This is a genomic window from Cytobacillus sp. BC1816, from assembly GCF_051353635.1.
Classification (GTDB): Bacteria; Bacillota; Bacilli; order Bacillales; family Cytobacillaceae; genus Cytobacillus; species Cytobacillus oceanisediminis_C.
In genome coordinates this window covers 1,109,352-1,166,571 of record NZ_CP195611.1, presented here as the reverse complement: position 1 = coordinate 1,166,571, position 57,220 = coordinate 1,109,352, and the positions used below count along the sequence as shown (strand labels likewise).

Genomic DNA, 57,220 nt, shown 5'->3' with positions numbered 1-57,220 from the left:
GCAAGCAGTTTGTTTAACATGCCCTAACATAGTACCAAACGTAAACTCAGCCATAGAAATTTTATGGATTCCCCTTGCATTTGTAATTAAGATGCCTTCCTTATTTTGTTTTGAAAGGCATTTCAACTATTCTGCTGTTAGATCTTCTCTATATGTAATAAACACTTCAGCACATAAGGACTCCCCTGCGGCTTCAAATCCGTCAAAAAAAACAGAAAATCCCCTTGAGGATAATCCAGTCTTACCTCTTCCTGCAGCTCTTTTGGGGAAGCAAAAATGGAAGAAACAATTTTCATAAACTCCATTCCATCTTTGGTTTATTCACCATATCCTCCCATGCCGATTGACAGAAATAATATACATAAAAAAAACGAACCCGTTCAGGTCCGTTTCGAAAAAGTATCTGAGGAGGTATGCCCTAATAAAATGATATGCAAAACTTGTTCTTCGGAATGGACAAAAGCCTTGTTCTGTTAAAAAATAGGCAACCCATTTACGGCTAGGCCAAATTCTCCTTTATATATTCCAGTGCCTCCTCGACATGCCCTTTCACCTTAACCTTGCGCCACTCTTTAACCAGAATGCCTTCCTGGTCAATAATAAAAGTGGAACGTTCAATTCCCATATATTCTTTCCCGAAGTTCTTTTTCAGTTTCCAAACATCGTAGGCATCTGCTGCTTTATGCTCCTCATCCGCAAGCAGCAGGAAAGGCAATCCATGCTTTTCAATGAACTTCTCATGCCTGCTGAGCGGATCGGGGCTTATTCCTAAAATGACAGCATTCACATATGCAAAATTCTCATGACTGTCCCTGAAATCACATGCCTGAGTTGTGCATCCAGGCGTCATGTCTTTCGGGTAAAAATAAAGAACAATATTTTTCCCGCGGTAATCTGTTAACTTTACCTTTTCGCCATTACTGGCCTCGAGCTCAAATTCCGGAGCTGGTTTACCGATTTCCATTGCCATTTTTACTCCTCCTGTTGAATAGGTTTCTTACTCTAAGCCTATCCAACTTTGTGGTCAAAAACAACTGATAGCATTATGAAACGCGGTCACCAGCATCAAATACTACTCTGGCAACAAAAGCTGCCGGTATCACATAACCAATTAACGCTTCCAATACGGCAATTAGCCTGCCTATTCCAACAGGACTGATATCTCCATACCCAACAGAAAAAAGAGTTACCGCACTAAAATAAAAACCCGTCTCCAGTCTCTCGAGGAAACCAGTTTCCATATAGTCAGTGCCGTCCATTAAAACCACCAGCCCATGTAAATCAAGCCATATATATATAAGGCCAAACCCAATCATAATCGTTGCATACAAACTTATTAGATAAAGGAAATTCTCCACAGAAACCCATCTTCCCTTTATCTTGGCGGATGAAAAAAGAGTCTGGAGACTCATGATCATGCACAGCACGATTAAAATCAGCGATAAATAAAATGCCATACTGCACCTCATTTCGAAATGCTTATCAATTCATTTATACGCTTATGGCCAATCCTATATGACAGCCTGTCTTTGAAACGTCTTTCTGCTAATAGTCAGAATTTCTTCCCATAAAAAAAGCCAGGGATTTAACCCGGCTTTAATTACCCGCACCACGATAACGCTTAACACCTGAATTCCAAGTCAGAATCGAAATGCCAAAGAATACTATACCGATTACAGGCGTTAAAAAGGAATACAAAAACCATTCCTCTTTCCCTAAAAAGTATGAAGCTGGATATACACCAACAAAGGCAAACGGAAGCACCCAGGTTAGGACGAATCGTATGACACTATTATAAATATCAACTGGATACCTTCCATAATTCCCGATGTTGTACATCATCGGCATGATGGATGTTCTGGCATCCGCCCAAAAGCTGATGCAGGCAATCATGACAAAGATGCCTCCGTACACAAGCATTCCACCTATCACAAATAAGAAGAATAAGAAGGGATCTGTCCAGGATATCTCTAAACCAAGACTGTTTCCGGCGTAAATCATAACCGCAATTCCAGTAACAGCCCCAAAAAGAGATTCAAGTTCCATCCGTTCTAAAACGATTTGGAACAGACTATGGATCGGCCGGGTTAAAATCCTATCAAGTTCTCCTTTTACAATATACCTCTCATTAAAATCCCAAATATTAAAGAAAGATGAAAACAATGCATAGGGAACAAGGAAAAATCCGTAAATAAAGATAATTTCATCCCTTGTCCATCCCCCAAGAAGATTTGTATGGCCAAAGACGACTATGATAAAAATTAAATTGACTGCCTGAAATAATAGATCTGAAAAGATCTCAACAAATAAATCTGCACGGTACTGCATTCTTGTTTTCATGTATTGGGCAACATATTGAAAGAAAATGGCTATATAAAACATCTGTCACCCTCCTTGAATAATGAGCTGCTTTTTCGCTATGATCCACAGAACCTGAATTGGCATTATCAGAATAAGAACCCAGACCCCCTGCATAATGATAGCCTGGATAGCTTCATTATTTGAAAAGCTATTTGTAAAGATCATGCTCGGCACATAGCTAATACCCTGAAAGGGCAGAAATCTTAATATATCCTGTGCCCAGACCGGAAAAAAGCTGATGGGAATCAGAAGACCGGAAAAGAGATCAATCACAACTCTTTTCGCCCGGATAAGCCCAGTATTATTATATAAGAAGAAAGTGGTAATGCCTGTCAGCAAATTAATTTGCGTATTAATAAGAAAACTTAATAAAATCGATACCGAAAAGAAAAGCCAGGTAGTCCAATCCGCAGAAAATTGGAGCGGAAAAATGAACGAGACAATTGCCATTCCCGGAACCGAGAAAAAGAAGAGACGGAATATTCCTTCTCCCAATCCCTGCATCGTTTTCATGCCCAAATAATTATATGGGCGGATCAGTTCCACTGCTACTTTCCCTTCTTTAATCTCAGCAGCCATTTCCCTGTCTATATTATTAAAATAAAATGCCCTTGCCATCCACGCTACAGCCACATATGTCGACATCTGGATCACAGACATTCCCTCAATCGCATCTTTTTCTCCATAAATAGCGCTCCACAAGAAATAGTAAGCACCAATATTAATGCTGTATATCAGAATGCCCGTATAGTAATTCGTTCGGTAGGCAAGCATCATCAAAAAGCGGATCCGAATCATTTCTATATACTTATCCATAGGAATACCCCCGGATAAAAATAAATCCTTCCATTACGATATCCCCCGGTCATAAATATTTCTTATAATTTCTTCTGTTGAAGTTTCTTTAATATTGATATCTTTCACTTTCAAATCCGCCACCACTTTTGCGATCAACAAGGAAATCAGTTCATCATTATCCTCTGTAAAGGCCGTAAAGATCGCTTCTTTATCATCCTTTTCCCATTTTACTTCCGATGAAGCCGTAATTTTGTTTAAGTCGCTAAGATCCACTTCTTCAAGAAATTGAAATTCTATCTCCTTCCCTTCTCCCCATTTTTCCTTCAGGCTTTTTAATGTTCCATCATAAATGATTTTCCCGTCATCTAACATAACCACTCGTTCGCATAACGCCTCAATATCCGACAGATCATGAGTAGTCAGCAGAATGGTTGTATTATATTTTTCATTAATTTCTTTTAAAAACTCCCTGATTTTTAATTTAACAAGCACATCAAGCCCAATTGTCGGCTCATCCAGAAACAGCAGCGGCGGATTATGGATGAGTGCTGCTGCCAGTTCACACCTCATTCTCTGCCCGAGTGAAAGCTTCCGGACCGGCTTATCCAGCAGCGGTTCAATATCTAAGGTTTTGATGACATGCGCCATATGGCTGTCGTATTGCTCATCAGTAACTTTGTACACCTTCTTAAGCAGCCTGAAGGATTCCTGTACAGCAATATCCCACCAAAGCTGAGATCTCTGGCCGAAGACAACTCCAATCGTGCTGACGAATTTTTCACGGTCTTTATGAGGATTCATTCCATTCACAATCACTTCACCGCTGGTTGGGGTTAGAATCCCAGTCAGCATTTTTATGGTGGTTGATTTCCCCGCTCCGTTTTCACCAATATACCCAACCATCTCCCCTTGCTTTACATTAAAACTGATATTGTTAACCGCTGGCACAATTTTATAATTCCTAGTAAGCAAATCACGGAAAGCACCTTTTAATCCTGAGCGGCTTGAATAAGCTTTAAACTCCTTCTTTAAGTTCCGTACTGTTATTGCCTCATTCATCATTATTCCTCCTGCCAATTAATGCCCTAATGAAATAGTTTAGACAAACAGCGCTTTCTTCACAACTAGATTGCTCTATTTCCGCTTTCTAAAATACAGAATAGTCCGCCTTCCCCTTAGATTGGACGATGCCCCTTCCAAACATGTTAAAATAATGATGAACGTATAATTGGATTTTATCAGGAGGATTAACATGCAATTTACTAATTCTGAACGGCTGCATAAACAGGCTTTAGAACATATTGTCGGCGGGGTGAACAGTCCTTCCCGCTCTTATAAAGCAGTTGGCGGCGGCTCGCCGGTTGCAATGGAACGTGCACAGGGCGCTTATTTCTGGGACGTGGACGGCAATCAATATATTGATTATCTGGCTGCATACGGTCCCATCATTACCGGGCATGCCCACCCCCATATTACAGAAGCTATAAAAACAGCAGCTGAGCGCGGAGTATTATATGGAACTCCTACACCTCATGAAGTAAAGTTCGCCGAAATGCTAAAAGAAGCAATGCCTAATTTGGATAAAGTCCGCTTTGTGAACTCAGGAACTGAAGCGGTCATGACCACCATACGTGTTGCAAGAGCCTATACGGGCAGAGACAAAATTATTAAGTTTGCAGGCTGCTATCACGGCCATTCCGATCTTGTACTGGTTGCTGCAGGTTCAGGGCCGTCAACACTTGGAACCCCTGACTCTGCCGGGGTTCCAAAGAGCATTGCCCAGGAAGTGATTACAGTTCCTTTCAATGAAATCGAACCATATAAGGAAGCGCTGGAAAAATGGGGCGGCCAAATCGCTGCCGTCCTGGTTGAACCAATTGTCGGCAACTTTGGAATTGTTGAACCCGAGCCAGGGTTTTTAGAACAGGTTAACGAATTAACACATGCAGCCGGTGCACTAGTCATTTATGATGAAGTTATCACAGCTTTCCGGTTTATGTATGGCGGTGCCCAGGATCTGTTAGGCGTAAAACCTGACTTGACAGCTATGGGGAAAATCATAGGAGGCGGTCTTCCAATCGGTGCATATGGCGGGAAGCAGGAAATCATGGAAACAGTTGCTCCGTTAGGTCCTGCATATCAAGCCGGTACAATGGCTGGTAATCCAGCTTCAATTCTGTCTGGAATTGCATGTCTCGAAGTTTTGAAGCAGCCAGGTGTCTATGAATATCTGGACCAGCTTGGCGAATTGCTTGAAAAAGGCATTAGCGCAGCTGCCGAAGAACATAACATTCCAATTACAATTAACCGATTAAAAGGTGCCCTGACAATCTACTTTACGGAAGAAAAAGTTGTAAATTATGAGCAGGCAGAAAATACAGATGGAGAAATGTTTGCAAAGTTCTTCAAGCTGATGCTCAACCAGGGAATAAACCTCGCACCATCAAAATATGAAGCATGGTTTATGACAATCGCGCATACCGAGGAAGATATCCACGCAACGATTCACGCTGTACAAAACGCATTTCAGCAATTAAAAGGCGAATAAATATTCATATTTTTATACATTAACGGAAGCAGAAATGCTTCCGTTTTCTTTAACTCCACTAATGAAAACGTTTACATACAAGGGGATTTTTTATACATAAACCAATGTCCCACTCAAAATCATATCCAACTTTTTGTATAAATAATTGATTTCTGAAAATTCATATGATATGATGGGAGAAATCTTTTGTGTTAGAGCGGATTACGCTGACATAGAGAGTTTAATTTATTATTAGCCTGTCCCGAATAATCGAACTATTCATTCAATAAATGCTTATGCATTTATCCTTTCAAAGCAAGATTAACTTTGCAGCAGCCTCATTTAAAACCCGTAAACATTAAATTTTTATAGATTACTATTTTTCCGGAGGTGAACGGCTTTAAGGCACAGCCTTATTTTCAGCCGAATTTTATGACATTACAGCAATGGAGTCCTTCACTTTTTAAAGAGTTTTACCGTCAGGAGCACGATGCTTGCGGCATTGTTTCTGCAATGGAGAAAAAGAAAGTCCCAACCCGCGAAAATATTTTCAGCTGTATCAACGCACTTGTTACGATGAATCACCGTGCCGGTTTTATTAATGGAGAAGGCGATGGTGTAGGGATTCATATTGATATCCCAAGAGAGCTATGGAAAGAAAAGTTAAAGGAAGCAGGAGCAGATTCTAAAGCAGCAGACAAGGAAGGATTTGTCGTTGGACATGTGTTTATGTCCAGAAAGCAGGATACGGAATCACTTAAAGCCATATTGCTGCAAAAGCTTGCTGACGCAAATCTAATGGTTATTTATGCATCTGACGAAGTAACCGAGTCCTCAGCTTTAGGTCCCATTGCCATCCAGGAAAATCCTGTATTCTGGCAGTTTGCCTGTTTAGCAGAGGAGAATGGCGGAGAGCTTTCCAAAAAGCTGTTTGAATTAATTGTTGACTTTGAAGAAGACGAACATGTTCATGTCGCTTCCCTTAGCCAGCATCATGCTGTATACAAAGTAATGGGAGCGGGAGACATTCTGCCTAAATACTATCATGATTTAGCGAGCCCGCTTGTTGCGTCAACAATGACGCTTGGGCACAATCGCTATTCCACTAACACTTTATCAAGCTTTTTCCGCGTACAGCCTTTTAGTGTGTTAGGACATAACGGAGAAATCAACACGATTGCCAAGCTTAGGGATGAAGCCAAAATGGTTGGCGTTCCGCTTGTAAAAGACGGCAGTGATTCTCAGGATTTGAGCAGAACACTTGAAACGTTTATCTGCAGGGATGGATTTACCCTGTTTGAAGCAATGGATGTTATGTTCCCGCCTATCGTGAATGAAATTAAATCATACCCTGATCACCTTCAGGATATGTACGCCTATATCCGTGAAGCATGGGGACATTTTGCTCAAGGTCCAGCAGGAATTATTTCCCGATTTGCCGATGAGGCTGTTTTCAGTGTCGATGCGCTGGGTCTCCGCCCGCTTTGGATGCTGGAAACTGAAAGTTCTTATCTGTTCTCTTCTGAGCCTGGTATCATCTCATCCAGTGAATATGTAAATGAACCTAAGCCGCTTTCACCGGGTGAAAAAGTTGGTTTAAAATGGGACGGAGATACACTTGCCGTATACGAACACAGCCATTATCAGGCTGAAGTTTTTGACAGATTTTCAAAGAGAGTGAACTCTGATAACTTCCGGATTCGCCTGCAATCTCCTAAACTGGAGAAAACCATCTCTGTAAACTATCCGGATAAGATTCATAATGGGCAGTATAAAGCTTTCGGCTGGGAGAGAGACCATGTCCACCTGGTAGAACAAATGGCAGAAAAAGGAGCGGAGCCAATTCGGTCCCTTGGACACGACTCCCCTTTAGCAGCATTAAATCCTCAACGGAAAAACATCGCAGATTTTATTAAGGAAAGTGTTGCTGTTGTTACAAACCCTGCCATTGACCGTGACCGGGAAACTGAGCATTTCTCAACCCGCACGATTATTGGCCAGCGTCCTTCTTTATTTGAAAAACAGGAGCCAGGGGCCGTAATTGAATTGCAGACTCCTATTTTGATAGAAGGCAAAGCAGGCTATGATTGTTCCGATGAACTAAATCAGCCGAGCTACGACCAGGTAACCTGCTTCTATCAGGAACAAAAGCTGATTTCTTATTTGTCTACCACATTTACGAAAGATGAAACGGTAAAAGAAGCTTTAGACCGTTTATCAGCAGAAGCAGTTGATGCTGTCAAAAATGGCAAAACCCTGCTTGTACTAGACGACGCCAATGCTCATCTGGAGGATGCTTACTGGATTGATCCGCACCTGGCGGTCTCTGCAATCGATCAAGCTCTTGTAAAAGAGGCTATGCGCCGTGAATGTTCCCTATTGCTGCGCTCAGCATCAATCAGATCGCTTCATGATATCATCACAGCATTCGGTTTAGGCGCTGATATTATAAGTCCTTACTATATGTTTATGACAGTTCTTGGCGAATCTGAAACACCGCTGAAGAATTTATACTCAGCTCTGACTAAAGGACTTGAAAAAGTCATTTCAACAATCGGCATTCATGAATTAAGAGGCTATGGTCGTTTATTCTCTGCCATTGGTCTTCACGAAGAATTAGCCGAATACCTGAATATAGTAAACTTCTTCGGATCTAAGGAGCTTTCATTTAGCTTTAGCGCTTTAAAAGAAGATGCATTTGCAAGAGCAGAAGATTACCAGAATGAAAAAGAGCGGATCGGAAAAACATTCAGCCTTTTCCCTCGCATCTGGAAAGCGATCGGCGAAGTTGCCTCCACTGGTGACTACAATGCATATAAGGAAAAAATCACAGAACAGGAAGACCAGAATCCAACAACAATCCGTCATTTAACCGGATTTAAGGAAACTGCTTCTCATCTAAACCCTGAGGATATCAGCTTAAATGTGGGCGAGCATGACCTGCCATTTGTCATCTCCTCCATGTCCTTTGGGTCTCAGAATGAAACAGCCTTCAGAGCCTATGCTGAAGGTGCTGATCGCTTGAACATGGTCAGCCTGAACGGCGAAGGCGGAGAAATCAAGGATATGCTTGGAAAATATCCGAGAACCCGCGGACAGCAGGTAGCATCAGGACGATTTGGTGTTAATGCCGAGCTCCTTAATTCATCCAACCTGCTGGAAATAAAAATAGGCCAGGGTGCAAAGCCTGGTGAAGGAGGCCACCTTCCCGGATCCAAGGTAACTGCAAAAATTGCTGAAGCACGTAATGCAACAATTGGATCGGATTTGATTTCACCTTCGAACAATCATGACATCTACTCAATTGAAGATTTGGCACAGATGATTCACGAGCTTAAAACAGCCAATGACAAAGCTAAAGTTGCTGTAAAGGTGCCAGTTGTGCCGAATATTGGAACCATCGCAGTCGGAATTGCAAAAGCTGGCGCTGATATTATCACACTGAGCGGTTTTGACGGAGGTACAGGTGCAGCAAGAATTCATGCCTTGCAGCACGTAGGTCTTCCGGTTGAAATTGGTGTTAAGGCAGCCCACAATGCCCTGCTGGAAGCAGGAATCCGCGATAATGTGGAGCTTTGGGCTGATGGAGGAATCAAGAGTGCAGCAGACGTATTAAAGGTTATGCTGCTAGGTGCTAACCGTGTAGGCTTTGGTACACTTTCCATGCTTGCTATCGGCTGTACGACATGCCGCGGCTGCCATCTTGATACTTGCCATGTCGGTATTGCAACACAAATTGATTCAGAAGCCCAAGCAAAGGAACATGGTTTAAGAAGGTTTGTTCCACGTCAATTTGACCTTGCTGTCCAGGGCATCATGAACCTGTTTACGGCTTTTGGCAACGAACTGAAGGCATTGGCAGCTTCAATTGGTGTAAAAAACCTGCAGGATGCAGTAGGGCGTTCTGACCTGCTTGTACAGATTAAGGGCCAGGATCAGCTTGAACTGACTCACCTTCTGAAAACACTTGAAATCGGCCAATTCTCTGTTCAGGAAACACCTGAAGCCCTGCAGGAAGCCCAGCTGCAAGTAGCTGTTGGAGCAGAGTATCTGGACGCAAGTGTGGAAGAATTACATCAGTCACGTGAGTTCCATAGCATCACTTCCGAGCAGCGAGTACTGGGAAGCCGAGTGTCCTGCCACCGTGTAAGAGACAGACTCGACGGTTCTTATAAAACTCTTCCGCAAGTTGACTTGAAATACAAAGGCGGATCCATCCCGGGCAACGGCCTTGGAGCTTACAACAGCTTCGGCATCAACATCGAAGTTGCTGGAGGAGCACAGGATGGCATCGGAAAAACTTCTTTCGGCGGACAAATTAAAATCTTTAAAGCAAAAGGCAAGAATGGCAAGTTTTATAATGGCTCTGTTGGTAAAGGCTTTGGTTATGGCGCTCAGCAAGGTTTGCTTGTGGCTCAAGGAAACGCTGACGCCCGTGCCGGAATCAGATTATCTGGAGCAGATATGATTATCGGCGGCCTGCTGGAAAAGCCGCTGCCGGAAAAGGAATACGGCAATATCGGTTCAAATGCGAATATTAAAGGATTTGCCTTTGAGTATATGACTAATGGCCGAGGCCTAGTCCTGGGAGATGCTGGTCCATGGATCTGCGCAGGAATGACAGGCGGTGTTGTTTACTTAAGACACCAGCCGGAAATGGGCTTAACAAAAGAAGCCATCCAGCGCAGAATTGCCAAGGGAGCAAAAGTCTCTGTTACTTCTCTTTCAGATAAAGGAAAGGAAGATGTAAAAGATCTGCTCGGCCAATACGTTGCATTGTTGAAAGATCAAGGCCAGGAAGAGGAAGCTTTAAAGCTTGCTTCCCTTCTTAATCATCCAGAAGACCACTTCGTTCAGGTCATTCCAGTCAAAGAACAAGCAGATCCTTCTGTTTCCACAGAGTGATGTTCTGTACCAATCAAGCCCCTTCCGTTTCTGCGGATGGGGCTTTTAGTTTTAGTTTGGCTTCTTTATTCTGTTTTGGCTCCTGGCTGCCCAGCGGCACGATTCCGACACTTAAGTACCCCTCCTGTTTCCCGGCTTCGCCCTGCGGCACTTTTATCCGTTTTCTTGAACTTTTCACTTCATTTGGGGACTCATATCTTTTTTAATAACTTTTAATAAAAATTTCATGAAAATGCCCCTTGAACTTCTTTCCATATCCCTGTATAGTACAATATTGTTTAATAATGAGCAAAACCGTTTAAAGTATCTATAATTACTTTAATTACGATTTAATTCAACTTGCTTTTTAATGAACCACAAGATAAAAAATCTTAATGAAAGAAAGGACATTTATTGTATGAAACTTGGCGCCCGCATACTTAAGACGGGGATCGCAATCATTCTGGCTCTTTTTTTATCGGAACTCTTTCATCTGCCTGCTCCTATCTTTGCAGGAATTGCAGCTATCTTTGCCGTTCAGCCGACTATTTACAGATCTTATCTATCTATTGTTGAACAGATCCAGGGTAATGCGATCGGTGCATTAATTGCCGTGATATTCGTGCTATTATTCGGCAACGATGTCTTCATTATTGGTCTGGCAGCTATTATTGTTATCACGATCAATCTAAAGCTTAAAATCGAAAACACTATTGGACTGTCACTTGTAACCCTGATTGCCATTATGGAAACACCGGGCGATACCTTTTTGCAGTTTGCACTTATTCGTTTTTCAACCATTATGCTTGGTGTATTATCGGCTTTTATCGTTAACCTTGTATTTCTTCCTCCTAAATATGAGAATAAGCTTTATTTTAAAATATCCAATAGCACAGAGGAAATTACTAAATGGATCAGGCTAAATATACGGCATGCGTCTGAACACAAGCTGCTCAAAAACGATATTGATAAAATGAAAGAAAGCAATGTGAAGCTTGATCAGCTGTACTTGATGTATAAAGAGGAAAGAAATTATTTTAAACGCAATGATCAGGTTAAGTCCAGAAAACTCGTTATTTATAGGCAAATGATCTCGACTGTTAAACGCTCGCTGGAAACGTTAAAAAAGCTTCACCGCTATGAAAATGATCTGCAGCAAATGCCAGAGGAATTTCAGCATGCAGTTCAGCAGCAGCTTGATATCCTTATCCATTATCATGAACACGTCATGCTTAAATTTATTGGGAAAGTTCGACCGAATGTAGTTTTTGAGGAAGGCGACTTCAGCCTGAGCAGAAAGGAACTGGTGAGCCTTTTCCTGGCTCAGCAAAAAGGGTATGAGCATGATGAAGAGTCCATTCTCCCGCATATCATGCAAGTTGTATCAGCTATTGTTGATTACGATGAACATGTGGAACACCTTGATAAACTTATATCCAGTTTTCAGGCATATCATAAAGAGGAAAATGAGGTTTCAATACCGGAGAACTCCGAATAGACCTGAGGAAAACTAACATTCATAGGAAAAAGCAGCTGATTTCAGCTGCTTTTTTGTTAATTCTTCATTCTTGGATCAAGAGCATCCCTTAATCCATCACCCATTAAGTTAAAACCTAGAACCGTAAGCATAATTGCAAGCCCAGGGAAAATCATCGTCCATGGAGCCTGTATTAGATATGCCTTAGCATCAGAGAGCATTTTTCCCCATTCAGGATTAGGCGCCTCTGCACCGAGGCCAAGGAATCCAAGGGCAGCACATTCAATGATTGCTGTTGCGATGGCAAGTGTTCCCTGTACAATAATCGGAGCCATGCTATTTGGCAGCACATGCCTAAAGAGAATCCGGCTGTTGCTCATTCCGATCGCTTTTGCGGCCATTATATATTCCTCCTGTTTTACACTCAGCACCCTTGAACGGATAAGTCTGCCAAAGTTAGGAATATTGATTACCGCAATGGCAATCAGGGCATTTCTCAATGATGGGCCAAGCACTGCCACAATCGCAATGGCCAGCAAAATGCTTGGGAAAGCAAGCATGATATCAAAAATACGGGAGATAATCGTATCAACCCATTTGCCATAATATCCTGCCACTACACCTAAAAGGCAGCCAACTACAATAGATCCGATTACGGCCAGAAACCCGACCCATAAGGAGATCCTTGCCCCATAAACAACCCTTGATAAGATATCCCTGCCGAAGTCATCCGTTCCAAACCAATGCTCGCCTGATGGTGCCTGAAGCCTTTTTGACAGCATTTGCTCATTAATTCCCTGCGGAGCAATAAGCGGTGCAAATACGGCCAGAAGAATGAAGAATAATACAATAATGGTGCCGATTAAAGCCAGTTTATTTTTTCTAAAGCTCCTCCATGCTTCCACCCAGGGGGAAACTGCTTTTTCTTCAGCTGGCATAATAGGCGGCTGAAGGTCTTTTTGTGTTGAAAGTTCCAAGTCCGTTCCCCCTCCTTAATTATATTTAATGCGCGGATCGATTGCTGCATACAGCAAGTCCACAATTAGATTGATCATGACAAAGATAAATGCAATGACAAGTATGCCTGACTGGATAACAGGATAGTCACGATAATTGATAGCCTCATAAATATAACGTCCGATTCCCGGCCAGCTGAAAATCGTCTCTGTTAAAATCGCTCCTCCAAGCAATAATCCCATTTGAAGACCGATAATCGTTAGAACTGGAATGATGGCATTCTTTAATGAGTGCTTATAAACGACCCAGAACATTCTTAAGCCTTTTGCCCTCGCCGTCCTGACAAAATCAGATCTCATTACTTCAAGCATCGTAGAACGTGTAATTCTCGCAATGATCGCCATTGGAATTGTTGCCAGGGCAAATGCCGGCAGAATCAAGTGTCTGATAACATCCCAGAATTGATCCATTCTTCCCTGCAGGAGGGTATCAATCATATATATGTTCGTAATGGCCGTAATCGGATTTCTTACTTCTTCCCTTCCCGATGTAGGAAGCCAGTCCAGCTTAATGGCAAATGCCCACTGCTCCATTAAACCAAGCCAGAAGATTGGCATGGAAACACCAATAAGCGCAAGTACCATTGCCACATAATCGAACCAGGAATTCTGATACCATGCACTGATGATTCCGGCATTCACACCGATAAAAACAGCGATTAACATGGCAACGAATGTAAGTTCAATTGTTGCAGCCAGATACGGCCAAATTTCCTGGCTTATTTCTGTTTTAGTACGGAGTGATTCTCCAAGATCCCCCGTAAAAAGCCCGCCAAGGTATGTAAAATATTGAAGGTACCAAGGCTGATCAAGCCCCAGCTGCTTCGTTAATTCCTCTACTGCTTCTTTTGTTGCCAATTGTCCTAAGATAATCTGTGCTGGATCACCAGGAATTGCCCGAATCATAAAAAAGACGATAAGGGAGAGCCCCAGAAGAACAGGAATAAGGGAAAACAAACGTTTTAGTGTATAAGACAGCATTGTCATTTCACCTCTCTTGAAGGTTGTCTAGATTTGTTGGAATAGAAAAGGGAGCTACAGAACTGTACTCCCTTTTCCTTGAATATAAGAAGTATACTTATCTCACTCGAAGCCTCTTATTTAAATTCTACAGTTGCGAGTAAATCAGAGCCTGTTGGGTGCGGCTTGAAGCCTGTGATATCAGCCTTGCCCGCAAGGATTGGTCTTGAGTGAACAAGCGGAATCCACGGAGCATCTTCTTTGATCAGAACCTGAGCCTGTTTGTAAAGTTCTTCACGCTCTGCCTGGTCTGCACTAGCCTGGGCTTTTACAAGCAATTCATGCACTTCAGGGTTCTGGTAGTAAGAGTAGTTGTTAGAACCGATGCTGTCCTGGTCAAGAAGTACATATAGGAAGTTATCAGCATCCCCATTGTCGCCAGTCCATCCTAATAGGAAGGTGTCAGCTTCACCATTCTTGGCTTTATCCAGGTAAGTACCCCACTCATAAGTGACGATTTTTGCTTTAACACCAATTGCATCAAAATTGGCTTGAAGTGCCTCAGCAACTTTTTGTCCATCCGGCATATATGGTCTAGGAACCGGCATCGCCCATAGTTCCATTTCAAAACCATCAGCATATCCCGCTTCTTTTAAAAGCTCCTTAGCTTTTTCAGGATCATACTCATAATCTTTAACGTCATCATTGTAACCCGCTACAACTGAAGGCATTGGGTTTTTCGCTGGCTCAGCTGCACCAGCATAGAAAGCATCAATTAGAGCTTGCTTATCAACAGCATAGTTCAATGCCTGGCGGACCTTCTTATCTTTTAATGGTCCGCGGGTGCTTGTCAATCCAAGGTAAGCAACGTTTAATGATGGACGTTCAAAAGTCTGAAGGTCCGGGTTTCCTTCGATTTGGCCAACATCACTGAAGTTAACACCATCGATTAAGTCTACTTCGCCTGTAGCCAAAGCGTTCAGGCGGGCAGAGTTTTCAGGAATGACACGGAAGATAACCTGATCAAGCTTTGGAAGGCCTTCCTGCCAATATTCCTCATTTTTTACAAGTGTGATGCGGTCGTTGGCTTTGTATTCTTTGAATACAAATGGACCTGTACCAACCGGGTTGTGAAGGAATTTATCACCGTGTTTTTCAATCGCATCCGGGCTTGCAATTCCAAATGGAGACATTGCAAGGTTCTTTAAGAATGGTGCGATTGGCTTGTTTAAAATAAATTCAACTGTGTAATCGTCTACAGCTTTAACTTCAGAGATTTTATCTCCAAACTGTGAGTTATAGTAATAGAATTGCTCAGCGCTTCCCGCTTTCCATCTTTCAAAGTTGAAGACAACCGCTTCAGCATTGAAATCGGTTCCATCGTGGAACTTAACACCTTCTCGAAGCTTCAATGTATGCTTTAGCCCATCTTCACTTGAATCCCATTCAGTAGCAAGGCCAGGCTGTATTTCTGTATCCTGCTCACCAAATTCAATCAAAGTTTCATAGATGTTTTTTGTAACTTTAAAAGATTCACCTTCTGTTGTGATAGCGGGATCAAGCGAAGTAGAGTCACCGCCGCGGCCAAATACTAATGTGCCGCCTGAAGACGTTTCTTCTGTATCTGTACCTTTCTCATTATCCTTTTCGTCTTTCGTTCCGCTGCTTGAGTTGCTGCTGCAGCCGGCCAGAGCCAGTGACAGAAGCAAAGCTGCAACAAGGAACCAAATGCCATTGCGCTTTTTCATTGTTTTCCCCCTTTTTTCTTGCCGGTATCGGCTATTAACCTATTTATCATCCATGCAGTTCTGCCACTTTTAGAGCTCAGCTATAAAGATGGCAGGCAGCAAAGTGACCTGGTTCTATTTCCTTCAGCTGTGGCCTCTCTGTTTTGCAGACCTCCATGCATTCTTTGCATCTTGTATGGAATGCACATCCAGCTGGCGGATTCTGCGGACTTGGAATGTCCCCAGTTAATAGCTCCCTGTCTTTCTTTAAAGTCGGATCAGGGATGGGAACTGCACCAAGCAAAGCCTTTGTATACGGATGCAGCGGTTTATCGTAGAGCTGGTCAGATGTTGTGATTTCTACTAATCTTCCAAGATACATAACACCGACTCTATCACTGATATGTTTAACTACCCCGAGATCATGGGCAATGAATATATACGTCAGCTGGAATTCCTTTTGCAGATCTTCCAGCAGGTTGAGCACCTGTGATTGAATGGATACATCTAGAGCTGAAACAGGCTCATCTGCAATGATCAGCTTTGGCTTGGTCATCAATGCTCTTGCAATACCAATCCTCTGCCTTTGGCCGCCGCTGAATTGATGCGGATAGCGTTTGGCATGGTAGCTGCTGAGGCCGACAACCTCCAGCATCTCCCTTACCCTCTTTTTACGCTCTTCTTTATTACCGATGCCATGGACAATGAGAGGTTCCTCCAAAATCTGCTCAACTGTATGGCGCGGATTTAAGGAAGCAAAAGGATCCTGGAATACCATCTGCATTTCCTTTCTCATTTTGCGCATTTCCGCCGAGTTAAGGGCAGTCAGATCCTTTCCTTCAAAAACTACTTTTCCCTCTGTTGGTTCTATCAGGCGCATCAGCATTCTGCCTGTGGTTGATTTGCCGCATCCTGATTCACCAACCAATCCAAGCGTTTCCCCTTTATTGACGAAGAAGCTGATATCGTCAACTGCTTTCACATCGCCTAGTTTTTTTCCAAACAGGCCGCCGGATACTGGAAAATACTTTTTTAACTGATTAACTTCCAACAGCACTTCGGTCATTAATGACACCCCCAGACTCATGCAGGAAACAGCGCACCGTATGCTGCTCTGCTTTTTCGACATTGTAAAGCGGAGGACTTTCCGTCATGCAGCGGTCATGGACAAATTCACAGCGCGCTGCAAAACGGCATCCAGTCTTGATGGAGCCCGGTTTTGGGACATTTCCCGGTATGGAATATAGACGCTCCTTCTTTTCTCTTACATCAGGAACGGATTGAAGAAGTCCCTGGGTATAAGGGTGTTTTGGGTTCTTGAATATCTCTTCTACCGTAGCCTCTTCCACTATTTTCCCGGCATACATAACAATTACCCGTTCGCAGACTTCAGCTACTACCCCTAAATCATGAGTGATCATAATAATGGCTGTATCCAGTTTTTCATTTAGATCCTTCATTAAAGATAGAATCTGGGCCTGAATTGTAACGTCCAAAGCGGTCGTCGGCTCATCCGCAATCAAAAGGCGCGGATGGCAGGACAAAGCCATGGCAATCATTACCCTTTGCCTCATTCCCCCCGACAGCTGATGGGGATATTCCTTCATAATCTGCTCTGCCCTTGGCAGTCCAACAAGCTTCAGCATTTCAACTGCCTGCTGGCTCGCGGCCTTCTTTTTTAATTTTTTATGTAATTTGATTCCTTCTACCAGCTGATCTCCAATTGTAAATAACGGATTTAATGAAGTCATCGGCTCCTGGAAAATCATAGCCACTTCATTGCCTCTTATTTCACGCATTCTTCTTTCTGATGCATTAACAAGATCTTCTCCATCCAAGAGAATTTCACCGCCCACAATCTTTCCGGGGGGCTGTGGGATCAGCTTCATAATGGAGAGAGATGTAACACTCTTTCCGCAGCCCGATTCACCTACAATTCCAAGAACTTCACCCTTGTGAACCGAGAAGCTGATATCGTCCACGGCGGGAACTTCTCCATCTGATGAAAAAAAGGAAGTCCTCAGCTGCTTTACATCTAATACTGGAGCTTGAGTCACACGGATACTCCTTTCTTGATCGTCCTTTTCTATGAAATGGGACATTTTTAACATTTTTAGACCTTAGGTCACTATCTTTTTTTCATTCTATAAAAAAAGATTGGTTAAGTCTACTCATTTTTCTAAATTATTTAAATATAGTAAACATTATATATTTTTAGATATGATTTTGTAAGTAATATCCTACTAATATTTATGAAAAAGATGGAGATTAATTACCTTTATTTGCTGGCAGCTGTTTTAATACTATAGTAATTTAACGCATTGCTATAAAAAAGTGCACAACAAAGCCGGCCCTGTAATAGAGCCGGCTCCTAAACCTAATTTTCAAGCTGCTGAACCTGAAAAAGCTTATAATAATTACCCTGGTTTTTCATTAATTCTTCATGGCTTCCCGCTTCAGAAATTTCACCATGCTCTATCAGGATAATTCTATCCGCATGAGTGATGGTGGAAAGGCGATGAGCCACGATAAAAGTCGTGCGGTCTTTAGCCAATTTTTCCAATGCTTCCTGTATAAGATGTTCACTCTCTAAATCAAGGGCTGAAGTGGCTTCGTCCAGCACAAGGATCGGCGGGTTTTTCAAAAAAATTCTCGCAATGGCGATCCGCTGCTTTTGCCCACCCGAGAGTTTCACACCGCGCTCGCCTACCTTGGTATCATATCCTTCAGGCAAATTCATAATAAATTCGTGGGCATTGGCAGCCTTGGCAGCTTCTATTACTTCATCCTCCTTGGCATCGGGCTTGCCGAGAAGAATATTTGTTTTAACCGATTCGCTGAACAGAATATTATCCTGCAGCACCATGCCAATTTTATCGCGAAGGCTCCTGACTTTAAACGAACGGATATCAGTGCCATCAAGCAGGATTCTGCCTTCGTTGACGTCATAAAAACGCGGAATCAGCCCTACTAATGAGGACTTCCCTCCTCCGCTCATCCCAACAAGGGCAATTGTCTCCCCTGCTGATACATCAAGATTTATTTCCTTTAATACCGGAGGCTCATTCTCATTGTAGGAAAAGCTCACTTCTTCAAATTGGATATGCCCTTTAACATTCTGGCATTGGATTGCATCAGGAGAGTCGTCTATATCATATTTCTCATCAATTAACTCGAATACTCGATCCATGGATGCTATCGATTGAGTTAAGGTTGTTGATGAGTTAACAAGCCTTCTCAGCGGACCGTACAATCTATCTATATAAGCGACAAACGCCATCATAACACCGAGAGAAATTTCCCCCTGGATAACCTGATATCCTGAATAGCCAATTACTAAAAGCGGTGAAATATCTGTAATGGTGTTAACAACTGCAAATGCCTTTGCGTTCCACTTCGTATGGTCAATCGCTTTAGTCAGGAAATTTTTATTTTGCGCATCAAATTGGGTTTGCTCATAATCTTCAATTGCAAAGCTTTTAACAACTGCCATCCCCTGAACACGTTCATGCAGATAGCCCTGTACTTCTGCTAGGGCCTGTGAACGGGCCCTTGTCAGCTTTCTGAGGTTCCCAAAAAAGTATTTGACTGAGAAAGCATAGAATGGAAATAGAAGCAGAGACACAATCGTCAACGTAACATCCATATTCAGCATAATGACAACTGCAATTAAAATGGTTGCCACATCAAGCCATAAATTCATTAAACCGGTTACTACGAATGTTTTGGTTTGCTCAACATCATTTATAACCCTGGAGATTACTTCCCCTGTTCTTGTATTTGCATAGAATCGGAAGCTTAACTTTTGAATGTGAGTAAAAAGCTTATCCCGGATATCATATAGAATTTTGCTTGCCACCCATTGGGCAAAGTATTGGCGGTAATACTCAATTGGCGGACGGGCGATGACAAATAAAGCAATCATCACAGCCATAACCATTAAAAGTGTGCTGGTCTTATCGCTCTTGCTCAATGCCTCATTACCAATAATATCATCTATTACATACTTAATCAGAAGCGGAATCAAAAGTGGAATGGCAAATTTAATGATGCCTATTATAATGGTTCCGATAATCTGAAGCCGATACGGCTTTACGAATTTCAAATATCTCTTTATACTGTCCAACCGGATCGCTCCCCCTCTCTTCTTCATGCAGCTTTCTTTAATTTGGACTATCAGCCTATATTTCCAATTATTTTCTTAAACTTACCCCTAAACCTGGTAATCATGCAGATCTGAACAAAAATAAAAACCTGCTGACTCAAGGTCCAACAGGCGTTTTTTCGGCATTCAGCCATTTTTTAGCGTCTGTAAGTAAGATAACGTTCATACCATATATCAATAAAGTCGGGTGCAAAAGGACCTTTTCTCTGACGGATCCAATGGATGAGATTGTCAACATTCGATCTAAGGATGCTGTCAATTACATCGGGATAATTCATCTCCTGACGGTGCCGTTCATACTCATCTTCATCAAGCAGATTGAATGTCATGTCCGGATACACTTTAATATCCAGATCATAATCAATATACTTTAACGCTTCTCCGTCAAAAATAAATGGTGAACTGATATTGCAGTAATAATAAACACCATCTTCCCGAATCATTCCAATCACATTAAACCAGTGCTGTGAATGGAAATAACAAATGGCTGGCTCTCTTGTCACCCATGTTCTTCCGTCAGATTCTGTTACGATTGTCCGGTCATTTCCGCCAATCACTAAATTTTGTGTCCCTTTTAATACGGTTGTTTCCTCCCAGACGCGGTGGATATGCCCATTATGTTTATAGCTGTGTATTTGCATTGGTTCGCCTTCGATGGGTACCGCCATTTTTTTCCCCTACTTTCCATTCCGGAAGCTTTGCAACCTGAAAATACTTTTTTTGGCGCCATTTAATAGGCGTCCTCCCCTTCATGCCGGCGTTTAATGCACAGCATGACTCAATACTATCCAAAAGAAAAAGGCAACAAAGTACGATTCCTATTTTCTACTATTATAACGGTAAAAGGAAATTTTTAAAACAAAGAGCCATTGAAATGTATCAACGGCTTTTAAAAAAGGATATATAGCTGATTTTATAGGTATTGAAGAACAGATGGATTTAGGGAAGGATTGTTATTTTTAAACAGTTACATTTACTTCCTGATAGGAGCGGATGACCTCTTCGGTCTGTTCCTCAAATATACGATGAATTTCTTTCAGTTCTTCTTTCATCCTTGAAATCTCATACTGTACACTTTCAAGCTCGGTTTCCTGCTGAATTGCCTTCAATTCTTCTTCAATCTCTTGGCAGCGCTCCAATTCACTTTGAAGATAAAGAAGCTTTTCCATCGTTTTCATCTGTTCTGAAACTAAACTGTTAAAGTTCTCCATGTTTGTTTCACCGTCCCTATTATTTTTCCTATCTCTATATTTCGATGCACCTTTTTTTAACCCTTTGACTAGTTATGTTGACTTTATGGAAGTTTTGTCGAAGAGATGGCCAGAGATAAAAAATTGACTGGGGACTTTAATTCTAATCCGCACAAATAAGAAGAAACCGCCCTTTCCATTAAAGGCGGCTTCTTTCTTTAAATGTTATTAGCGGCTTTGTTTGCCGGCATTTTGACCTTTACGAGCTTCAGCTTGCTGGTTTTGCTGTCTTACTTCAGCAGCGTTTGTTTCGCTGGCAAATTCAGTTCCGAATTGGCCTTGTCCAGCAGATTGTGCGTTTTGTTGTCTCACTTCTTGAACGTTAGTTCCAGCTTGAGATTGGTTTGGTTGTTTAGCCATTATAATCACCTCCACGCTCATTAATTTAACCGAGAGCGGAGGAAACTATCCAACTTTTTTAAATACCAAAGATATCCATTTTTTTCATTAAACAAGCAGAGAAATACCACCATCCACAATAATCGTTTGACCGCGGATCATGCTGGATTCCTCACTTATCAAAAACATTACTGTATTAACCATATCTTCAATTTCCACCATACGCCCTGCAGGAGTTTTGGTCTTTGCTTCTTCGAGAAGCTCTGTACGGTTAGGGAAATGTTTTAGTGCTTCAGTATCAACTGCACCGCCTGAAACAGCGTTTACGACGATATTTTTGGGAGCCAATTCAATAGCCAAGTAACGTGTCAGTGCTTCTAATGCCGCCTTGGAAACCCCTACAGTCGTATAGTTTTCCAGATAGCGGATCGACCCCAGTGAGCTGATGCTTACTATTTTCCCGCCGCCATTTTTTTCCATAAGCTTTGCAGCTTCCTGTCCGCAGAAAAGCAGAGCTTTGCTGTTAATATTCATCGTCCAGTCCCAATGGGATTCTTCGAGTTCCATTGCCGGGCGCAGTACACCGGATGCTGCATTGTTTACAAACACATCCAGCCTTCCAAATTCACGGTCAATCTCCTGGAAAAGCCCTTTAATTTTTTCTACGTCCCCTACGTTTGCTTTTACAATCAGGACTTTTCTTCCAAGTGCCTCGATTTCGGCTGCTGTTTCATTTGCAGCTGATTTACTGCGTGCGTAATTGATGACAATATCATAGCCTTCTTTGGCAAGCCTGATGGCCGTTGCCTTTCCAATTCCTCTGCTGCTTCCTGTTATCAGTGCTACTTTTTGTGTCATGATCCAGTTTCCTTTCTGTTATGTATTCCTGTTCCAAACTGTTTAAGGATTGTTATACCGGTAATTTAAAAATTGAGCTGTTCTCTCTAGTTTGTTGTATAGCCTAATAATAACGTCCGTTGATTTCCGCGAGGAGGAAGGAGAGCCTCCCGAAGAACATTTAATAAGCTACACCGAATGAACTCCGTACGAAGGAAATGCGTCAGCATTAGTGTCCTCCGCTTTAATCAACTCTGCATGTTAAACGTTGTTTGAATTTAACAGCAACAAACTATAAGGAAATAGCCTAAATAAAATCCCTTACCGATTTCATTTTAGCTTTTTCCATGTATATATGGCAATTCGAATTAAAACACTATCTTTAATCCAAATGAGGAAAGGAAGATGGCAAATGTTTGTCGGACGTGATATGACCGAGCTTTCTATGATGTCAAAATCGGACTGGAAGGAAAGTGAGCTTGCTTTTTACCATCATTCATTTCAGCAGATCATGCCTTATTTAAATGCTGAAGGGCAAACCATCCATAGGGAAATCATCGAAGAAATAGAAAACCGCGGCGGCTTGAAAAGGCAGGAAGCTGATTATACGCATGGAACTCGGGTAAGCTACGATTAATCATATAGAAAAAGGGGGGACGCCCCCTTCTCTATCCTCTGCTATCCAAATATTGCTTCCATATTTTCTGGTGGGAAACCGGAAAAGGAAATTCTTTAATTTCTTCAAGGCTGACTAATTTCAAATCGCTTTTTTCTTTTTCGAGTTTTATTATTTTTCCTTTATACACATTTATGTTCCATGTTAGATGGGAAAAAACGTGTTCAATCTGCCCAGTCATTTCCTGTATTTCCACTTTGGCGCCAAATTGTGTGCTGAACACATCTTTCATTTGGTCTTTATCGCTTACATAAGCAATATTGATTTCTTCCATCGGAAATTCCCAAAGATTAGCAAGAAGGCCTTTTCCAGGCCTTTTGTGTATCAAAATTCTTTCGTGATCATCTATGAGGACAGCTGCTGCTAATTGGACATTTCTTTGCTTCTTTGTTTTAGTTTTTACGGGCAGCTCATGCTGCGCTCCCTCGTAAAAAGCAGTACAATGCTCTCTCACCGGACATAATAAGCATGAAGGTGAAGTTGGTGTACAAATTAATGCTCCAAGCTCCATGAGGGCCTGATTGAAATAGGATGGATTTTCATGTGAAATTAATTTTCGGACGGAAGACTCAAAAATTTTCCTGGAAGAAGGCTTGGCGATATCATCCCAGATAGAGAGGATACGCGAAAGGACCCGCATGACATTGCCATCCACAGCCGGTTCCGGTATTCCGTAAGCAATACTGAGAATTGCTCCTGCTGTATAAGGTCCTACTCCTTTTAATGAAGAAATTTCTTTTGGTGTATCTGGAACTCTTCCGCCATATTTTTCATGAACTTCCCGGACAGCCGCCTGAAGGTTTCTTGCTCTTGAATAATAGCCCAAACCCTCCCAGGCTTTTAATACCTTTTCTTCATCTGCTTCAGAAAGATCCTTTATAGTCGGAAACTGTTCAATAAAGCGATGAAAATAAGGAATTACGGTATCCACCCGTGTCTGCTGAAGCATAATCTCGGAAACCCAAACCTTGTAAGGATCCTTGTCCTTTCTCCAGGGCAAATCCCTTTGCTCAGCTTCAAACCACCTGAGCAAATCATCTTGAAAACCATTTATATCAACTGATTCAATCGTATTTTGACTAATTTCTTTCAATTTTTAATCCTCCTGATGTTAAACAATCGGAAAATATGGGAATATATTAGTACAGTCGCTTCTTTAATCCCTAATTCTTGATGATTAAACATTTTTTTCAATTTAAGCAACTCCCTTAAAGGTACCCATATTCAGCTGTTAAAACAAGAAATTTGCTGATACACTAAAAAAGCGGCCATCAAGTCCGCTATAGATTAAATCAAACACTAGACCATGTCCCAAGGAAGGAGGTATTTTCCTCTTGGATACCGGCACACATGTAGTTATGGGGCTGGCGATTGGCGGCATTGCCACTCTTGACCCCGTTGTTGCGGAGAGTTCTGCTACAGCAACAAGTGTCATGATTGGAGCAATAGTCGGTTCACAAATACCAGATATAGATACTGTTTTAAAACTAAGAAATAATGCTGTATATATTCGCAATCACAGGGGAATTACCCACTCCATACCGGCAGTGCTGCTTTGGCCTCTTGCCATACTTGCAGTTGTTTACCCATTTTTTCCTTCAGCAGATTTGCTTCATTTATGGCTGTGGACTTTTTTGGCTGTTTTCCTGCATGTTTTTGTAGACATATTTAATGCTTATGGAACACAGGCACTTCGGCCCTTTTCATCCAAATGGGTAGCATTGGGAATTATTAACACATTTGACCCTTTCATTTTTGGGATCCATGTCGCAGGATTATTTATATGGGCCTTCGGGGCTCATCCTGGTTATACATTCTTAATTATATATGGCATTATCGTGGTGTATTATCTTTTTCGATTTGCGGCTCAGAGAAGTGTACTGAGAGCTGTAAAAGTAATTATACCCGATGCCACAGAAATCATCATTGCCCCAACCATGAGGTTCAATCAATGGCGGGTTGCCGTGATGAGCAGGCAGCAATTTTTCGTTGGGCGTGCTGTAAAAAACCATGTGAGGATTCTCGATCAATTTAATCGCGTTCCCGTTCCTGAAACACCTGTAATTGAAGCCGCGAAGAAAGATAAAAATCTATCAGCATTCCTGTCCTTCTCACCAGTTTACCGCTGGGAAGTGGATGAATATGATGATTATTATGAAGTTCGATTTATTGACCTTCGCTACCGGAGCAATGGACACTATCCATTTGTAGCCGTGGTCCAGCTCGATCGGGAGTTTAACATTCAATCATCCTATACAGGCTGGATTTTCAGTGAGGAAAAACTTCGAAAAAAACTGGATATCATTCCTGGCTAATGAAAACAGGCTGCTATTATAGGCAGCCTGTTTTTAATTCAGCTTTTTTATGTCCTGTTCAAGCAAATTCTTGTATTTAGGATTATTAGCAACAAATTCATGGAGCCTGCTTCCATGGTTTTCTACCCATTGACTTACGATTCTTTCTGTCATTTCAGCACCTTTATATTCTCTGCCAGCCTTAGCATAAGTTGCTTCAAAATCTTCCCAGAGCAGCTCAATCCATGTCTGGGCCTGGCTTGCTGAAAGCATTTTGTTTTTTTTCAATAAAAGCTCATAAAGCTTTTGCTGGTACTCATTCATAAAAGTCACCTCATTACCATTTATTAATAACCTGTATCCTTCATAGCCTTCCGAAAAAAACAAATAATAGTATTACGTGATTGGCAAATTTGCCGGTCACGCTCTTATTCCGGTTTAGGAGGCTGCTTATGCGCAATAAAGCGAGAAATTTCCCAAATCAAAACAATATAAAATTGGAGGGGGAGCCGCGGGCTAAAGCAGAATATGCTTCACGCCGGGCTGATGGCACAATTAATACGCACCCTCAGGAACGAATGAGAGCTTCATCAAACCGCGAAAGTGACACACCAGAATTTTAAAATACGAGGAGGGCTTGGTTATGGGAAACAGCAAAAACTTTTTTGGAGATAATCCTTATTCCAGTCCATTTACTTCACCGCACTTTAGGCCTAAACGTGCACATTCACAAGTAAATGGTGAGACCCAGCAAACTCAAGACCTCATTATTTTAAAACGGCAGATTCGCAAAAATTCGTAACAGCAGAAAGAGGATGGTTTACATCATCCTCTTTCTTCCAGTTTTTTCAGCATGGAGATCGGCAAAGCTTCCTCACCTTTGCTTCCATTTAGCCGGAATCCCCAGGCAAACACGCCATTCATATATTCAATTTTAAAGTAAACCCCGGGATCCCCGGCGATTTCATAAATTTCTCCAGGGGAAAAATCATCAGGATTGAGCAGGTAGGATTTCGCCATTATTACTTTACGCTCAAGAACGGCAAACTCATTTACCATACCCATCTGTTCCGCTTTCCTTGCTTTTTCATTTAAGCTGGAAATTTCTTGCTGAAGCTCATACGTAGTCATTGTACTGTACCTTTTCTCCTGCATATTAATCCCTCTTACTTTCTCTAGATAATCGTATATTGTTTTAGTTAATTCTTGAAATTTATGTTCAGTTTATTAATTGTGCATTGATTTCCGTTCTGACATAACTAAGTATATGAGAAAATGCCTGTTTAGAAAAGGCTCCTGCTATTTGTTTTTTATACCATTTCGCAAGTACTGGACTTTTTTGTTAAGATGGTGTTTATAAGACCTTCAAAGGAGCGAAACATATGAAGTCTGTCATCATTACCGGCGCGGGGTCCGGATTAGGTAAAGAGCTTGCTTTATTATTTGCCAAACAAGGCTTCCATACTATTTTAACAGGAAGGGCCTTGGACAAACTGCAAAGCGTGGAAAAGGAGATTCATGTAGCTGGCGGAAGCGCTCAATCCTTTTCATTAGATATTACAAAGCTCCAGGAGATCAGCAGCTTGATGGCTCAAATCCAAAGCCATGAACTTTACGGCCTAATTAACAATGCTGGAGTTGGACATTTTGGGCCATTAGACCATCTTGGAGAGCAGGAAATACAGGATATGCTTCAAACAAACGTGCTGGGCACTATTTATATGACTCAGGCTGTTCTGCCTTATTTTAAAGAAAAAAACGGCGGCTTGCTGATGAATATCATTTCGACAGCTGGCTTAAAAGGAAAAGTTAATGAATCAGTGTATGCAGCAAGCAAGTTTGCTGTAAGAGGTTTTACAGAGAGCCTTCAGAAGGAACTCGAAGACACGGATATTAAAGTTAAAGCCGTTTATATGGGCGGAATGGATACCCCCTTCTGGGATGAAGGCGACCATATCAAAGACAAATCCAGGCTTCGTTCTCCTGAAGAAGTAGCAGTAATGATTCTGGATAATTTGGATGAAGAATCCATTGTAATTGAATCTAAAAAATAACACATGGGTTTCCATGTGTTATTCTCCTTCACTTAAATATTGATCAATTAAATCGAACGAAAATCCCTTTCTAAATAAGGCTTGTTTCATTTTTTGCCTGTATTCGAATTCAGGGAGGTTAGCATATTTCCTTTTGGCTTTTTCCGCTTGGTACTTTAGGGCAGCCAATTCTTCATCTTCTTCTTTTTCAATCTCCGTTTCAGATACTGCTTCTTGAATGATGTCAAAATTAAAACCTTTACGCATTAACATCTGTTCCAGTTTTTGTTTGAGGATCTTTGATGAATCACGGGCATATTTCTGTGCATGCTTTTCACACAGCCTTATTGCTGTACTTAATTCAGCTTCCCTTGGATACACCTCCAGCGCCTCATCGATTAATTTAAGGGATATCCCTTTCTCCTTTAGTTCAGTGCGGATTAATCCTTTCCCTTTATCTGATGTATTCATTTGTGTACGCACAAAAGCAATTGCATATTCTTCTTCGTTCAAAAATTTGTAATCATACAATTTGTGAACAACTTCCTGAATAACCGGTTCTTCAACTTCTTTGCCAGCTAAATGTTTGCGGACTTCGGTTTCTGAGCGCATCCTTCTGGATAAATACTGAATAGCTATGTTATAGGATTTCCGGATATCATCCTGATAGCCAATTTCATTTAGTGAAAATTCATCCAGCTCCATTCCTTTTTTGAGCTGATGTTTTATTAACACATCTTCATCCACACTAAATGCATATTCTTCACCTTTCCCATAATCCATATATATATTGTAGCGGTCTGTGTTTTTTTTCTGAAATGTGATTTTCGTAATGATCGGCATTTTTCTCCACCTCTTTTCTTAAATGTAACATAACCAAAGGCTCTTTTCGTATAAATTGATGTTTTGCGCCTATCCATGTTAACCGTTGATTTCCGCTCCAGGCTGCTCGCTTTCCGCGGGGCGGGCGGTGAGCATCCTCGACGCTCCGCGTCTGCGGGGTCTCACCTGTCCCGCTACTCCTGCAGGGGTGTCGGTACCTTCCAATCAACTCAATAAATAATATACAAAAAGCAACAAACCTTGCGAAAACAACCTTATCAAAAAAAAGGATTTTGAATTAAAACGTCGTAAACTGTAACAAAGTATTTGCCACTTGAAAGGGGAATCTCCCATGAGAATAGCCATCGCAGGCGGAACTGGCTTTGTTGGAAACGCCTTGGTGAAAAAATTACTGGAGAAAAAACATGAAATATTTATTCTAACCAGAGATATATCTAATAAGCAGCATTCTAAAAACCTGTATTATGTACAATGGCTGAACGATGATGATTCACCGGAAGATAATCTGGAAAGCATTGACGTGTTTATCAACCTGGCTGGTGAGTCCATTAACAGTGGAAGATGGACGGAAAAACGAAAAAAACGAATATTAAACAGCCGCATTACAGCCACTAAGGAAGTTATCCGGATTATTAGCCGCCTTGAAGAAAAGCCGTATACACTTATCAATGCCAGCGCTGTTGGTTACTATGGCACTTCAAAGGTTGAAACCTTCACCGAAGCTTCCAGGAAAAGCGGTACTGATTTTTTGGCTGAAACAGTAAGACGCTGGGAGGAAGAGGCATCCAAGGCAGAAGAATTTGAAGTCAGGACAGTATTCTGCAGGTTTGGAATCATTCTTGAGAAGAACGATGGTGCTCTTCCGCGAATAGCCCTTCCTTATAAATTATTTGCCGGAGGGACTGTCGGAACAGGCAGTCAATTGGTTTCCTGGATTCATTTAGGTGATGCCGTAAACGGAATCCTTTTTTGCATTGAACAAGAACAGCTTCAGGGTCCTGTGAATTTTACATCGCCCTACCCTGTGACAATGAAGGAATTTGGACAAATACTTGGAGAAGTCCTTAATCGCCCACACTGGATTCCTGCTCCTGGATTTGCTCTGAAAATAGCTCTTGGGGAGATGAGTACCCTGGTTTTAGAGGGGCAAAAAGTACTTCCTGAAAAATTGCAGTCATTCGGTTATGAATTTTTATATCCAGACTTAAAGGCAGCTCTCAGCGATATTTATCAATGAAATTTGTATCATTTTTTTCAAATAAGGGAAAAATAAGGGAAGTGTGAACCTTATTCTGAAAGGATGATACGAAGTGGACAAAAAGAAAAAAGACAAATCCAAAAGCACTTTATCAAGCATGCAGGAAGTAACTTATTCAAGAGAATTCAAAACAGCTGACAAAGCGGGCGGATTTGCAGGCAGACAGTCAAAACATTAATTTCCACCCATACCAGCCCTATTAATGGCACATGATAAAGGTACGGAAACATTTAGTTTCCGCACCTTTATTGCTGAAAGGGGTTATTTACAATGGGCCGTGCACATGGACATAAAACTCGTGATAAAAACAAATCATCACTTCCACAAGTACCAAAAAACATGAAATCTGACGGCATCGACGTAGAATTTAACCGCGAACTTGCCGATCATGATGATCTCGAGGCAATGGCACGTTCCAAGGCTGCTGATCAGCGGGCAAAAAGCAGACAGAAACGCTAGCCCTAAAGGACAAAAAAAGCAGGAACATAAGGTTCCTGCTTTTATATATCTATTCTCAGTGAGTGTGTGCTTCTTTTTTCCCTATTCCGTGACCGCCTTTCATCATTGTCTTAATATAAGGGATAGCGAATCTGTCAACACCCCAGTAGTAAGCACCTGCACCTGTAAATAGAAGGATGATTGCTGCTGTATATAGTATTGGGTTAGTGCTTGTTGTTCCTGCTAATAAGAAGTTTAGATTCATGAAAGCTCCTGCGATTAATGCCGGAATGGTCGCTGCTCCAAGTATAAGTCCAATTCCAACAAGAACTTCGCCCCATGCAACTAAAGTACTGAATAAATCCGCGTTTGGCAATGCTACATTTTCCAGGAATCCCGCATACCAGCCCTGCACAGCCGGATGGTCGCCAGCGGCTTGCGCTATGGCCCCCTGCATGAATCCGCCTGCGTTAAATCCCTCTGTTACCTTATGCCACCCAGCTTCAAGCCATTGTATTCCAAGCCAAACCCTTAATATTGTCCACACGGCTGCTGCCTTAGGAGTTTTCCACCATTTCATGATAATCATCTCCATGTTTTTATTGTGAATAATTTCACATAGTCACTTAAAAAATTTTTCCCTATCAGGGGATTTAAAAGCCGGCCAGCTCTTGAGAAGAAAGATTGTTCCAGCGAAGTCGCTTGTGAAATACTTCACTAACTCTCTTCACTTATAATATACTCCTTCCCTTTCCTTTTCGCAATACACTTCACCAATTCTTCACAAATATCGGGCTATGATTGATCAGGCTGTTTTCATTCCGATAAAGCGGGAATAGGAATAGTACTGTGTAAAATAATTGCTGCATTAAAGGAGGACCTTAGACACATGCTTGAAAGCTTACTGAAAGATCTCATTTCTATTAATAGCTCTTCAAAGGAAGGAGCAAACCAGGCAATCGAATATTGCCATCAATGGCTGTCAGGCCACGACCTTCCCTCTAGAATAATTGAAAATAATGGCTATAAAATGACAGTCTGTGAGATTGGAAGCGGTGATCAAACCGTTATTTTTAATGGACATGTGGATGTTGTCTCAGGAAAGGATGAACAGTTCATTCCTGTAGAACTCCGGGATAAAATATATGGACGCGGGGCAGCGGATATGAAAGCCGGGGTTGCGGCCATGATGTGTGCAGTAAAAGCACTCCGCAATAAGCCAATTGGCGTAAAAATACAGCTTCAAATTGTATCAGATGAAGAAATCGGCGGTTTTAATTGTTCCGGGTATTTAGCAGAACAGGGGTATCGCGGGGATTTTGTCATTTGTTCTGAACCGACTCAGCTCGGAATTGCTCTGGAAGCGAAAGGAGTTATCAGGCTGGACATCCAGATAGACGGAGATCCGGCCCACGGCAGCCGTCCATGGGAAGGAGTCAATGCCATTGAAAAGGCTTTTGAAGTACATCAAAAACTATTAAAATTGCCTTTTGCAAAAGAAGCATCTGAATTCTTTCCACAGCCTTCGATTAATCTGGCAAAAATAACTGGAGGAGATGTTTATAATAAGGTGCCTGAAAAATGTATAATGTCCTATGATATCCGATACTTGCCTGAACAGGATCATGAAGAGATCATCAAACAAATCGAAAATATCACAGATGGAGAAATAATCATGAATATGTTCAGCAAGCCGCTTGTAACAGCCAGAGACAATCCTTTCATCTTGATGCTTGAACCTATTGTTGAAAAGCACACAGAAGACAAAGCTGTTTTCTTTGGGCAGCATGGTTCTGCTGATACTGTGTTCTTTGCCAATTACGGGATACCAGCTATCGAGTTTGGCCCAACCGGCATGAACTGGCACGGTGATAATGAATATGTCCTGCCGCATTCCATTCATTTATATGAAAAAATGCTTATCGACTTTGCTATGAAATTTTCAAATTAAATAATGCTAATAGGCTCCCAGTATGGTAAATTTTTGGATATATGATTAAAGGGGGATTCACAGTAATGAGCTCTATTAGTTTATTAAAAAAATCGGCAGGACTTGTCCTGGAGAAAAAGAAGCTGACAAATGTTACTGCCAGGGTAGGACTTGTTCTGGACATTTCCGGCTCCATGCGCAAGTTATATAAAAACGGGACTGTCCAAAGGGTTGTGGAGAGAATCTTAGCAGTTGCCAGCCAATTTGATGATGACGGCGCACTTGATATTTGGGTCTATGATAATGAATTTTCCAGGTTGAAGCCGGTAACAGAACATGACTTTGAAGGATATGTGGATCAATATATCATAAATAATGATCTGATTCACAAATTCGGAAGAAATGATGAACCGCCAGTAATGGCGGATGTCATTCAGAAATATACCACAGAAGATCGGAGTAAAGACCCTGCCTTCATTGTTTTCATTAATGATGGAGGCTGTAAAAGAACGATCAAAAAACCGGTTGCAGCATCATCCGATAAACCATTATTTTGGCAGTTTGTCGGCATAGGCGATTCAAACTTTGAAGTACTGGAAAAGGTGGATGAAATGGATGGCCGCTATATCGATAACGCAAACTTTTTCCACATTAAAAATATCGAGACCATTTCTGATAACGAACTTTATGACCTCTTGTTGAATGAATTCCCGGATTGGCTAAAAGAAGCTAAAGAAAAGAATGTCATTTTATAGATAAGCAAAAAGGCGGATTTGATAGTAATCAAGTCCGCCTAATCTATTATATCCCTGCAGGCCATACACCTATTTTCCATCCAAATGCCATTTCAAGCATTCGCACCCACAGCCGCTTTACCATGAAGCCGATAATAAAAGCCTTCCTGTTCATGCAGAGATTCATGTGTACCTTCCTCAATAATCCTGCCCTCTTCAAGAACAAAAATTTTATCCGCTTTCTGAATCGTATTCAGACGGTGGGCAATGACAAAACTGGTCCTGCCATTCATCAGTTCCTGAAGGGCATCCTGAATTTTAAGCTCTGTCACCGTATCAATGCTGCTTGTTGCTTCATCCAGAATTAAAATGCCCGGGTTGGCCAGAAATGCACGTGCAATGGAAAGAAGCTGTTTCTGCCCCTGACTAATGCCATTTCCGTCCTGACTCAGCACTGTCTCATACTGATGAGGAAGTTTCATGATAAAAGAATGGGCATTGGCAAGCTCAGCCGCCTCCACCACTTCTTCATCTGATGCTTCCAGCCTGCCGTAGCGGATATTTTCGCGCACAGTGCCGCTGAAAAGAAACGAGTCCTGCAGCACAAATCCCATATGCTTCCTCAGGCTTTCTTTTTTCACATTGGCTATATCTTCACCGTCAATTAATATACGGCCTGAGTCCCTTTCATAAAATCGGGAGATTAAATTGATCATTGTTGTCTTTCCTGCACCTGTCGGACCAACTAAGGCAGCAGTCTGTCCTGCTTTTACATGAAGGCTTACATCCCTTACCGTATTCCCATCTTCTTCATATGAAAAAGATACATTTTGGAATTCAACCTCGCCTTTCACTACGGTAAGTTCTTTTAGCTGCTCATCATTTCTGAATTCTTCATCTTCATCCATAATGTCAAATACCCGCTCTGCTCCTGCAATCGCTGATAAAAGTGTGTTAAATTGATTTGCCAGGTCATTAAGCGGACGTGTGAATTGTCGGGAATACTCCGTGAATATGACAATGACACCGATTGAAATCATTCCATTCAGAGCAAAAATGCCTCCAACCCCCGCAATAATGGCAAAGCTCAAGTTGTTCAGAACATTCATCAGCTTCGGGATAAACCCGGAATATGTCTGAGCCCAGAACCCTGCCCCCCTAAGCTTTTCTCCTTTTTCCCGGAACTCGCCCATAACTTTCTTTTCCTGTGAAAAGGTCTTTATGATCCTCTGTCCTGATATGGTTTCTTCAATAAAACCGTTCAGCTCTCCAAGATTCTTTTGCTGCTCTTTGAATAACCTTCCTGTCCGTGCTGTAATCCATTTCATTCCAAAAAACATCAGCGGCACAATGATCAGTGTAATGAGCGTCAGCAAAGGACTGAGCCAAAGCATAACGGAAACAGTGCCAATTAAAGTCAGCAGGCTGGAAAAGACTTGGATCACTGAACTGTTCAGAGTCGAGCTGACATTTTCAATATCGTTTGTTACCCTGCTCATCAGTTCCCCCTGCTGCCGCTTGTCAAAGAACGGAATAGGGAGCTTATGCAAATGTTTGAAAAGCTTCGTTCTCATTGTAAATACAGTTTCCTGGGCGATGCCGATCATCCAATAATTCTGAAACCAAAGTGCAAGCGAGTTCATCACATAGATGACTCCGAGCCAGATCAGTAAGGCTATAAATCCATTGCTGTTCTTTGTGACAATATACTCGTCGATCGCCATCCCGACTAAATATGGACCAAGCAGCCCCATTGCTGAGCTGATAACCACCATTAATAGAACAAGAGATAACAACCCTTTATTGTAGGCTAAGTATGTCCAGATTCTTTTTAATGTGAAATTGATGTTCTCAGATTTCGGCTTTTTCCCTTTAGTAAATTCACCATTCAAGTCGAGAGGAATCTTTTTATATTGGAAAGGTTCTTTGAGCTGTTTAAGCATAATTTCTGTTCTCCTCTCCAGATTGGGATAGAAAAATCCGCTTATACAATCCTGATGTTTTAAGGAGATTCTCGTGGTCTCCCTCTGCCAGAAGCCTTCCATCTTCAAGCAAAAAGATTCTGTCTGCTTCCATTGCTGTACTGATTTTCTGTGTGATAATCAGTGTTGTACAAGGATATTTTTTTAAAGAACACAAAAGTTTTGCCTCTGTTTTCATATCCAGAGCACTTGTGCTGTCATCAAGCAGAAGGATTTTCGGCATTCTTACCAGCGCCCGTGCAATGGATAGACGCTGTTTTTGCCCGCCCGATAAATTAACACCCTTTTGTCCCACTTTTGTTTCATAACCTCCAGGAAGCTTCATAATCGTTTCATGTATCTGTGCATTGACAGCTGCTTCAGTTATTTCCTCCATCACGGCATCTTCCTTGCCCCATGAAATGTTCTCTTTCACACTGCCTGTAAAAAGCAGGGCTTCCTGAGGCACAAAGCCAATTTTCCTGCGGAGATTCTCCATTTTCATTTCCCGTACATCATGCCCATCAATTTCAACCTTACCTCCGGTCACATCATAAAGCCGGGGGATGAGCTGGAATAAAGATGTCTTTCCTGAGCCTGTTGCACCTAATATCGCTACTGTTTCCCCAGGATTTATTGTAAAGCTGATGCCATCCAGCACCTTCTCTGAAGTGCCTGGGTAATTAAAAGATACATTTTTAAATAGAATTTTGCCCTGACTTATTGTTAGGGCATTCTCGGATTCTGAGTTGTCTGTCAAATCCACATCAGTCTCCAGCACCTCTGCAACACGATTTGCAGAGGCCCTCGCCCTTGAAAATGCCATGATAATCCAGGAGAAAATGGAGAATGCGGCCGTTATTCTGGTAGCATAGTTAACAATTGCAACAATCTCTCCTACCTTTACTTCCCCTGCATTTACCTGTTTGCTGCCAAACCAAAGCACACCAAGAATACTTAGATTCATGATTAAAAGCAAAACAGGCATGGTCACTTCCATTAGACGCAATGCTTTAACCGTTCCATCTCTAAGATCCTCATTCGTGCGCGTAAATCGTTTCACTTCATGATTTCTGCGGACAAACGCTTTAATTAGCCGAATCCCGGTCAGATTCTCCTGCATGACGCTGTTCACAGAGTCCAGCTTTTCCTGGACTGCTTTAAAGAGCACGCCGCCTTTTCCCATTACCCAAAACAGAAATAGAAAAAGGAAGGGGGCCACAGCTGACAAGATAAGAGCAAGCTTCACATTTACCACAAAAGCCATTATAAGGCCGCCAACTATTAATAAAGGAGCTCTCATCATGATACGAAGACTCATAAAAACTGTATTTTGAAGCTGCGTAATATCATTAGTCATTCGGGTAATTAATGAAGATGTTGGAAAAAGATTAAAGTTGGCAAAAGAGAAGGATTGCACCTTGTCATATAAGCTTTTCCTTACATCAAAACCAAAGCTTTGGCTGACATGGGCAGCATAAAAGGAATTAATGACTCCAGCCGCAAAAGCGGCAAAAGAGGCAGCCAGCATAAACCCTCCCCACTTCACGACTTCCTGAAGATTGTTCTGAAGGATGCCTTTATCTATGATCTTTGCCATTAGCAATGGCTGAATAAGCTCAACAGCAAGCTCCGTCAGCATTAAGAATAATGCTATTGCCACCGCTATCCGGTAAGGCTTAAGAAATGCTAAAACTTTCGCCATTTATAGTCCCCCAAGCTGTAATTGCAATTTATAATATATGTATAATAAGACATCTAAAATCCTTCGACAAACTAAATAAACCTATTAATATCATAATCCTTTTTACAAAATTTTTAAATAATTCCAATTAAAAAATTAAAAAACGCCTGGATCAAACCAAGCGCCTATTTATTCTTATTTATATATGGGGGCAATCAGGTCGATTCTGTTTGTCCAGATGCCTCCTGAATAATCTTCAGGCAGCCGTTCCAGGTCCTCTGGTCTGTCAAATCCTTCCGACCAGTTCCCGTCCCCTGCAACCACAATAACTCTTGTGCCTGCATCATCCATTCGATTCAAGAACTTATTTGGCCAGCCCCACATCAGCTTTGTATATGATTCAGGAATATGAAGCTGTGTGTTTTTGCAGGAGTTTGGAACATATCCTGTCCACCCCGTTCCTAAATAAGGAAGAAGGCATTCTTTCAAAGTGGCCTTGGACATCACCCTCATTGCAGGCATTTCTTCCTTCAGTGCAGCAATAGGTTCGTCTCCTCCATAAACAGATATTTTCGCCAATCTGTCTTCTGAAAACATGGACAGGTATTCAGCAAGCTTTTCTCCTTCTTGGGGATCATTGCTTTTAATATGGATTAAGAAATCGCCTTCCGGAAACTGATTCAAGACTTCATCAAGGCTGGGCATCATCCCGATTCCTTTACCGCGAAACGGATAGGTTTTTCCATTATCCGCTGTATAGCCGTACCCAATGTCCAGCTTTTTTAATTCATTCATTGTATAATCTCTGGTATTTCCCTTTGCATTTGTCCGGCATTCCAGCGTCCAATCATGGAAAACCGCAAACTGTCCATCCTTTGTAAGCTGAATATCCAATTCAACTGCATCTGCACCTGCCTCAAAAGCAGCTTTCATGGAAGGAATCGTATTCTCAAGAAAGGAATGCTCAGGCTCGTAAATTCTTTCAGCCGTACACGTCTCCCCGGTTATCCCTTCCATATGAAAAGTCTGTGCCATTCCTCTATGGGCGAGAAGCAGCGGCTTAGCATTTCTTTCTTTTGTCAGCAGGGAGGTGTTGTTTAAAAACATAAATACCCCGAGAATTAATAAAATTATGATCAGCCGTTTTAAGATTTTCTTTGTCTTTTTCATTTGTCCTCCGGTTATTGTATAAATAAATCTTTTCTCAACCGATTTTACCATAATGAAATAAGTAAAAATATAAAAGGCCAAATCAAAAGATTCGGCCTTTTATTGTTAGCTTGATTTCCGCCCCAGGTAAGCTTCCATAATTCTAGTATCATTCAGAAGCATCTGTGAGCTTCCCTCAGCAACCATTTTTCCTGTTTCCAGGACATACCCATAATCGGATATTTTTAGTGCTTGCCTTGCATTCTGCTCCACCAGAAGAACAGTAGTGCCCGCTTCGTTAATTTCTTTAATAATTTTAAAGATATCAGCCACTATTAGAGGCGCCAGCCCCATTGACGGTTCGTCAAGAAGAAGCAGCTTTGGTTTGCTGAGGATCGCTCTCGCTATGGCCAGCATCTGCTGCTGGCCGCCAGATAATGTTCCTCCAAGCTGTTTCTGCCTTTCTTCAAGGATTGGGAAACGTCCCATTACATTCTTAATATCCTGGGCAATTTCATTGTCCTTCCGATGGTACGCTCCCATCTCAAGATTTTCAAGCACTGTCATTCCTGAAAGAATTTGGCGGCCTTCCGGAACAAGGGCAATCCCTTTGCGCAGCAGCTGGTCCGGCCGCAGTCCCGTTACATCCTGCCCCTGAAATTGAATGCTGCCGGCTTGAGGCTTTAGCAATCCGGAAATGGTCTTCATAGTCGTTGTCTTTCCTGCTCCGTTAGCGCCAAGTATCGTAACAATACTTCCCTCTTCCACTTCAAGGCTGATGCTTTTAAGAACCTGGATTTTTCCATAAAATGCGTTAATCCCGTTTACCTTAAGCATACAAATCTTCCTCCTCGCTGCCGAGATAGGCTTCGATGACATCCGAATTATTTTGGATTTCAGCAGGTGTGCCTTCAGCAATCTTCTTGCCGAAGTTTAGCACGGCAATACGGTCGCATAATTTCATGACAAGCGGCATGTCATGCTCAATCAGCAGGACAGTAATGCTTTGTTCCTGAATTTTTTTGATGAGATGAAATAATTCGCTTGTTTCTGTTTCGTTCATTCCGGCTGCCGGTTCATCCAGCAGCAGCAGCTGAGGAGAGCTGGCCAGTGCCCGGGCAATTTCCAGCCTTCTTTGCTGTCCGTATGCCAGGCTGTCAGAAACAACATCCGCAAAACCTCCCAGCCCAACAAACTCTAATAGCTCATTCGCTTTGCTGCGGATTCTTTCTTCTTCTTTCCGCTGTGATTTTGTCCTGAATACACTGCTGAATACCCCGGATTTACTCCTGCAGTGCTCCCCAACCATCACATTTTCTTCTGCTGTCATCTGCGGAAACAAGCGAATATTCTGGAATGTTCTGCAAATGCCTTTTTTCGTGATCAGGTGCGGCTTTAAACCATTGATATTGTCTTCATTAAAGATAATCTCGCCTGAGGTAGGAGTAAACATCGATGTAATCAGATTGAACATCGTTGTCTTCCCGGCTCCGTTCGGACCAATCAGCCCAAAGATCTCACCCTGGTTAATAGAGAACGAGACATCAGACAGGGCACTCAGCCCGCCAAAGTTTTTACATGCTTTTTTGACTTGAAGTACCATGCTTTTGCCTCCTCTTTGATGTTTTAAGCTTGAGCCAATTTAATATATTTACATCAATCAATCCCTGCGGCCGGACAGCCATCATAATAATAATGATCAGACCGTAAATCATGTAGCGGTATTCGCTTATAAACCTCAGTACCTCGGGCATTACAGTTAGAAAGAGCGCTCCAAACACCGGTCCCCAAATTACTTCGCTTCCCCCGAAAACTGCGAAAATCAATATCTCAACCGCACGGTGATAAGCAAAATCGGCAGGACTTATGTATGCAAGAACATGGGCAAATAATGCGCCTGCAAATCCGGCTACCAGTGCCCCCTGTGCAAATGCCAGGACCTTATAATAAGTAATATTGATGCCCATTGACTCTGCTGCTTTTTCATCCAGTTTAATCGCTGCGAAAGCCCGTCCCACTCTGGAACGGTTCTGCCTTCTGAAAAACGTGATTATACTGATTGTGACCCCTAATAAAATGAGGAAAATAGCTAGAAATACAAACTGGTTATTTTGGAGTCCAAGTATTTTGGGATCAAAACCAAATTCTTTTAAAGTATTCAGCAGCTCACGGCCCATATGCGGAATGCCCGATAAACCTACAGCTCCCTTTGTCATAGACTCCCAGTTTACAAAAATAACCCGGATCACCTCTCCAAACCCGAGGGTAACAATGGCTAGGTAAACACCCTGAAGCCTTAATGTCGGTATCCCGATAAGGATTCCAAATACACCCGCCAATAAAGTGCCTGCTAGTATCCCCACAATAATCGGAAGGTCAAAGTTCAGCGTCAGAAGGGCCGATGTATAGGCACCGATCCCCATAAATCCTGCATTGGCAAGCGAGAGCTGACCAGTTGATAGAGTAATATATATACTTACCCCTAAAATAATGTTGATTAATATAAAAGAAGCTACCTGTAAATAATATGGATTTATTAATTCTGCAAGCATGAGTTCACCTTCTTACGCTGAAATTTTTTGGCCAAACAATCCCTGCGGCCTGATGAGAAGGATGACGATAATAGCCGCAAAAGCTATTGCATCCTTGTATCCCGAATTGCCGTAAACAACGACAAATGTTTCCGCCAGACCAAGGATTAGGCCCCCGGCCATCGCTCCCTTGACATTCCCCATGCCGCCAAGAATGATGATGGCAAGTCCTTTTAGCCCAATGGTTAATCCCATCTGAGGCGTAACAGAGTTAAATGCCATTCCGACAAGGATCCCGGCAATCCCGCCCATCGCAGATGCGATGATAACAGTCATCGTAATCGTTCTTTTCACATCAACACCAAGAAGGCTTGCAGTTTCCAGGTTTTCAGCGGTTGCCCTTAAGGCTTTTCCTGCCTTTGTTTTGCCTAGCCAAAAAGACAGGGCGTACATGAGAAGGACAGAAATGATAAAGATGACAATCTGCACAAGATATACGGTTATCGAACCAATCTGGAAACTTATTTCTGCAAAAGAAGCGCGGAAAGGATGGTTGCCTGGGCCAAAAATATGGTGTGAAAGGTTTTCCAGAAGTATCGAAACGCCAATGGTACTGATCAATGGCGCCAGATGGGATACCCCCTGTTTATTCCTGAGAGGTCTCAGGGCAAATCGCTCAAGCAGATAACCCATTGCGGCAGTTACCAAAATCGCTGCCATAAAGGCCAGCCAAAGCGGCCCTTTAAATGTGGAAGTGACAACAACCCCAATGAAGGCTCCGAACATAAAGATTTCTCCGTGTGCCATATTGATAATGCCAAGCACCCCGAAAACCAATGTAAACCCAAGTGCAACGATGGCATAAATGCTGCCAAGGGTAATTCCGTTTATTAATTGTTCAATTAACACGGTATTCACCTACTAACTTTATTTATTCTTAAAAGTAAGCTCTGGCACTGAAAGCGCCAGAGCTTCACTTTTGCAGCTTTCTTAATTAAATTCCTTAAATGCCCCGCCTTCGATAACCAAGACGGTCGGTTCCATTACGACATCCCCTTCTTCATCAAAAGAGAACTCTCCAAGGATTCCGTTAAAGCCTTTGATTTCGGCCAAAGCGTCACGAAGTGCATCACGGTCAGCTTCACCCGCATTTTTTAATGCTTCAGCCATAATGTATAGCGCATCGTAGGCCTGGGCTGCAAATTGGTCTGGCTTTTTGCCGTATTCTTCCTCATATTTACCTACAAATTCCTTGACCTTATCATCTTCTTTTTCACCATACCAAGGAGTTGCCACAATCAGGCCATTTGCTGCATCCCCTGCGATATTGATGACCTCAGGAGAATTAAAGCCGTTTCCTCCGACAAACGGGACATCAATGCCCATTTTCCTTGCCTGATCCATTATGACTGCACCTTCATTGTATAGAGCTGATGCCAGAATAAGGTCTGGCTTTAAACCTTTAATTTTCGTCAATTGTGCATTATAGTCTGATTGTCCTTTTTGGAAAGTTTCAATCGTTAAGATTTCAAGGCCCTTCTCTTCTGCTGCTTTTTTCATCGTGTCAAAGCCCGATTTTGTAAAAACATCATCATTTCCATATAGAATTGCTACTTTTTTAGCATCATATTTCTCAATGGCTTTATCTATTGAAGCCGGAATCGCCAATGCTTCAGGCAGCGAGTTGCGGAAGACATAGTCCCCAATTTGCGGAATCCCTTCTGCAGTGGTTGAAGTCCCCATAATCGGTACCCCGTTCAGATCAGCTTCCGGACCAACTACATTCATTTCTGTACTTAATGTAGGTCCGATAATGCCTGTCACATTCTCTGAATTCATAAGCTTTTGTGCTGCTGTCAATGCCTGATCCTGCTTGCCGGCGGAATCTTCTATAACAAGGTTTATCTCGACTTCACCCTTGCCATTGATTTCTTCCTGTGCGAGCTTTAAGCCATTCGTGATAGCTTCGCCATAAGCTGCACCTGGCCCGCTGATATAAGAAATAACTCCAATATCCGCTTTAACTGCTCCTCCGCTGCTTTCCCCGTCCTCATCCCCTGCAGCCTGATTGCCGCCACATGCAGAGAGGACAAGCAAACTGGACAATGCTGTAAATTGCGCAAATTTCTTTAACTGCTTTCTCATTTTCTCTAGCCCCCGTTTTTTCAGAAATAAGTAAATATTCAAAACTATATTACTATTTAAATACAAATGCTTGTCAATGTAAACAATAATATGGAAACTTTTCTTACATATTAATTGACAACGGAAAGCGGAAGTTTCGTGAAACAGAAGCAGATGTTTCACCGTCTGGAAAATGCAGCCTTTCATTGTCTCCTGTCAACAATAGATATAGAGAATCTTTGTTTTTTATGAACATTGTCGTAACTTGTCACAGAATTGTAAGATTAGTCTAAAGATATAACCATTGGAGGTGCTTGTTAAAATGGAAGCGATTACAAGAGATTTTTTTCTTTATTTATCAAAAAATAGCTTACTTAATAAAATTGCCCAGAACAGAGGCGGAAGCTTTGCTGCAGGTAAATTAATTGGCGGAGTTGATTTCAAAAGCAGTGTCCGCTTTATCAGAGATCTGAATAATCAAGGACTTTCTGTAACAGTGGACCATTTGGGAGAATTTGTTGATTCTGTTGAAGTGGCTAATGAACGGACAGAGGAATGTATTTCGACCATTGAAATGATCAGCAAAGAAGGACTTGATTCACAGGTATCCCTAAAAATGACTTCCCTTGGTCTGGATATCGATCATGATCTTGTTGTGAAAAACATGACAAGAATTCTTGATACTGCCGAGAAGCACAAGATTATGGTGACAATTGATATGGAGGATGTACCGCGCTGCCAGGCCACTATCGATTTGTTTAAAAAGTTTAAAGAGAAGTACAGCTGTGTAAGCACAGTTCTGCAGGCTTACCTGTATCGGACTGAAAAGGACCTCGAGGATTTGGGGAAATACCAGCCTTTTTTAAGAATGGTAAAAGGTGCTTATAAAGAATCACCGGAGCATGCTTTTCCTGAAAAGACAGATGTAGATGAAAACTATAAGAAATTAATTGAGCAAAGTCTTTTAAACGGAAATTATACAGCAATAGCTTCCCACGATGATCAGATCATCGAGTACACAAAAGAATTAGCAAAGAAGCATAACATTCCAAACGATCGCTTTGAATTCCAAATGCTCTATGGCATGAGGAATAAAACACAGCTGGAACTGGCAAAGCAAGGCTATAAAATGCGTGTCTATGTACCATACGGAATGGACTGGTATGGATATTTTATGAGAAGGCTCGCTGAACGCCCGGCTAATATTGCTTTTGCTTTTAAGGGCATTTTCAAAAAGTAACACTTTAAAATTATTTTTCTTCCAAAACAATAAAATACAGCTATAATAATAACCAGCCATTCTTGATTTCTAAGTAAAGAGAAAGCAGGTCCACTGCTTTCTTATCGCTTATTTTATCTAAATATTTGTAAACTAACAAAAAGGAGGCTTACAAATGGATTATGCATTAATTATATCCATTACCGTGTATATGATTGGGATGCTTTGGATTGGCTATTATGCCTATAAAAGAACTTCCAATCTATCAGACTACATGCTCGGAGGACGAACACTGGGTCCTGCGGTAACCGCTTTAAGTGCGGGCGCTTCCGATATGAGCGGCTGGCTGCTGATGGGACTCCCGGGTGCCATGTATGCCACTGGCCTAAGCGCTTCCTGGATTGTCCTCGGCTTAACACTCGGGGCATGGGCGAACTGGCTTTATGTTGCACCTAGGCTCCGCACATATACTGAGGTGGCCAATGATTCAATTACGATTCCTGGTTATTTAGAAAACCGTTTCGGAGATGCTTCCAAAATCCTGCGCCTGATTTCAGGATTAGTTATCTTAATTTTCTTTACCTTTTATGTATCATCAGGCATGGTATCCGGGGGAGTATTATTCCAAAGCACTTTCGGGCTGGATTACCACACAGGTTTATGGATCATCACAGGTGTTGTAGTAGCTTATACACTATTTGGAGGATTTCTTGCGGTTAGCTGGACAGACTTTGTTCAAGGTCTGATTATGTTTATCGCCCTCATTCTTGTACCATTAGTAGCACTTTTCCATTTAGGCGGATTTGGGCCGGCAATTGATACTGCAAGAACAATCAATCCAGCGTTCCTTGATATCTTTAAAGGAACAAGTCTATTAGGCATCATTTCCCTTTTTGCTTGGGGCCTTGGCTATTTTGGTCAGCCTCATATTATCGTCCGCTTTATGGCTATAAGTTCTGTTAAAGAAATCAAGAAAGCCACCCGCATTGGGATGGGGTGGATGATTTTCTCGAGTATTGGAGCTATGCTGACCGGTTTTGTGGGAATTGCTTATGTTGCTGATAAAGGCATTTCAATAGAGGACCCTGAAACCATTTTCATTCTTCTTGGCGAGGTATTATTCCACCCGATCATCACTGGATTCTTAATCTCAGCCATTCTGGCAGCTATCATGAGTACCATTTCATCACAGCTGCTTGTAACATCAAGTTCATTAACGGAAGATTTATATAAAACGTTCTTCCGCCGCTCAGCTACAGATAAAGAATTAGTTACAATAGGAAGATTATCTGTATTGCTGGTTTCTATCATTGCATTGATTATTTCATGGGAGAAAAATGAAACGATTCTAGACCTTGTGGGTTACGCATGGGCTGGTTTCGGATCCGCTTTCGGACCTCTTATCATTCTTAGCTTATATTGGAAGCGCATGACAAGATGGGGAGCATTAGCCGGAATGATTGTTGGGGCAAGCACTGTCATAATTTGGTCTCAAGCCGGATTATCTGATGTACTTTATGAAATGATTCCTGGCTTTGCTGCCAGCTTAATTGCCATCATAGTGGTAAGCCTTCTAACTGCAAAGCCATCTGCAGAAATCGAAAAACAATTTACTGACTTTGAAAAATCTTTAAAATAACCTAAAAGCTTCAGGACTGGGCCAAGAAAATGCCCGGTCCTTTTTCTTTCGGCAAAATACGAGTGGTGCCTCCCATTGTTTTTCACTATAATAAGAACAGCAATGTTTAGGAGGGAGCCCTAATGAGTCAGCCGCTGGAGAAAATCCTTAATATGACAGATATTGATGAGATTACAGAAATGGTCAGCACTTTTTTAAAGAAGCCTGTTGTCATCGAGGATGAACAATTCTCACTGCTGGCCTATAGCTCGTATTATATTGAACATTTTGATTTGGCGAACCAGCAGACCATATTTTCGAAGAGGTGGCCCATACCCATTTTGGAGAAGTTTATGGATGAAGGCATTGTTGATCAGTTAAAGACAATTCCTGAGCCTTTTAGAATAAAGAAAATGGAAGAAATCGGCCTTAACCAGCGCGTGGTTGTAAGTGCAAAATATAAAGAGCAGATACTGGGTTTTATTTGGGTTCAGGAATTAGAAGGCTCTCTATCTGAAAGCGAAATGAACTTTCTGCATGATGTTTCCTTCCATATTGGAAAGCTATTATATCAGAAAAACCTGAAAAAACTGCGCAAAGAAGAAGAAAAACATCAATTTTATCAAAAGATTATTGATCGTACCTATCAGACGGAAGATCAAATCAAATGGGAGGCTGCCAACGTTAAAATCATCCTTCCGGAGGCCTTTATCATCAATGTATTTTCTGTCGTGCAGGCAGATGAAGAGATATTTGCGGAATTAAATGAAACCGTTCGGCTGTTCGCGAATGCCCTCAGCCATCCAGCTCACATATTTACAAACCAGCATGAAATTATCGTCATGATCGGCAGCAGTTCCCCTGCACCTGGCAGCCTATCAGAAGACGCACATGAATTAACAAATACCGTTCTTAGCCAATTCAGATCGCAGACTGTGTATGCAGGGATCGGAGGAGAATATTCCTCCATCTTAAAACTGCGCAAAAGCTATGCAGAGGCCCTAGAGGTCATCAAAGCCGCCAAATTCATTGGATCACCTGAAGAATTGCCATATGAATATAAAAAGCTATGGGTTTTCCGTTATTTAGAACCCATTGCCCAGCATAACAGCCTGACTAAATATGTAAATGAAGACCTTATGAAGCTGCAGAGAAAAGACCTGGAAAGCCAAACCAGCCTGCTGAAGACGCTTGAAGTGTATTTATTGAACAACTGCCGCCTTAAGCCGACAGCAGAACAGCTTTTCATCCATACAAATACATTAAAATACCGAATGAAACAAATTACTGATTTAACATCCATCGACTTTGATGACTTTAACACAAGATGCCAGCTGTACATTGATTTACAGCTGCTCAAGCGGAAGAAATAAGATGCAGGGTGGAGCAAGCGCTTCATGGCAACTATTTTTCTCTTTGCTTCTTGATTTTCGGCTTCATGAAGTGCTCATGGCGACTATTTTCCTCTTTGCTTCCTGATTTTCGGCTTCATGAAGCTCTCATGGCGACCATTTTTCTCTTTGTTTCCTGGTTTTCGGCTTCATGAAGCGCTCATGGCGACCATTTTTCTCTTTGCTTCCTGGTTTTCGGCTTCATGAAGCGTTTCATGGCGACCATTTTTCTCTTTGCTTCCTGATTTCCGGCTTCATGAAGCGTTCATCGCGACCATTTTTCTCTTTGTTTCCTGGTTTTCGGCTTCATGAAGCATTCTTGGCAACTTATTACCTATGTTTCCTAATTCCAGTTTCATGAAGCATTCTCTTCTATCACCGGCTTCTAAACTTACCTGGATTCTCAATTCTAATAGAAACAACGTCTCCGCAGCTTAAACAAAAACGATAGATTTTTAAAGACCCTGCTGACAGCTTTTTATTTAATGGTTTAACCGGCATGAAGTCGGTGCCTTCCGCAAATTCCGTACTTTTGCATCTTGGGCATTCCTCAATATGATTCACTTCTATCAATCCCTTCTGCTTATATACGAAACCAAATAGTAAAAGTTCCAAAAAGAAATGCCTGTCCCCTTGCCAGGGAGCAGGCATCTTTATTGTTCTTCTTTTTCCGGCTTAAATAAAAAATATGAGATGACTCCTGATAATAGTGCTGCACCAGCTGCTATCAGCAATCGAATCAACAAATCTATTTGCTGATAATCTTTATTAAGCATCCACATTGCTGCTGCAGCTACAAGAATCATTATGGGAATGACAATAAGCTTCCTGTTCTTCAAGATTTTTTACATCCTTTCGTGCTAACCATAACTTATTATATAAGAATTAAGCAAAAATAGATAATATCCTCCCTCTTGCAACCCCTTCCAATTTTCATAATTATTAAACCTTATTTTTTTGCCCTCATTCCCTTTACAAAGGGGCTTTAAGGGCTTTATAATCCCGTTGTTCCACTTTTTACGGATCTCGAAAAAAACTATAAAAAAAGGAGGTTGCGGCGATGCGTCAAAAACTGTTTTCTTTTATCATGATTAACCTGGGAGCATTCCTGGTTTCTATAAATGTCCATTTTTTCTTGTCCCCCAATAATTTAGCAACTGGAGGGGTCAGCGGATTGTCGATTATCATGAATGACTTATTTCCCAATTTCTCCATCGGTACTTTCATGATCCTTGTCAATTTGATCCTGTTTGCAGTTGGTTTTATTTTTCTTGGATCAGGCTTTGGGGCAAAAACTATTTATGCGAGCTTCGCTTTGTCATTTTTTGTGTGGGCGCTTGAAAAATACGCCCCAATGGCCCATCCGCTAAGCGATGACCTGCTTATTCAGCTGATCATTGGGCAGTGCATCGCCGCGACCGGAATGGCAATTGTCTTTAACCAGCAGGCTTCTACTGGCGGGACAGACATCATCGCCATGATTTTTAATAAATACTTAAATATTGAAGTTGGCAGAGGAGTGCTTCTTGCGGATTTATTGATCGCCCTGTCTTCCGCCGTTCTGTTCGGCCCGCAAGTTGGCATGTATGCATTTTTCGGGGTCATAATTAATGGATTCGTCATTGATTATGCACTTCAGCAATTCAATTCAAACAAAGAAATTGTTATTATCAGCCGCCACAGTGATGAAATAAAAACCTATATCGTTCATGAACTGGGCAAGGGTGCAACCATCCATTCCGCAACTGGTGCCTTCACATCCGATAAAAAAGAAGTCATTACAACTATCCTGGGAAGAAAAGATTTCACAAAGCTGAAAAGTTACATTACCCAGGTTGATAATAAGGCATTTATCACGGTTCATACGATGAATGAAATTCTTGGCCAGAATTTTAAAAGGCTGGCATAATGGTAAAGCTTCATCCGCAAAGGATGGAGCTTTATTTTATATGCAGTGGCTTTGCCTTGGGCTTCAGAGCCATGTAATGAGTTATAGCGAAAACGGAATTATCCTATACATACGCGGTCCTGGTGGCTGCTTTTTTGTTTGCCTCATTTTGGTTTTAAATAAATCATATGTGGAAAAGGTTAGAAAAGGAGGCGTTAGCATGAAAGTAATTGTAATCGGTGCCAATGGAGATGTGGGCGAGCATGTAATCAGAAAGCTCGCAGAGAGGAAGCTTGAAGCTCTTGCCGTTGCTGCAAATGAAAACCAAACTGAAGATCTTATAAAATTGGGTGCAGCCCATGCAATTGTATATGACGAGCAAAAGCTCATCCCCCATCTTCAGGCATCAGATGCAGTGATTTATTTAACAGGCGTCAATCCTAAAAAACATTCGAGTAAAACAGTCATGGTCGATCACCAATCTATTTCAGATATCATCCAATTAGCACAAAAATCCGGTGTTAGGCGATTTGTGATGATGAGTGCAGTCAAAGCGGAGGAAAGTGACACGGACCCTTCCCGCAAGATTGCGGCGAAGGATCTTCCAGAAGATATGCTTAAAGCGGCCAATTTGGTCTACACGGTTATCCGGATTGGCCAATTAACGGACAAACCCGGCAGCGGAAAGATTACCCTGTCAGAGAAAATACATGACCGGGATGCTGAGATTCCGCGTGAGGATGCAGCCGAAGTTCTAGTAGAGTCTATTGATAAAGAAGCTATCTTTAATTCAACCATAGAGGCAGCATCAGGCAACACCGCTATACGTGAAGCCCTCAGCCAGTTTTAATAGAAGGAGGATAAAATGAGTTTAACAGATTACCTTGTTATAGCATTATTCATTTTTATTGCTTTGGTTATTTTTGTGCCAGTCATTCTATTTATTTATTGGTATGTAAAAGATGACAGGCAGAAACAGCACTCTATACTCAGAAACTTCCCGGTAATTGGGAAGGTGCGATACATCACAGAAAAAGTGGGGCCTGAGCTAAGACAGTACCTATTCAATAATGATACAGAAGGTAAACCTTTTTCCAGAAAGGAATACCAGGATGTTGTCAAAGCAGGCAAATACAAAGAAAGGCTAATAGGATTCGGATCTATAAGAGATTTTGATGAAGAAGGCTTCTATATACGCAATACCTTGTTCCCTAAACTCGTTGATGAGATGAAGGTGGATAATACACAGAAAGTTAAAACACGTGTTTATAAAGTGGATGGGGACAATTTATTTTCAAGAAAGGAACACAGCGAAGAGAAATTGGCCGATCCCTACTATCTGCGGGATGAGGATGCGGTTGTGCTGGGAGAAAAAACCTGTCGGCAGCCATTCAGAGTCAAGGGACTTGTAGGCCAATCTGCCATGAGCTATGGCTCTCTTGGAGAAAAAGCGATCACTGCACTTTCAAAAGGTCTTGGCCTTGCCGGCGGCACCTGGATGAATACCGGTGAAGGCGGTCTGTCCCAGTATCATCTGGCAGGCAGCCCGGACATCATAATGCAAATTGGCCCTGATATGTTTGGCGTCCGAAAGCCAAACGGGGAATTCTCCTGGGAAGAATTTAAAAAGAAAAGTGAAATACCTGAGGTAAAAGCCTTTGAACTAAAGCTTGCACAGGGAGCGAAAACCCGCGGCGGCCATGTTGAAGGTGAAAAAGTAACCGAAGAAATTGCCAGAATCCGGCTAGTAGAGGTTGGCAAAACGATTAACAGTCCAAACCGTTTCTATGAATTTGAGGATGCCCCTTCCATGTTCGATTTTATTGAAGAGCTCCGGAGTATAGGCGGAAAGCCTGTCGGAATGAAAATAGTGGTAGGCGATCTTGATGCCCTGGAGAGCATGATTTCCTATATGAAAGAGAGCGGCAAAGGCCCTGATTTTATTACAGTTGATGGCGGTGAAGGCGGAACAGGGGCTACTTATCAGGAGCTTGCAGACAGTGTGGGGCTCCCCATCCAATCAGCCCTGACAGTTGTGGATGAAATGCTGAGAGAGTACGGAGTCAGAGACCGTGTGAAAATTATCGCATCCGGTAAATTGATCACTCCTGATAAAATTGCCATTGCTCTTGCGATGGGAGCGGATCTGGTCAATATTGCAAGGGGCTTTATGATCAGCGTCGGCTGCATCATGGCTCAAGTCTGTCATACAAATCACTGTCCTGCAGGGGTTGCGACAACCGACAAAAAGCTGCAGGACGGATTGATTGTTGATGAAAAACATTACCGGGTCTGCAACTATGTCATCTCTCTAAGAGAAGGACTATTTAATCTTGCAGCAGCTGCAGGAATCGATAATCCGGCGCAATTTGAAAGAAAACATATTGTTCATAAAGATAAATTGGGCAGAGTCTCTCCTATTGAAGATCTACTGCATGCAGCCAAACGCGCACAGCTGCAGAAAGAAAGCTGACAAACTGATGCCTGGTCCCGTATGGACCAGGTTTTTTGACCTCTTATTTCTTTGCTAATAAGCAATAAGATTTACCCCCCGCTCCTTTTTCTTACATAAAAACGGGACTATCGTGTTATTTTGAGGTTATCATTCGATATTCCCGGGCAATAAAGGTATAATTTAGTTTGGTAAAAAAATAGATAGCTAGAAAAAAGTGTTTACATAAGGGAGGATTTTAGGATGGGATGGGTAATCGCCATATTATTTGGTTCAGCAGTCGTGCTGCTCATTTTATCGTTTTTAAAAACGGCGCAATCCAAATCAAATATTGAGCAGCAAATTGATCAGGTTACTTTTACATTAAAAAATGAAATTCATGAACTCCAGCAGCAAATCAGAAATATTGAATTGGATGCTGAGATTACAGCAAAGCAATCCGGGGCAATGAGCGGGCCATCAGAAGAGCGATTGTTGCTTCGCGAAGTACTGGATATGCATAAACGCGGATATTCTAATGAAAGCATTGCATTAAAAAAACAGCTTACACCGAACGAGGTCGACCTTATGCTTCTGCCTTATACAGCGAACAAAGGTGAAAGGAGCATGGTTGCCCAATGACACCAAATACCTTGCGCAGTTTTGCAGCAGGCCTTTTAGCGGCGGCCATCTTGACAGGAAGCGTCTACCTTTTTGGACCCTCTGAAGCAAAGAGTACAGAAAAGCCTTCTGATAAGACAGAGAAAGCAGAAAAGCTGTCAGATAAAGAGATGATTGAACTGCTGGCATCTAAAGGCTACGTCATCAACACTGAAGCTGAATGGAGCAAACAGCTTGCTGCCGCAGCAAAGTCCAGCGAGAAAAAAGATGAAAAAGCAGAAGAGAAAACTGAGGACAAAACCGGCGAAAAAGTTGTTTACCGGACTATTTTAACGGTATCAATGGGAATGACCAGCATTGACGTGGGAAACGCACTTGAAAAAGCCCATATTATTGAAAGCGGAGTCCAATTCTATAAAGATGTAGAAAAACGGGGTCTTGAGAACGATTTGCGTCCCGGCACGTTTGAAATAGAAAGCGGAATGACAACAGACGAGATCATTTCAGTTGTATTTAAGTAAGAAAAGCTCCTTTTCGGTGAAAAGGAGCTTTTTTCTATAATTCAATCGCAATAATTTAGTGTCACAGGAACCTTTATGTTCGAATAACGCCAATTTATGTGCGTATAACACAAATTTATATGCGGATAGAAATATTTATGTGCGCTCAAAGAACGAAACTCCTTACTCTTTCAAAAATTTGCGAATATTCTCAGCAAGTTCTTCCGGTGCCTCATACATGCTCATATGTCCGGCAGCTTTAATGTTCACTTGCTTGATGTTAGGTCCTTCAACTGCAAATGACTTTTCAAGAGGGATAATCTGGTCTTTGTCTCCAGCGACAAGTAATAACGGGAGCTTTGTACTTTTCAGGACATGGCTGCGGTCTGCACGCAGTTTCATCGCTTTCAAGGCAGCCTTTGCACCTTCAGGGCTTATACGATAGCCAATCTCTTTGGCCATTTGAATTTCCTCGGGATGTTTCTCACCGGGCGCAAAGAGCTTGGGCACAAGTCCTTCAATAAAGGACTTAATTCCTTCTTTATCAATTTTGCCTGCAGCGATATCTCTTCCTTTCTTTCCTTCTTCTGAATCAGGGCTGGCTGTTGAATGGACAAGAGAAAAGGATTTCAGCTTCTCCTCATAGGATTCAGCAAATGCAAGTGTTACATAGCCGCCCAATGAGTGTCCGAAAAGAGATACTTTACCCAGCCCCAGCTCATCTATAGCCCCTTTGATTACTTCAGCCATCTTCTCAATTGACGGATCACCGGCTGGCAAACTTGACCCCCCATGTCCTGGAAGGTCCACCGCAATGACGCGAAAGTCCTCCGCCAAAATTGGAATCACCCTTGCCCAGTAATCTTTGCTGCCGCAAAAACCATGCAGCAATACCAGCGGCTCACCTGTGCCTTCATCATAATAAGAGATGGCAGTTCCATTTACATTTTTTATTTTTGCGTCCATTTAAAAATACCTCCTTTATTTCGCGAGTAAATCCTGATATTCCCTCTTTCGGTCAAAAACAGCTTTTGCATATGAGCAGGCAGGAACAATCTTATAGCCTTTGCTGCGCGCATCCTGAACGACACTTTCCAGCAGTTTTCCTGCCACTCCCTGTCCGCGCAGGGAGTCACTTACATATGTATGGTCTATGGTTATGACGGAATCGCCGCTTGGAATATAGGTAATCTCAGCAATCATGTTCCCTTTATCATCATTGATAAAAAAACGATTTTCTTCTTTTTGTATATCTCTATTCATAACATATCCTCCTTCAAATAAGATTAACTCTAATATGTCCTTCTTCATAATGTTATCATACTGTCTTCAAAGTTATCAGAATACCCTATCCTACATCTTCCCTGCTAAATGAAACCTTTAAACTTTAATTTTTCCTGCGGTCACTAAAATTGTTTTTACATAGGCCGCTTTATGGGTATGGCCAGAATCAAGAATTGGATAAACACTTTATAATCAAAGGAAATCCCCTTCTGCTATCCAGCAGAAAGGGATTTTTTTCTTTTATCCATTAATCTTATTTTGACTTGTATTATAAGATACTGCAAACCCTTCTGTGGTATTACTCTATATGAGCCATTAATAAAATATCAGCTATTTCTTTGTATCCTTTTCTTCTGGCAAGCTCAACCGGCTTCACACCATATTGGTCTGTAAGGCTTGTATCGGCCCCGTGTTCAAGCAATAGCCTTATGATGGCCTGCTGGGTTTCTCCTCCATCATTCAAAACAATGGCTTCAATCAAAGGTGTCCATCCGCAATAATTGGTATGGTTCACGTTTATATCTGTAGATGTTAAAAGCTCCCGAACTACCTCTATATGTCCCTTTTCGCAGGCTGGAGTAATACCCACTCCGCCAAATCTCGTTAAGAGATTAATATCAGCCCCAGCGCTAATCATCATTTTTACTAACTTCAAATCTCCCTGAATGCATCCATATAAAAATGGGTTTAAGCTGGTTTGATCCTGAAGATTAATGTCAGCCCCTGACTCCGCCAGATAATGAACCAAATCATAATGCTTATTTATCGAAGCAATCAAAATGGCCGTTCGTTTTTTCTTATCCTGCAGATTAATATTAATGCCGCTCTCTATACAGGCTTTCAAACATTCAAGGTCACCATTTTCTGCTGCTTCGAATAACACAAGGCTATCATCAATTTTTAACATATTACCCTCCATAAAATATGGTATTTATATCAGGAAACGCTTTTATGTCAGCTGTCCAGCGACAACTTTTCCTCTAAAAATTACCGCTTCTCTTTCAGGTGTTCTCGCAACTGCTTCTGCCGAACACGAAGCATTGACAAGTACCATGTTTGCTTCTTCTCCCTCAAGCTGCCAACTCATCTCTCCACCCTTGTTTAATGGGACAGGACCCCCAGTGGCCCATTTTAATGATTGTGCCAGGGAAATTTCATCGCTCTTACGATAAAGCTCACCATATCTCGTTACTTTTTCCAGCAGATCTCCATTCCCGAAAGGCCCCCATGAATCATAGAATCCATCGCATCCCAGATATACCTTTACACCTTTCCTGTCCAAGAGTTCAATTGGCGGAAGAGATTTTGTTATAGGAATAGTGGACATGATCGCCATTCCAAGCTCATTCAATCTTTCCGCCATTTCTTCTGCTTGCGGCACTGGTACTTCCCCTAAACAAAATGCATGGCTTACAGCAGCACGATTGTGCCACTTTGCTTCTTCTATCATTTCAGCAAATTTATCAATAGTATATAATCCAGCATGTCCGCCATCATGTAAATGGATATCTATATCTGCATCAAATTCTGTACTCAGATTCATGACTTCATAAAGTGACTTTTCAATGTTGCGGTCAATTCCAGCAGGATCAAGACCGCCTACAATGCTGGCACCAGATCTCATCGCTTCTTTCATGAGAGGAATTACATGTTCCCTTAACAGGCCGTGTTGAGGGAAAGCTACAATTTCGTATGTCAGTTTGTCGGAATAGTCTTCTAAAGCTTCTCTTACGCCCTCCAGGTTCTTCAAGCCTATATAGGGATCAATATTTACATGGGTACGAATATGAGTTGATCCCTTAGAAAGGAGAAGCTCAATCATTTTGCTTGCCCGCTGTTTGGCTGTAGGCGCTAATTCCTCAAGCTCCATAGCTTCATACCTTAAACGTTCCTCTAAATTTTTGACCGGCCTGCAAGCCTTCCAATCAAGAGAAAGATAGGTCTTATCAAGATGGTTGTGCATCTCTTTAAAAGATGGCAGTGCCAAAAACCCTCTTCCATCCACTGTAATTTCGTTTTTCGAAATTTCATATTCGCTGCCCTGTTTTTCTATCACTTTTCCATCTTCAATTTTTAAATGAAATAGTTCAGTTTTTGTAGTATAAACTCCCTTTTCATCCTGGAGGTATCCAGTTTCAAGCTTAATGTTTGTTAACCAATGGGACGCAGGCATTACTTAATCCTCCTTTTTACTCTTAAACTATGAATTTATTATGTTTAGTTCAGTTCGTTTGCTTTCAACCTTATTGCCTTTGAAAAATAATGACTCAACCGGTGCTCTTCTTGCAATTGCCTCTGCTGAACATGCCGCATCAACAAGCATCATCGTTGCATCGTCGCCGACTTTTGGCCAAACCCGTTCACCAGCTTTATTCAGGGGAGTAATACCGCCAGTTGCAAATTTCAAGACTGATGATAAAGAATATTCATCAATCATTCGGAACCTTTCCGCAAGGGTCCCCAGTTTCTGTATGGTGTTTCCTGTTCCGAACGGGGACCAATGATCGGTGATGCTGTCATGCCCTACTGAAACGGGAATACCGTAACGATCCAGGGCAGGAACTGGAATAGTTGTACGATTAATTGGAATGGTAGTGGTCACGTCAATTTCCTGCTCTTTTAATATTGCCGCCATTTCAGCCAATGCTTCTCCGGACAGGTCGGCTAAAGCAATTCCATGGCTAATTGTTGCTCTTCCTGCCATGCCTGCTTCTTTTGTATAATCTGCCATTCTCTCAAAGGTAAAAGCTCCCAATGAGTTAGGATCATGAAGATGGATATCGACTCCCTTATTATGCTCTGCTGCAATTTCAAAAATGGTATGCAGGGACTTTTCAATGTTTCTGTCCACGGTAGCTGGATCCACACCGCCAACTAAGGTGGCACCATTTTTCATAGCATCCCGAATTAACTGAACAGAACCGCTTCTCAGCAGTCCATGCTGCGGAAACGCAACAATGTCATATGTAAGGACATCTTCATATTTTTTTAGTGCATTGACAGTAGCTTCCAAGTTTTTCAGGCCAATTACAGGGTCAACATTACAATGTGTGCGAATGTGGGTATGGCCATTTTTCAAATACAGCTCTATCATTTTTTCAGCACGTTCTTGTGCGGTTGGGAGAAGCTTTGGCAAAAGCTCCTTTTCCTCTTCTAATCTAGTGAAAATGCCATTTGTGATTGGTGTACAGGCTTTCCATGGCCCCCCGTAATAGGTTTTGTCAATATGAATATGCATATCTCTTAAAGAAGGAAGTACAAGCTTCTGTTTTGCATCAAGTTGGTTTTCATTAGAATCCGGGGCAACCTGTGAAATTTCTGCAATTTTTCCATCTTCGATTTTCAAGTGGCAAATTTCTGTGCTTGTCCCTGTAATTTGTTCATTTTCGCAGATGAATCCTTTTTCTAGCCGAACATTTGTAATCCATAGAGCTGTCATTCTGATTCCCCCTTAATATTGAAAATGAAGGAAAAGCACTTTTTTCTTCAAAAGTACTTTTCCGTTTCACTTTTTAATTTTTTTATTTACTTAATGACTGCATCATCAATCATTAAATAATTGGCAGCATTCAGCCAAAAGCCGCTTACGTTTTTACTGTGCGCAGCCATATGTTCATAGTTCCGGATTGGAATATAGACCGCATCCTCTAATTCCATTTGCATCACTTTTTCATAAAGATCCTTCCGCTTTGCTTCGTCAGTCTCTCTTCGTGCTTCTTCAATGATTTTGTCTACCTCTGGGTTGCTGTAATAGAAATGGTTTCCAGGAGGTCCCTGTGAAGCAGTATGGAAAAGATTATACTGATTATAATCACCATCTCCAGTGGCATTTCCCCATCCTCCGATAAATAAATCATGCTCAGATTTATCAATTGTATCGATATATGCTCCATATTCCATTACTTGAATATCTACCTCAACGCCAATTCCCTTTAATTGCGATTGAATAACTTCAGCCATATTGATGCGTTCTTTTCTATCACTTGTCAGTAATTTAAGCTTAAGTCCGTTTTCATATCCTGCTTCTTTTAACAATTTCTTCGCTTCATTTAAATCATAATCATAAGGCTTAACTTTTTCACTGTGGCCAAACACCTTTGGACTCATCGCTGCATTGGCAAGTGTGCCCACATTGTTATAAACCCCTTTAATGATCGCTTCTCTCTCAACGGCATGGCTGATTGCTTTGCGGACTTTAATATCATCCAATGGTTTTTTCTTCGTGTTAAATCCAATATATTCAACTGCAAGCCCCTCAGCCCGGAGAAGTCC

The 57,220-nt window shown here is 41.8% G+C and carries 59 protein-coding genes (2 of these 59 only partly in view); 22 read left to right on the top strand and 37 right to left on the bottom strand.

What is annotated here, in order from left to right; translation table 11 throughout:
* Window positions 1-298 carry the 3' portion of a hypothetical protein gene (locus tag ACR42H_RS06165; RefSeq protein ID WP_436375122.1) on the top strand. Its footprint begins 50 nt before the window's first position, so 298 of the gene's 348 nt are visible here — the last part of the coding sequence; its start codon lies off the left edge, out of view; its stop codon occupies window positions 296-298.
* 201 nt (window positions 299-499) lie between these two features.
* On the opposite strand, the gene bcp is transcribed toward ACR42H_RS06165, so the two are convergent.
* The 5 genes from bcp to ACR42H_RS06140 all read right to left on the bottom strand — a co-directional run bounded on the left by bcp (window position 500) and on the right by ACR42H_RS06140 (window position 4,218).
* Window positions 500-970: a thioredoxin-dependent thiol peroxidase gene (gene bcp, locus ACR42H_RS06160; protein WP_436375120.1), complete on the bottom strand. Its 471-nt coding sequence runs from the start codon at window positions 968-970 to the stop codon at window positions 500-502.
* A gap of 73 nt (window positions 971-1,043) precedes the next feature.
* Window positions 1,044-1,457, bottom strand: a complete 414-nt coding sequence (locus ACR42H_RS06155; protein ID WP_009335854.1) for a potassium channel family protein — start codon at window positions 1,455-1,457, stop codon at window positions 1,044-1,046.
* A gap of 139 nt (window positions 1,458-1,596) precedes the next feature.
* The gene (locus ACR42H_RS06150) at window positions 1,597-2,382 is read right to left on the bottom strand and encodes an ABC transporter permease (protein WP_113883216.1); all 786 of its coding nucleotides are present in this window, start codon (window positions 2,380-2,382) and stop codon (window positions 1,597-1,599) included.
* Window positions 2,383-2,385: 3 nt separating this feature from the next.
* A complete protein-coding gene (locus tag ACR42H_RS06145; RefSeq protein ID WP_436375117.1) occupies window positions 2,386-3,177 on the bottom strand; it encodes an ABC transporter permease in 792 nt (263 codons plus the stop codon).
* Window positions 3,178-3,210: 33 nt separating this feature from the next.
* Complete coding sequence (locus ACR42H_RS06140; protein ID WP_436375115.1) at window positions 3,211-4,218, bottom strand: ABC transporter ATP-binding protein; 1,008 nt, start codon at window positions 4,216-4,218, stop codon at window positions 3,211-3,213.
* A 193-nt stretch (window positions 4,219-4,411) separates the two neighbouring features.
* On the opposite strand from ACR42H_RS06140, the gene ACR42H_RS06135 reads away from it, so the two are divergent.
* Both ACR42H_RS06135 and ACR42H_RS06130 read left to right on the top strand, forming a co-directional pair.
* Window positions 4,412-5,707 carry a glutamate-1-semialdehyde 2,1-aminomutase gene (locus tag ACR42H_RS06135; RefSeq protein ID WP_113883213.1) on the top strand — a complete coding sequence of 432 codons (1,296 nt, stop codon included), beginning with the start codon at window positions 4,412-4,414 and terminating at the stop codon, window positions 5,705-5,707.
* Window positions 5,708-6,118: 411 nt separating this feature from the next.
* Window positions 6,119-10,591, top strand: a complete 4,473-nt coding sequence (locus ACR42H_RS06130) for a glutamate synthase-related protein (protein WP_436375113.1) — start codon at window positions 6,119-6,121, stop codon at window positions 10,589-10,591.
* A 13-nt stretch (window positions 10,592-10,604) separates the two neighbouring features.
* On the opposite strand, the gene ACR42H_RS06125 is transcribed toward ACR42H_RS06130, so the two are convergent.
* On the bottom strand, window positions 10,605-10,769 hold the full coding sequence (locus ACR42H_RS06125; RefSeq protein WP_436375111.1) for a hypothetical protein: 165 nt from the start codon (window positions 10,767-10,769) through the stop codon (window positions 10,605-10,607).
* Between the two features lie 219 nt (window positions 10,770-10,988).
* Between ACR42H_RS06125 and ACR42H_RS06120 the strand changes: the two genes are divergently transcribed.
* Window positions 10,989-12,068, top strand: coding sequence for an FUSC family protein (locus ACR42H_RS06120; RefSeq protein WP_436375109.1), 1,080 nt, complete (start codon window positions 10,989-10,991; stop codon window positions 12,066-12,068).
* 56 nt (window positions 12,069-12,124) lie between these two features.
* Here the strand turns inward: ACR42H_RS06120 and nikC are convergent, their stop codons facing one another.
* The 10 genes from nikC to fabL form a co-directional block, all read right to left on the bottom strand.
* Window positions 12,125-12,985 (bottom strand): nickel transporter permease, encoded by an 861-nt coding sequence (nikC, locus tag ACR42H_RS06115; protein WP_436376860.1) that lies wholly within the window; start codon window positions 12,983-12,985, stop codon window positions 12,125-12,127.
* A gap of 54 nt (window positions 12,986-13,039) precedes the next feature.
* Window positions 13,040-14,044 carry an ABC transporter permease gene (locus ACR42H_RS06110; protein ID WP_113883211.1) on the bottom strand — a complete coding sequence of 335 codons (1,005 nt, stop codon included), beginning with the start codon at window positions 14,042-14,044 and terminating at the stop codon, window positions 13,040-13,042.
* Window positions 14,045-14,160: 116 nt separating this feature from the next.
* Window positions 14,161-15,771 (bottom strand): ABC transporter substrate-binding protein, encoded by a 1,611-nt coding sequence (locus tag ACR42H_RS06105; protein WP_113883210.1) that lies wholly within the window; start codon window positions 15,769-15,771, stop codon window positions 14,161-14,163.
* 76 nt (window positions 15,772-15,847) lie between these two features.
* On the bottom strand, window positions 15,848-16,816 hold the full coding sequence (locus ACR42H_RS06100; protein WP_436375106.1) for an ABC transporter ATP-binding protein: 969 nt from the start codon (window positions 16,814-16,816) through the stop codon (window positions 15,848-15,850).
* Window positions 16,791-17,807 (bottom strand): ABC transporter ATP-binding protein, encoded by a 1,017-nt coding sequence (locus ACR42H_RS06095; RefSeq protein ID WP_436375104.1) that lies wholly within the window; start codon window positions 17,805-17,807, stop codon window positions 16,791-16,793. Before ACR42H_RS06095 ends, ACR42H_RS06100 begins: the two co-directional genes overlap by 26 nt.
* Before the next feature lie 320 nt (window positions 17,808-18,127).
* Complete coding sequence (locus ACR42H_RS06090) at window positions 18,128-19,876, bottom strand: ABC transporter ATP-binding protein (protein WP_436375102.1); 1,749 nt, start codon at window positions 19,874-19,876, stop codon at window positions 18,128-18,130.
* Window positions 19,877-20,052: 176 nt separating this feature from the next.
* Window positions 20,053-20,583, bottom strand: a complete 531-nt coding sequence (ntdP, locus tag ACR42H_RS06085) for a nucleoside tri-diphosphate phosphatase (RefSeq protein ID WP_113883206.1) — start codon at window positions 20,581-20,583, stop codon at window positions 20,053-20,055.
* Window positions 20,584-20,874: 291 nt separating this feature from the next.
* A complete protein-coding gene (locus ACR42H_RS06080; RefSeq protein WP_113883205.1) occupies window positions 20,875-21,126 on the bottom strand; it encodes a YgaB family protein in 252 nt (83 codons plus the stop codon).
* Between the two features lie 207 nt (window positions 21,127-21,333).
* The gene (locus ACR42H_RS06075) at window positions 21,334-21,525 is read right to left on the bottom strand and encodes a gamma-type small acid-soluble spore protein (RefSeq protein WP_035333109.1); all 192 of its coding nucleotides are present in this window, start codon (window positions 21,523-21,525) and stop codon (window positions 21,334-21,336) included.
* Between the two features lie 87 nt (window positions 21,526-21,612).
* A complete protein-coding gene (gene fabL / locus ACR42H_RS06070) occupies window positions 21,613-22,362 on the bottom strand; it encodes an enoyl-[acyl-carrier-protein] reductase FabL (protein ID WP_436375099.1) in 750 nt (249 codons plus the stop codon).
* Between the two features lie 391 nt (window positions 22,363-22,753).
* Between fabL and ACR42H_RS06065 the strand changes: the two genes are divergently transcribed.
* Window positions 22,754-22,978: a hypothetical protein gene (locus ACR42H_RS06065; RefSeq protein WP_113883203.1), complete on the top strand. Its 225-nt coding sequence runs from the start codon at window positions 22,754-22,756 to the stop codon at window positions 22,976-22,978.
* A 31-nt stretch (window positions 22,979-23,009) separates the two neighbouring features.
* On the opposite strand, the gene mutY is transcribed toward ACR42H_RS06065, so the two are convergent.
* Window positions 23,010-24,110, bottom strand: a complete 1,101-nt coding sequence (gene mutY, locus ACR42H_RS06060; RefSeq protein ID WP_436375097.1) for an A/G-specific adenine glycosylase — start codon at window positions 24,108-24,110, stop codon at window positions 23,010-23,012.
* 241 nt (window positions 24,111-24,351) lie between these two features.
* Between mutY and ACR42H_RS06055 the strand changes: the two genes are divergently transcribed.
* Entirely contained in the window at window positions 24,352-25,332 is a 981-nt protein-coding gene (locus ACR42H_RS06055; RefSeq protein ID WP_113883201.1) for a metal-dependent hydrolase, read from the top strand.
* Window positions 25,333-25,365: 33 nt separating this feature from the next.
* Here the strand turns inward: ACR42H_RS06055 and ACR42H_RS06050 are convergent, their stop codons facing one another.
* On the bottom strand, window positions 25,366-25,635 hold the full coding sequence (locus tag ACR42H_RS06050) for a YfhJ family protein (protein WP_113883200.1): 270 nt from the start codon (window positions 25,633-25,635) through the stop codon (window positions 25,366-25,368).
* Between the two features lie 128 nt (window positions 25,636-25,763).
* On the opposite strand from ACR42H_RS06050, the gene ACR42H_RS06045 reads away from it, so the two are divergent.
* Both ACR42H_RS06045 and ACR42H_RS06040 read left to right on the top strand, forming a co-directional pair.
* Entirely contained in the window at window positions 25,764-25,934 is a 171-nt protein-coding gene (locus tag ACR42H_RS06045; protein ID WP_009335832.1) for a small, acid-soluble spore protein K, read from the top strand.
* A gap of 20 nt (window positions 25,935-25,954) precedes the next feature.
* A complete protein-coding gene (locus tag ACR42H_RS06040) occupies window positions 25,955-26,113 on the top strand; it encodes a YpzG family protein (protein WP_009335831.1) in 159 nt (52 codons plus the stop codon).
* A 23-nt stretch (window positions 26,114-26,136) separates the two neighbouring features.
* On the opposite strand, the gene ACR42H_RS06035 is transcribed toward ACR42H_RS06040, so the two are convergent.
* The gene (locus ACR42H_RS06035) at window positions 26,137-26,466 is read right to left on the bottom strand and encodes a YfhH family protein (RefSeq protein ID WP_436375094.1); all 330 of its coding nucleotides are present in this window, start codon (window positions 26,464-26,466) and stop codon (window positions 26,137-26,139) included.
* A 227-nt stretch (window positions 26,467-26,693) separates the two neighbouring features.
* On the opposite strand from ACR42H_RS06035, the gene ACR42H_RS06030 reads away from it, so the two are divergent.
* A complete protein-coding gene (locus ACR42H_RS06030; protein ID WP_436375093.1) occupies window positions 26,694-27,365 on the top strand; it encodes an SDR family NAD(P)-dependent oxidoreductase in 672 nt (223 codons plus the stop codon).
* Between the two features lie 18 nt (window positions 27,366-27,383).
* Here ACR42H_RS06030 and recX read toward each other — a convergent pair whose 3' ends face one another.
* Window positions 27,384-28,187: a recombination regulator RecX gene (gene recX, locus ACR42H_RS06025; RefSeq protein WP_436375091.1), complete on the bottom strand. Its 804-nt coding sequence runs from the start codon at window positions 28,185-28,187 to the stop codon at window positions 27,384-27,386.
* A gap of 331 nt (window positions 28,188-28,518) precedes the next feature.
* On the opposite strand from recX, the gene ACR42H_RS06020 reads away from it, so the two are divergent.
* From ACR42H_RS06020 to ACR42H_RS06010, 3 genes are all read left to right on the top strand, one after another.
* Window positions 28,519-29,424: a TIGR01777 family oxidoreductase gene (locus ACR42H_RS06020; RefSeq protein ID WP_436375089.1), complete on the top strand. Its 906-nt coding sequence runs from the start codon at window positions 28,519-28,521 to the stop codon at window positions 29,422-29,424.
* Window positions 29,425-29,497: 73 nt separating this feature from the next.
* Complete coding sequence (locus ACR42H_RS06015; RefSeq protein ID WP_113883194.1) at window positions 29,498-29,623, top strand: YfhE family protein; 126 nt, start codon at window positions 29,498-29,500, stop codon at window positions 29,621-29,623.
* A gap of 92 nt (window positions 29,624-29,715) precedes the next feature.
* A complete protein-coding gene (locus ACR42H_RS06010) occupies window positions 29,716-29,904 on the top strand; it encodes a YfhD family protein (RefSeq protein ID WP_009335826.1) in 189 nt (62 codons plus the stop codon).
* 55 nt (window positions 29,905-29,959) lie between these two features.
* Here ACR42H_RS06010 and ACR42H_RS06005 read toward each other — a convergent pair whose 3' ends face one another.
* On the bottom strand, window positions 29,960-30,463 hold the full coding sequence (locus ACR42H_RS06005; protein ID WP_113883193.1) for a DoxX family protein: 504 nt from the start codon (window positions 30,461-30,463) through the stop codon (window positions 29,960-29,962).
* 309 nt (window positions 30,464-30,772) lie between these two features.
* Here ACR42H_RS06005 and ACR42H_RS06000 point away from each other — a divergent pair, with 309 nt between their 5' ends.
* Both ACR42H_RS06000 and ACR42H_RS05995 read left to right on the top strand, forming a co-directional pair.
* Complete coding sequence (locus ACR42H_RS06000; protein WP_113883192.1) at window positions 30,773-31,834, top strand: M20 family metallopeptidase; 1,062 nt, start codon at window positions 30,773-30,775, stop codon at window positions 31,832-31,834.
* Window positions 31,835-31,899: 65 nt separating this feature from the next.
* Window positions 31,900-32,568, top strand: coding sequence for a vWA domain-containing protein (locus ACR42H_RS05995; RefSeq protein ID WP_436375086.1), 669 nt, complete (start codon window positions 31,900-31,902; stop codon window positions 32,566-32,568).
* Window positions 32,569-32,660: 92 nt separating this feature from the next.
* On the opposite strand, the gene ACR42H_RS05990 is transcribed toward ACR42H_RS05995, so the two are convergent.
* The 8 genes from ACR42H_RS05990 to ACR42H_RS05955 form a co-directional block, all read right to left on the bottom strand.
* Window positions 32,661-34,490: an ABC transporter ATP-binding protein gene (locus tag ACR42H_RS05990; RefSeq protein ID WP_436375085.1), complete on the bottom strand. Its 1,830-nt coding sequence runs from the start codon at window positions 34,488-34,490 to the stop codon at window positions 32,661-32,663.
* Window positions 34,483-36,213, bottom strand: coding sequence for an ABC transporter ATP-binding protein (locus tag ACR42H_RS05985; protein ID WP_436375084.1), 1,731 nt, complete (start codon window positions 36,211-36,213; stop codon window positions 34,483-34,485). Before ACR42H_RS05985 ends, ACR42H_RS05990 begins: the two co-directional genes overlap by 8 nt.
* Window positions 36,214-36,387: 174 nt before the next feature.
* Window positions 36,388-37,362, bottom strand: coding sequence for a glycerophosphodiester phosphodiesterase family protein (locus tag ACR42H_RS05980; protein ID WP_436375082.1), 975 nt, complete (start codon window positions 37,360-37,362; stop codon window positions 36,388-36,390).
* A gap of 105 nt (window positions 37,363-37,467) precedes the next feature.
* A complete protein-coding gene (locus ACR42H_RS05975) occupies window positions 37,468-38,178 on the bottom strand; it encodes an ABC transporter ATP-binding protein (protein WP_113883187.1) in 711 nt (236 codons plus the stop codon).
* Complete coding sequence (locus ACR42H_RS05970; protein ID WP_113883186.1) at window positions 38,171-38,944, bottom strand: ABC transporter ATP-binding protein; 774 nt, start codon at window positions 38,942-38,944, stop codon at window positions 38,171-38,173. The genes ACR42H_RS05975 and ACR42H_RS05970 overlap by 8 nt, the downstream gene beginning before the upstream one ends.
* Entirely contained in the window at window positions 38,916-39,893 is a 978-nt protein-coding gene (locus ACR42H_RS05965) for a branched-chain amino acid ABC transporter permease (RefSeq protein WP_436375079.1), read from the bottom strand. The genes ACR42H_RS05970 and ACR42H_RS05965 overlap by 29 nt, the downstream gene beginning before the upstream one ends.
* Window positions 39,894-39,905: 12 nt before the next feature.
* Window positions 39,906-40,781 (bottom strand): branched-chain amino acid ABC transporter permease, encoded by an 876-nt coding sequence (locus ACR42H_RS05960; RefSeq protein WP_436376858.1) that lies wholly within the window; start codon window positions 40,779-40,781, stop codon window positions 39,906-39,908.
* Window positions 40,782-40,862: 81 nt separating this feature from the next.
* Window positions 40,863-42,017 carry an ABC transporter substrate-binding protein gene (locus tag ACR42H_RS05955; protein WP_113883184.1) on the bottom strand — a complete coding sequence of 385 codons (1,155 nt, stop codon included), beginning with the start codon at window positions 42,015-42,017 and terminating at the stop codon, window positions 40,863-40,865.
* 301 nt (window positions 42,018-42,318) lie between these two features.
* Here ACR42H_RS05955 and ACR42H_RS05950 point away from each other — a divergent pair, with 301 nt between their 5' ends.
* The 3 genes from ACR42H_RS05950 (at window position 42,319) to ACR42H_RS05940 (ending at window position 46,206) form a co-directional block, all read left to right on the top strand.
* Complete coding sequence (locus ACR42H_RS05950) at window positions 42,319-43,236, top strand: proline dehydrogenase family protein (protein ID WP_113883183.1); 918 nt, start codon at window positions 42,319-42,321, stop codon at window positions 43,234-43,236.
* A 154-nt stretch (window positions 43,237-43,390) separates the two neighbouring features.
* On the top strand, window positions 43,391-44,854 hold the full coding sequence (putP, locus tag ACR42H_RS05945) for a sodium/proline symporter PutP (RefSeq protein WP_113883182.1): 1,464 nt from the start codon (window positions 43,391-43,393) through the stop codon (window positions 44,852-44,854).
* Window positions 44,855-44,976: 122 nt separating this feature from the next.
* Window positions 44,977-46,206, top strand: coding sequence for a PucR family transcriptional regulator (locus ACR42H_RS05940; protein WP_436375076.1), 1,230 nt, complete (start codon window positions 44,977-44,979; stop codon window positions 46,204-46,206).
* 393 nt (window positions 46,207-46,599) lie between these two features.
* Here ACR42H_RS05940 and ACR42H_RS05935 read toward each other — a convergent pair whose 3' ends face one another.
* Window positions 46,600-46,839 (bottom strand): hypothetical protein, encoded by a 240-nt coding sequence (locus ACR42H_RS05935; protein ID WP_243856195.1) that lies wholly within the window; start codon window positions 46,837-46,839, stop codon window positions 46,600-46,602.
* A gap of 38 nt (window positions 46,840-46,877) precedes the next feature.
* Window positions 46,878-47,063, bottom strand: a complete 186-nt coding sequence (locus tag ACR42H_RS05930) for a hypothetical protein (protein ID WP_009335811.1) — start codon at window positions 47,061-47,063, stop codon at window positions 46,878-46,880.
* A gap of 221 nt (window positions 47,064-47,284) precedes the next feature.
* Between ACR42H_RS05930 and ACR42H_RS05925 the strand changes: the two genes are divergently transcribed.
* From ACR42H_RS05925 to ACR42H_RS05905, 5 genes are all read left to right on the top strand, one after another.
* Complete coding sequence (locus ACR42H_RS05925; RefSeq protein ID WP_436375074.1) at window positions 47,285-48,133, top strand: YitT family protein; 849 nt, start codon at window positions 47,285-47,287, stop codon at window positions 48,131-48,133.
* Window positions 48,134-48,332: 199 nt separating this feature from the next.
* A complete protein-coding gene (locus ACR42H_RS05920) occupies window positions 48,333-48,962 on the top strand; it encodes an NAD(P)H-binding protein (RefSeq protein WP_113883237.1) in 630 nt (209 codons plus the stop codon).
* Window positions 48,963-48,977: 15 nt separating this feature from the next.
* The gene (locus ACR42H_RS05915) at window positions 48,978-50,585 is read left to right on the top strand and encodes an FMN-binding glutamate synthase family protein (RefSeq protein ID WP_436375072.1); all 1,608 of its coding nucleotides are present in this window, start codon (window positions 48,978-48,980) and stop codon (window positions 50,583-50,585) included.
* A 222-nt stretch (window positions 50,586-50,807) separates the two neighbouring features.
* On the top strand, window positions 50,808-51,185 hold the full coding sequence (locus ACR42H_RS05910; RefSeq protein ID WP_113883178.1) for a hypothetical protein: 378 nt from the start codon (window positions 50,808-50,810) through the stop codon (window positions 51,183-51,185).
* A complete protein-coding gene (locus ACR42H_RS05905; RefSeq protein ID WP_436375070.1) occupies window positions 51,182-51,685 on the top strand; it encodes a hypothetical protein in 504 nt (167 codons plus the stop codon). Before ACR42H_RS05910 ends, ACR42H_RS05905 begins: the two co-directional genes overlap by 4 nt.
* A gap of 162 nt (window positions 51,686-51,847) precedes the next feature.
* On the opposite strand, the gene ACR42H_RS05900 is transcribed toward ACR42H_RS05905, so the two are convergent.
* From ACR42H_RS05900 to ACR42H_RS05875, 6 genes are all read right to left on the bottom strand, one after another.
* A complete protein-coding gene (locus ACR42H_RS05900; RefSeq protein ID WP_436375069.1) occupies window positions 51,848-52,630 on the bottom strand; it encodes an alpha/beta fold hydrolase in 783 nt (260 codons plus the stop codon).
* Between the two features lie 15 nt (window positions 52,631-52,645).
* On the bottom strand, window positions 52,646-52,927 hold the full coding sequence (locus ACR42H_RS05895) for a GNAT family N-acetyltransferase (protein ID WP_436375067.1): 282 nt from the start codon (window positions 52,925-52,927) through the stop codon (window positions 52,646-52,648).
* A 319-nt stretch (window positions 52,928-53,246) separates the two neighbouring features.
* Entirely contained in the window at window positions 53,247-53,855 is a 609-nt protein-coding gene (locus tag ACR42H_RS05890; protein WP_436375065.1) for an ankyrin repeat domain-containing protein, read from the bottom strand.
* A gap of 42 nt (window positions 53,856-53,897) precedes the next feature.
* Entirely contained in the window at window positions 53,898-55,121 is a 1,224-nt protein-coding gene (locus ACR42H_RS05885) for an amidohydrolase (RefSeq protein WP_436375063.1), read from the bottom strand.
* Between the two features lie 27 nt (window positions 55,122-55,148).
* Window positions 55,149-56,387 (bottom strand): amidohydrolase family protein, encoded by a 1,239-nt coding sequence (locus tag ACR42H_RS05880; RefSeq protein ID WP_113883172.1) that lies wholly within the window; start codon window positions 56,385-56,387, stop codon window positions 55,149-55,151.
* A gap of 86 nt (window positions 56,388-56,473) precedes the next feature.
* Window positions 56,474-57,220 carry the 3' portion of a glutathione ABC transporter substrate-binding protein gene (locus tag ACR42H_RS05875; RefSeq protein ID WP_436376856.1) on the bottom strand. 816 nt of this gene lie beyond the right edge of the window, so the window shows 747 of its 1,563 coding nt (coding positions 817-1,563); its start codon lies beyond the right edge, outside the window; its stop codon occupies window positions 56,474-56,476.

Bases quoted from the DNA above. Each gene is read 5' to 3' on its own strand.
- bcp (WP_436375120.1), bottom strand. From the start codon at position 970: ATGGCAATGGAAATCGGTAAACCAGCTCCGGAATTTGAGCTCGAGGCC.
- ACR42H_RS06120 (WP_436375109.1), top strand. From the start codon at position 10,989: ATGAAACTTGGCGCCCGCATACTTAAGACGGGGATCGCAATCATTCTG.
- ACR42H_RS06045 (WP_009335832.1), top strand. From the start codon at position 25,764: ATGCGCAATAAAGCGAGAAATTTCCCAAATCAAAACAATATAAAATTG.
- ACR42H_RS06050 (WP_113883200.1), bottom strand. From the start codon at position 25,635: ATGAATGAGTACCAGCAAAAGCTTTATGAGCTTTTATTGAAAAAAAAC.
- ACR42H_RS05885 (WP_436375063.1), bottom strand. From the start codon at position 55,121: ATGCCTGCGTCCCATTGGTTAACAAACATTAAGCTTGAAACTGGATAC.
- ACR42H_RS05880 (WP_113883172.1), bottom strand. From the start codon at position 56,387: ATGACAGCTCTATGGATTACAAATGTTCGGCTAGAAAAAGGATTCATC.
- ACR42H_RS06155 (WP_009335854.1), bottom strand. From the start codon at position 1,457: ATGGCATTTTATTTATCGCTGATTTTAATCGTGCTGTGCATGATCATG.
- ACR42H_RS06135 (WP_113883213.1), top strand. From the start codon at position 4,412: ATGCAATTTACTAATTCTGAACGGCTGCATAAACAGGCTTTAGAACAT.
- ACR42H_RS05915 (WP_436375072.1), top strand. From the start codon at position 48,978: ATGAGTTTAACAGATTACCTTGTTATAGCATTATTCATTTTTATTGCT.
- ACR42H_RS05955 (WP_113883184.1), bottom strand. From the start codon at position 42,017: ATGAGAAAGCAGTTAAAGAAATTTGCGCAATTTACAGCATTGTCCAGT.
- putP (WP_113883182.1), top strand. From the start codon at position 43,391: ATGGATTATGCATTAATTATATCCATTACCGTGTATATGATTGGGATG.
- nikC (WP_436376860.1), bottom strand. From the start codon at position 12,985: ATGCCAGCTGAAGAAAAAGCAGTTTCCCCCTGGGTGGAAGCATGGAGG.
- ACR42H_RS06080 (WP_113883205.1), bottom strand. From the start codon at position 21,126: ATGGAGAACTTTAACAGTTTAGTTTCAGAACAGATGAAAACGATGGAA.
- ACR42H_RS05925 (WP_436375074.1), top strand. From the start codon at position 47,285: ATGCGTCAAAAACTGTTTTCTTTTATCATGATTAACCTGGGAGCATTC.
- ACR42H_RS06020 (WP_436375089.1), top strand. From the start codon at position 28,519: ATGAGAATAGCCATCGCAGGCGGAACTGGCTTTGTTGGAAACGCCTTG.
- ACR42H_RS06110 (WP_113883211.1), bottom strand. From the start codon at position 14,044: ATGCTGTCTTATACACTAAAACGTTTGTTTTCCCTTATTCCTGTTCTT.
- ACR42H_RS06065 (WP_113883203.1), top strand. From the start codon at position 22,754: ATGTTTGTCGGACGTGATATGACCGAGCTTTCTATGATGTCAAAATCG.
- ACR42H_RS05990 (WP_436375085.1), bottom strand. From the start codon at position 34,490: ATGCTTAAACAGCTCAAAGAACCTTTCCAATATAAAAAGATTCCTCTC.
- recX (WP_436375091.1), bottom strand. From the start codon at position 28,187: ATGCCGATCATTACGAAAATCACATTTCAGAAAAAAAACACAGACCGC.
- ACR42H_RS06140 (WP_436375115.1), bottom strand. From the start codon at position 4,218: ATGAATGAGGCAATAACAGTACGGAACTTAAAGAAGGAGTTTAAAGCT.
- ACR42H_RS05900 (WP_436375069.1), bottom strand. From the start codon at position 52,630: ATGGACGCAAAAATAAAAAATGTAAATGGAACTGCCATCTCTTATTAT.
- ACR42H_RS05920 (WP_113883237.1), top strand. From the start codon at position 48,333: ATGAAAGTAATTGTAATCGGTGCCAATGGAGATGTGGGCGAGCATGTA.
- ACR42H_RS06150 (WP_113883216.1), bottom strand. From the start codon at position 2,382: ATGTTTTATATAGCCATTTTCTTTCAATATGTTGCCCAATACATGAAA.
- ACR42H_RS05940 (WP_436375076.1), top strand. From the start codon at position 44,977: ATGAGTCAGCCGCTGGAGAAAATCCTTAATATGACAGATATTGATGAG.
- ACR42H_RS05890 (WP_436375065.1), bottom strand. From the start codon at position 53,855: ATGTTAAAAATTGATGATAGCCTTGTGTTATTCGAAGCAGCAGAAAAT.
- ACR42H_RS06145 (WP_436375117.1), bottom strand. From the start codon at position 3,177: ATGGATAAGTATATAGAAATGATTCGGATCCGCTTTTTGATGATGCTT.
- ACR42H_RS06010 (WP_009335826.1), top strand. From the start codon at position 29,716: ATGGGCCGTGCACATGGACATAAAACTCGTGATAAAAACAAATCATCA.
- ACR42H_RS05965 (WP_436375079.1), bottom strand. From the start codon at position 39,893: ATGCTTGCAGAATTAATAAATCCATATTATTTACAGGTAGCTTCTTTT.
- ACR42H_RS05910 (WP_113883178.1), top strand. From the start codon at position 50,808: ATGGGATGGGTAATCGCCATATTATTTGGTTCAGCAGTCGTGCTGCTC.
- ACR42H_RS05905 (WP_436375070.1), top strand. From the start codon at position 51,182: ATGACACCAAATACCTTGCGCAGTTTTGCAGCAGGCCTTTTAGCGGCG.
- ACR42H_RS06030 (WP_436375093.1), top strand. From the start codon at position 26,694: ATGAAGTCTGTCATCATTACCGGCGCGGGGTCCGGATTAGGTAAAGAG.
- ACR42H_RS05985 (WP_436375084.1), bottom strand. From the start codon at position 36,213: ATGGCGAAAGTTTTAGCATTTCTTAAGCCTTACCGGATAGCGGTGGCA.
- ACR42H_RS05970 (WP_113883186.1), bottom strand. From the start codon at position 38,944: ATGGTACTTCAAGTCAAAAAAGCATGTAAAAACTTTGGCGGGCTGAGT.
- ACR42H_RS06035 (WP_436375094.1), bottom strand. From the start codon at position 26,466: ATGCAGGAGAAAAGGTACAGTACAATGACTACGTATGAGCTTCAGCAA.
- ACR42H_RS05950 (WP_113883183.1), top strand. From the start codon at position 42,319: ATGGAAGCGATTACAAGAGATTTTTTTCTTTATTTATCAAAAAATAGC.
- ntdP (WP_113883206.1), bottom strand. From the start codon at position 20,583: ATGGCGGTACCCATCGAAGGCGAACCAATGCAAATACACAGCTATAAA.
- ACR42H_RS05995 (WP_436375086.1), top strand. From the start codon at position 31,900: ATGAGCTCTATTAGTTTATTAAAAAAATCGGCAGGACTTGTCCTGGAG.
- ACR42H_RS06130 (WP_436375113.1), top strand. From the start codon at position 6,119: ATGACATTACAGCAATGGAGTCCTTCACTTTTTAAAGAGTTTTACCGT.
- ACR42H_RS05895 (WP_436375067.1), bottom strand. From the start codon at position 52,927: ATGAATAGAGATATACAAAAAGAAGAAAATCGTTTTTTTATCAATGAT.
- fabL (WP_436375099.1), bottom strand. From the start codon at position 22,362: ATGACACAAAAAGTAGCACTGATAACAGGAAGCAGCAGAGGAATTGGA.
- ACR42H_RS06075 (WP_035333109.1), bottom strand. From the start codon at position 21,525: ATGGCTAAACAACCAAACCAATCTCAAGCTGGAACTAACGTTCAAGAA.
- ACR42H_RS05975 (WP_113883187.1), bottom strand. From the start codon at position 38,178: ATGCTTAAGGTAAACGGGATTAACGCATTTTATGGAAAAATCCAGGTT.
- ACR42H_RS05980 (WP_436375082.1), bottom strand. From the start codon at position 37,362: ATGAAAAAGACAAAGAAAATCTTAAAACGGCTGATCATAATTTTATTA.
- ACR42H_RS06100 (WP_436375106.1), bottom strand. From the start codon at position 16,816: ATGACCGAAGTGCTGTTGGAAGTTAATCAGTTAAAAAAGTATTTTCCA.
- ACR42H_RS06005 (WP_113883193.1), bottom strand. From the start codon at position 30,463: ATGAAATGGTGGAAAACTCCTAAGGCAGCAGCCGTGTGGACAATATTA.
- ACR42H_RS06000 (WP_113883192.1), top strand. From the start codon at position 30,773: ATGCTTGAAAGCTTACTGAAAGATCTCATTTCTATTAATAGCTCTTCA.
- ACR42H_RS06040 (WP_009335831.1), top strand. From the start codon at position 25,955: ATGGGAAACAGCAAAAACTTTTTTGGAGATAATCCTTATTCCAGTCCA.
- ACR42H_RS06105 (WP_113883210.1), bottom strand. From the start codon at position 15,771: ATGAAAAAGCGCAATGGCATTTGGTTCCTTGTTGCAGCTTTGCTTCTG.